47 protein-coding genes are annotated in these 49710 nt (G+C 62.7%); 20 read left to right on the top strand and 27 right to left on the bottom strand.

What is annotated here, in order from left to right; translation table 11 throughout:
- A partial coding sequence (locus ACIQ17_RS04410) for a DUF1045 domain-containing protein (RefSeq protein ID WP_398465791.1) occupies positions 1-232 on the top strand: 232 nt, incomplete at its 5' end.
- A gap of 3 nt (positions 233-235) precedes the next feature.
- Here ACIQ17_RS04410 and ACIQ17_RS04405 read toward each other — a convergent pair.
- Positions 236-1447: a methyltransferase domain-containing protein gene (locus tag ACIQ17_RS04405; RefSeq protein ID WP_398465789.1), complete on the bottom strand. Its 1212-nt coding sequence runs from the start codon at positions 1445-1447 to the stop codon at positions 236-238.
- 401 nt (positions 1448-1848) lie between these two features.
- Between ACIQ17_RS04405 and ACIQ17_RS04400 the strand changes: the two genes are divergently transcribed.
- On the top strand, positions 1849-2082 hold the full coding sequence (locus ACIQ17_RS04400) for a hypothetical protein (RefSeq protein ID WP_398465787.1): 234 nt from the start codon (positions 1849-1851) through the stop codon (positions 2080-2082).
- A gap of 195 nt (positions 2083-2277) precedes the next feature.
- Entirely contained in the window at positions 2278-2481 is a 204-nt protein-coding gene (locus ACIQ17_RS04395; RefSeq protein ID WP_398465785.1) for a hypothetical protein, read from the top strand.
- Positions 2482-2508: 27 nt separating this feature from the next.
- Here the strand turns inward: ACIQ17_RS04395 and ACIQ17_RS04390 are convergent, their stop codons facing one another.
- From ACIQ17_RS04390 to ACIQ17_RS04380, 3 genes are all read right to left on the bottom strand, one after another.
- Complete coding sequence (locus ACIQ17_RS04390) at positions 2509-3474, bottom strand: VOC family protein (RefSeq protein WP_398465783.1); 966 nt, start codon at positions 3472-3474, stop codon at positions 2509-2511.
- Between the two features lie 132 nt (positions 3475-3606).
- On the bottom strand, positions 3607-5157 hold the full coding sequence (locus ACIQ17_RS04385) for a hypothetical protein (RefSeq protein WP_398465781.1): 1551 nt from the start codon (positions 5155-5157) through the stop codon (positions 3607-3609).
- Positions 5158-5211: 54 nt separating this feature from the next.
- Positions 5212-6504: an adenylosuccinate synthase gene (locus tag ACIQ17_RS04380; RefSeq protein ID WP_398465779.1), complete on the bottom strand. Its 1293-nt coding sequence runs from the start codon at positions 6502-6504 to the stop codon at positions 5212-5214.
- 429 nt (positions 6505-6933) lie between these two features.
- Here ACIQ17_RS04380 and ACIQ17_RS04375 point away from each other — a divergent pair, with 429 nt between their 5' ends.
- Together ACIQ17_RS04375 and ACIQ17_RS04370 are read left to right on the top strand one after the other, a co-directional pair.
- Complete coding sequence (locus ACIQ17_RS04375; protein ID WP_398465777.1) at positions 6934-7458, top strand: FecR domain-containing protein; 525 nt, start codon at positions 6934-6936, stop codon at positions 7456-7458.
- Between the two features lie 5 nt (positions 7459-7463).
- On the top strand, positions 7464-9347 hold the full coding sequence (locus ACIQ17_RS04370) for a CHASE2 domain-containing protein (RefSeq protein ID WP_398465775.1): 1884 nt from the start codon (positions 7464-7466) through the stop codon (positions 9345-9347).
- On the opposite strand, the gene ACIQ17_RS04365 is transcribed toward ACIQ17_RS04370, so the two are convergent.
- On the bottom strand, positions 9344-10264 hold the full coding sequence (locus tag ACIQ17_RS04365) for a PhzF family phenazine biosynthesis protein (RefSeq protein WP_398465773.1): 921 nt from the start codon (positions 10262-10264) through the stop codon (positions 9344-9346). The two genes, ACIQ17_RS04370 and ACIQ17_RS04365, sit on opposite strands and share 4 nt — an antisense overlap.
- Positions 10265-10360: 96 nt before the next feature.
- Between ACIQ17_RS04365 and ACIQ17_RS04360 the strand changes: the two genes are divergently transcribed.
- The 4 genes from ACIQ17_RS04360 (at position 10361) to ACIQ17_RS04345 (ending at position 12504) form a co-directional block, all read left to right on the top strand.
- The gene (locus tag ACIQ17_RS04360; RefSeq protein WP_398465771.1) at positions 10361-11023 is read left to right on the top strand and encodes a glutathione S-transferase family protein; all 663 of its coding nucleotides are present in this window, start codon (positions 10361-10363) and stop codon (positions 11021-11023) included.
- Between the two features lie 40 nt (positions 11024-11063).
- Positions 11064-11588 (top strand): carboxymuconolactone decarboxylase family protein, encoded by a 525-nt coding sequence (locus ACIQ17_RS04355; protein WP_398465769.1) that lies wholly within the window; start codon positions 11064-11066, stop codon positions 11586-11588.
- 20 nt (positions 11589-11608) lie between these two features.
- Complete coding sequence (ybaK, locus tag ACIQ17_RS04350; protein WP_398465767.1) at positions 11609-12082, top strand: Cys-tRNA(Pro) deacylase; 474 nt, start codon at positions 11609-11611, stop codon at positions 12080-12082.
- A gap of 104 nt (positions 12083-12186) precedes the next feature.
- Complete coding sequence (locus ACIQ17_RS04345; RefSeq protein ID WP_398465765.1) at positions 12187-12504, top strand: DUF3551 domain-containing protein; 318 nt, start codon at positions 12187-12189, stop codon at positions 12502-12504.
- Between the two features lie 9 nt (positions 12505-12513).
- On the opposite strand, the gene ACIQ17_RS04340 is transcribed toward ACIQ17_RS04345, so the two are convergent.
- The 4 genes from ACIQ17_RS04340 to ACIQ17_RS04325 all read right to left on the bottom strand — a co-directional run bounded on the left by ACIQ17_RS04340 (position 12514) and on the right by ACIQ17_RS04325 (position 18206).
- A complete protein-coding gene (locus tag ACIQ17_RS04340; RefSeq protein WP_398465763.1) occupies positions 12514-12693 on the bottom strand; it encodes a hypothetical protein in 180 nt (59 codons plus the stop codon).
- A gap of 8 nt (positions 12694-12701) precedes the next feature.
- Positions 12702-13847, bottom strand: a complete 1146-nt coding sequence (locus ACIQ17_RS04335) for a PepSY-associated TM helix domain-containing protein (RefSeq protein WP_398465761.1) — start codon at positions 13845-13847, stop codon at positions 12702-12704.
- Positions 13848-13981: 134 nt separating this feature from the next.
- Positions 13982-16207 (bottom strand): TonB-dependent siderophore receptor, encoded by a 2226-nt coding sequence (locus ACIQ17_RS04330; RefSeq protein ID WP_398465795.1) that lies wholly within the window; start codon positions 16205-16207, stop codon positions 13982-13984.
- 292 nt (positions 16208-16499) lie between these two features.
- Entirely contained in the window at positions 16500-18206 is a 1707-nt protein-coding gene (locus tag ACIQ17_RS04325) for a methyl-accepting chemotaxis protein (RefSeq protein ID WP_398465759.1), read from the bottom strand.
- A 366-nt stretch (positions 18207-18572) separates the two neighbouring features.
- Here ACIQ17_RS04325 and ACIQ17_RS04320 point away from each other — a divergent pair, with 366 nt between their 5' ends.
- From ACIQ17_RS04320 to ACIQ17_RS04310, 3 genes are all read left to right on the top strand, one after another.
- Positions 18573-19481, top strand: coding sequence for a DMT family transporter (locus tag ACIQ17_RS04320; RefSeq protein WP_398465756.1), 909 nt, complete (start codon positions 18573-18575; stop codon positions 19479-19481).
- 91 nt (positions 19482-19572) lie between these two features.
- Positions 19573-21072 carry an HWE histidine kinase domain-containing protein gene (locus ACIQ17_RS04315; protein WP_398465754.1) on the top strand — a complete coding sequence of 500 codons (1500 nt, stop codon included), beginning with the start codon at positions 19573-19575 and terminating at the stop codon, positions 21070-21072.
- Between the two features lie 135 nt (positions 21073-21207).
- Positions 21208-22197: a Bug family tripartite tricarboxylate transporter substrate binding protein gene (locus ACIQ17_RS04310; RefSeq protein ID WP_398465752.1), complete on the top strand. Its 990-nt coding sequence runs from the start codon at positions 21208-21210 to the stop codon at positions 22195-22197.
- Between the two features lie 50 nt (positions 22198-22247).
- Here ACIQ17_RS04310 and ACIQ17_RS04305 read toward each other — a convergent pair whose 3' ends face one another.
- A complete protein-coding gene (locus ACIQ17_RS04305) occupies positions 22248-23303 on the bottom strand; it encodes a linear amide C-N hydrolase (RefSeq protein ID WP_398465750.1) in 1056 nt (351 codons plus the stop codon).
- 244 nt (positions 23304-23547) lie between these two features.
- Between ACIQ17_RS04305 and ACIQ17_RS04300 the strand changes: the two genes are divergently transcribed.
- On the top strand, positions 23548-24903 hold the full coding sequence (locus ACIQ17_RS04300; RefSeq protein WP_398465748.1) for an esterase-like activity of phytase family protein: 1356 nt from the start codon (positions 23548-23550) through the stop codon (positions 24901-24903).
- A 106-nt stretch (positions 24904-25009) separates the two neighbouring features.
- On the opposite strand, the gene ACIQ17_RS04295 is transcribed toward ACIQ17_RS04300, so the two are convergent.
- The 10 genes from ACIQ17_RS04295 to ACIQ17_RS04250 form a co-directional block, all read right to left on the bottom strand.
- Positions 25010-26698: a methyl-accepting chemotaxis protein gene (locus tag ACIQ17_RS04295; RefSeq protein WP_398465746.1), complete on the bottom strand. Its 1689-nt coding sequence runs from the start codon at positions 26696-26698 to the stop codon at positions 25010-25012.
- 282 nt (positions 26699-26980) lie between these two features.
- Positions 26981-28660, bottom strand: a complete 1680-nt coding sequence (locus ACIQ17_RS04290) for a methyl-accepting chemotaxis protein (protein ID WP_398465744.1) — start codon at positions 28658-28660, stop codon at positions 26981-26983.
- 200 nt (positions 28661-28860) lie between these two features.
- Positions 28861-30450, bottom strand: coding sequence for a phosphoglycerate dehydrogenase (serA, locus tag ACIQ17_RS04285; protein ID WP_398465742.1), 1590 nt, complete (start codon positions 30448-30450; stop codon positions 28861-28863).
- A gap of 217 nt (positions 30451-30667) precedes the next feature.
- A complete protein-coding gene (locus tag ACIQ17_RS04280; protein WP_398465740.1) occupies positions 30668-31840 on the bottom strand; it encodes a phosphoserine transaminase in 1173 nt (390 codons plus the stop codon).
- 120 nt (positions 31841-31960) lie between these two features.
- On the bottom strand, positions 31961-32200 hold the full coding sequence (locus ACIQ17_RS04275) for a hypothetical protein (RefSeq protein ID WP_398465738.1): 240 nt from the start codon (positions 32198-32200) through the stop codon (positions 31961-31963).
- Between the two features lie 241 nt (positions 32201-32441).
- Complete coding sequence (locus ACIQ17_RS04270) at positions 32442-32795, bottom strand: hypothetical protein (protein ID WP_398465736.1); 354 nt, start codon at positions 32793-32795, stop codon at positions 32442-32444.
- Between the two features lie 98 nt (positions 32796-32893).
- Positions 32894-33721: an outer membrane protein gene (locus tag ACIQ17_RS04265; RefSeq protein WP_398465734.1), complete on the bottom strand. Its 828-nt coding sequence runs from the start codon at positions 33719-33721 to the stop codon at positions 32894-32896.
- Between the two features lie 152 nt (positions 33722-33873).
- The gene (locus tag ACIQ17_RS04260; protein WP_398465732.1) at positions 33874-34746 is read right to left on the bottom strand and encodes an outer membrane protein; all 873 of its coding nucleotides are present in this window, start codon (positions 34744-34746) and stop codon (positions 33874-33876) included.
- Positions 34747-35021: 275 nt separating this feature from the next.
- The gene (gene glmM / locus ACIQ17_RS04255; protein WP_398465730.1) at positions 35022-36368 is read right to left on the bottom strand and encodes a phosphoglucosamine mutase; all 1347 of its coding nucleotides are present in this window, start codon (positions 36366-36368) and stop codon (positions 35022-35024) included.
- A gap of 230 nt (positions 36369-36598) precedes the next feature.
- Complete coding sequence (locus tag ACIQ17_RS04250; protein WP_398465728.1) at positions 36599-36784, bottom strand: hypothetical protein; 186 nt, start codon at positions 36782-36784, stop codon at positions 36599-36601.
- A 114-nt stretch (positions 36785-36898) separates the two neighbouring features.
- Between ACIQ17_RS04250 and ACIQ17_RS04245 the strand changes: the two genes are divergently transcribed.
- Positions 36899-38038, top strand: a complete 1140-nt coding sequence (locus tag ACIQ17_RS04245; protein ID WP_398465726.1) for an L-lactate dehydrogenase — start codon at positions 36899-36901, stop codon at positions 38036-38038.
- 57 nt (positions 38039-38095) lie between these two features.
- On the opposite strand, the gene ACIQ17_RS04240 is transcribed toward ACIQ17_RS04245, so the two are convergent.
- The 3 genes from ACIQ17_RS04240 to ACIQ17_RS04230 all read right to left on the bottom strand — a co-directional run bounded on the left by ACIQ17_RS04240 (position 38096) and on the right by ACIQ17_RS04230 (position 40380).
- Positions 38096-38716 (bottom strand): hypothetical protein, encoded by a 621-nt coding sequence (locus ACIQ17_RS04240; protein ID WP_398465793.1) that lies wholly within the window; start codon positions 38714-38716, stop codon positions 38096-38098.
- A gap of 96 nt (positions 38717-38812) precedes the next feature.
- On the bottom strand, positions 38813-39664 hold the full coding sequence (locus ACIQ17_RS04235; RefSeq protein ID WP_398465724.1) for a shikimate dehydrogenase: 852 nt from the start codon (positions 39662-39664) through the stop codon (positions 38813-38815).
- Between the two features lie 65 nt (positions 39665-39729).
- Positions 39730-40380, bottom strand: a complete 651-nt coding sequence (locus ACIQ17_RS04230; RefSeq protein ID WP_398465722.1) for a YoaK family protein — start codon at positions 40378-40380, stop codon at positions 39730-39732.
- A gap of 116 nt (positions 40381-40496) precedes the next feature.
- Between ACIQ17_RS04230 and ACIQ17_RS04225 the strand changes: the two genes are divergently transcribed.
- Together ACIQ17_RS04225 and ACIQ17_RS04220 are read left to right on the top strand one after the other, a co-directional pair.
- Entirely contained in the window at positions 40497-40775 is a 279-nt protein-coding gene (locus ACIQ17_RS04225) for a BrnT family toxin (RefSeq protein WP_398465720.1), read from the top strand.
- Entirely contained in the window at positions 40762-41022 is a 261-nt protein-coding gene (locus ACIQ17_RS04220; protein WP_398465718.1) for a BrnA antitoxin family protein, read from the top strand. The genes ACIQ17_RS04225 and ACIQ17_RS04220 overlap by 14 nt, the downstream gene beginning before the upstream one ends.
- Positions 41023-41028: 6 nt before the next feature.
- Here the strand turns inward: ACIQ17_RS04220 and ACIQ17_RS04215 are convergent, their stop codons facing one another.
- From ACIQ17_RS04215 to ACIQ17_RS04200, 4 genes are all read right to left on the bottom strand, one after another.
- Complete coding sequence (locus tag ACIQ17_RS04215; RefSeq protein ID WP_398465716.1) at positions 41029-43092, bottom strand: elongation factor G; 2064 nt, start codon at positions 43090-43092, stop codon at positions 41029-41031.
- A gap of 212 nt (positions 43093-43304) precedes the next feature.
- Positions 43305-43781, bottom strand: a complete 477-nt coding sequence (locus tag ACIQ17_RS04210; RefSeq protein WP_398465714.1) for a DUF992 domain-containing protein — start codon at positions 43779-43781, stop codon at positions 43305-43307.
- Positions 43782-43968: 187 nt separating this feature from the next.
- A complete protein-coding gene (locus ACIQ17_RS04205) occupies positions 43969-44493 on the bottom strand; it encodes a DUF992 domain-containing protein (RefSeq protein ID WP_398465712.1) in 525 nt (174 codons plus the stop codon).
- 119 nt (positions 44494-44612) lie between these two features.
- Positions 44613-45815: a pyridoxal phosphate-dependent aminotransferase gene (locus ACIQ17_RS04200; RefSeq protein ID WP_398465710.1), complete on the bottom strand. Its 1203-nt coding sequence runs from the start codon at positions 45813-45815 to the stop codon at positions 44613-44615.
- Positions 45816-46024: 209 nt separating this feature from the next.
- Here ACIQ17_RS04200 and ACIQ17_RS04195 point away from each other — a divergent pair, with 209 nt between their 5' ends.
- The 4 genes from ACIQ17_RS04195 to ACIQ17_RS04180 all read left to right on the top strand — a co-directional run bounded on the left by ACIQ17_RS04195 (position 46025) and on the right by ACIQ17_RS04180 (position 49676).
- Complete coding sequence (locus tag ACIQ17_RS04195; RefSeq protein ID WP_398465708.1) at positions 46025-47275, top strand: glycosyltransferase family 87 protein; 1251 nt, start codon at positions 46025-46027, stop codon at positions 47273-47275.
- A 174-nt stretch (positions 47276-47449) separates the two neighbouring features.
- Entirely contained in the window at positions 47450-48103 is a 654-nt protein-coding gene (locus tag ACIQ17_RS04190; RefSeq protein ID WP_398465706.1) for a glutathione S-transferase family protein, read from the top strand.
- A 139-nt stretch (positions 48104-48242) separates the two neighbouring features.
- On the top strand, positions 48243-48416 hold the full coding sequence (locus ACIQ17_RS04185; RefSeq protein WP_398465704.1) for a hypothetical protein: 174 nt from the start codon (positions 48243-48245) through the stop codon (positions 48414-48416).
- A 96-nt stretch (positions 48417-48512) separates the two neighbouring features.
- Positions 48513-49676, top strand: a complete 1164-nt coding sequence (locus tag ACIQ17_RS04180; RefSeq protein ID WP_398465702.1) for a PQQ-dependent sugar dehydrogenase — start codon at positions 48513-48515, stop codon at positions 49674-49676.
- Positions 49677-49710: the final 34 nt, after the last annotated feature.

The following is a 49710-nucleotide window of genomic DNA, read 5'->3' as shown; positions in this document are numbered from 1 at the left end:
GCATCTCGACGACTGGGGGTATCCTTACGTGTTCGAGGATTTCCGCTTTCACATGACGCTGACCGGGCGCCTCGACGAAGAACGTGGTGCGGCGGTTCTCGCTTTGCTGCAGCATCGCTTTGCCGAGCTCGGCATCGATGAACTGCCGATCGACAGCATCGCGCTCTTCAGGCAGGACAGCGCGACGACGCGCTTCCGCATTGTGAAGCATGTGGCCCTGACTCAGGACTGAGCCTCATCGGCGACGCCAGACGAACAACGCGCCCTTTGCAGGCGTGTTGGCTTCCAGCCGGATGTCCGTTGCCTGCCGTTCCAGCAATTCGAAATAAGGTTCGGCGAGGCGCATGACATAGGCGTCCGCATGCGCGAAGCGGCCGGATGGCATGATCTCGAAATCATGCATGGATGTCTCGACACTCGCTGCGAAGATTCCGCCTGGGGTCATTGCCTCCGCCACTGCCGCCATCACGGCATCGAGACGACCGAAATAGATCAGCGTGTCCGCGGCGAAGACGAGATCGAACGTTGCAGCATGCGCCGCAAGATGCGTGAGCGCCTCGGCATGGGTGAGCGCGTCATAGACATCACGACGACGGGCTTGCTCGAGCATGCGTGCGGACAGGTCGACACCAGTGAGCTCGCCTGCAAGCGGCCTGAGATGAGCTCCGGCCAGACCCGTGCCGCAACCGAGATCCAGCACGTGGTCGAACGCAGTGCGATGACGGCTGACCAGCTCAGCCATTTGCTCAGGCACGCGATAGCCGAGGACATTGACCAGCTTGTCGTCGAAGCCATTTGCGAAGGCATCGAAATGCGCCTCGACATAGGAAGCCGGGACGTGATCGATGGCGCGGCCTGCAACCGCATCATTGAGATGTCGTTGCACGACATCGTCCGGATTTTCGGTGATCAGCAATTGCCCGAGCGCCGCAGCAGCGTCGCGGTGGCCATAGGCGCTCAACAGCCCGAAGCCGTCACGGATCACGGTCTCGATCGGTTCCGCCTCCGCGCCTGCCAATGCCGGATAGTCGGCAAGCGCATCCGCAATGTTGCCGGCGATCATGGTTGCGTAGGTTTTGGCGCGCGCATAGCAACGCAGGCTGTCGCCCTGGAGCGGCATCGAGGTCAGCGCCAATTCGAAGGCTTTGGCGCTCTCGGGGAATTCGCCGGTCAGGTACAGCGATTTTCCGAGCAATATGCCGGTGGCGGCGTCGGCCGACCCGGCAGCCATTACCGCGCGCAGTTCCAGGGCGGCCTCGCGATAGCGCGCCGATCTGAAATAAGTGACACCGAGCCCGAAGCGGGCATCGACCAGCGCTGCATCGAGCAACAATGCCTGCAAAAAGCCCTGTTCGGCGACCGCAACGTCGCCGGCGGCATCTGCCGCCACGGCATGACGAAGCCAGTCCTGCGCCGTGGCCATGTCGTTGCGAGGAAATTCTGCCATCTGGACGTCGTTTCGAAATCAGACCGGAAGATCGGAGACGCCGGACTCGCCTCGAATCGGAATAGCGGTCCCGTCTAGACGTGCTGCGACTGCGCGGAAAGACGCTGCAATGCCACATGGCGCAGTATCCAACAAACGGTTGAACCTGAACCGGCATTCGCCCGACTGAGAAAGGCGCCTGTCAGGCATCGCGGACGCACGCGTGGCGATTGGGGGCTGGAAATGCCTCGCGTCTGATCTTTCGAGCTATTCCAGGCGCGCGCGTTTCACGAAGCATCGACACGTTCAATCGCAGGCATCAACACAATGTCAGATCGTGTCATCCACCTTTCATCACGCTGACTCAGAGGCGCCCTAAACCGTCCCTACACAGTCCGCACACCTCGATCATGGAGTGCATCATGACGACCAACCCGACGACACAACCGCAGACGCCGCCGTTCGATGCGCAGCGCATTGCCGCGTTGCGACAGGTGCTGGACATCGCCGTGGAGCAGATCGCCGTGCAGTATCGCACGCCGGCGACCAAGGCCATGATGGCGCAGATCATCGTCCGGCACGCCGCCGATGGAATCACCGACACCAGTGCGCTGGTGAATCATGCCGTTCAAGCCGGTGCCGCAGGCGCGCCGTAGCTGTGCGATCGCACTGACGTCACACTGACCGGAAGGTAATTTGTTGCGGCTTCGTCGCATCTTGCGACGGATAAATAGCTACCACCGCTGCGCTGTCGCGCTGCTGCCATGTCTTCGCCAAAATGCATTGTGACTTTTTAACCTCAAGCCAATGACTTGGGGTGTTTTTTGCGTGCTGGCTTTGTGTGTGGGGACATGATGGAGGTGACCATGATCATGTCTGAAAATTATCTACGCGACCGCGCGGAAGACTGCAGCCGGCTGGCACAGCAAGAGAGCGACCTCGACATGTGCAGCATGTTGGCAGATCTCGAAATGGACTATCGGGCCAAAGCCGTGCACGCCGCCGCCAAGGGCTGGCGGGATCCGCCGCGTTATTTCGAAAGCCCGCGTGCGTAGAAGCAGGCCGCCATAGGCCATCATGGCCTATGCTTTGATCATGCGCACCTGCGTGCCCCAGGGATCGGCGACGGAGAATCCAGTCGCAATTGCCTCGCTGGCCATGCCCGCCTGCGTGAGGCGCGCCTTGCGATCCGCCAGTACCGCATCGTCAGCAACAGCCAGCGAAAACCAGGCGAGGCCTGTTTCGGCGACATTGCGCGCGCCGGCGCCCTCGCTCTGCCAGACATTGATCCCGAGATGATGGTGATAGCGCCCTGACGACAGGAACGCCGCGCCGGCGCGTTCGCGCGTCCGCTCCATTCCGATCAGGCCCTCATAAAACGCCCGGCCGCGCGCGATATCACCGACACGCAGATGCATGTGGCCGATACGCAGCGCGCTGGGCGCCGCATCATATTGATCACGCGTTCTGTCCGTCAGTTTTACGATGTCATCGATGTCGAGCCTGTCGGATCCCATGCTGACGCTGTCGCCGACCCACAGCCACGCCGATGCCGGCCGGTCCGAATAGACCTCGATGCCATTGCCTTCGGGATCGTCGAGATAGGAGGCTTCGCTGACGTGATGATCGGCGAAGCCGGTGAATTGCGTGCGCGTCAGCGCGGCATGCACAAGCCAGCGCGCGAAATCAGCCCGGCTCGGCATCAGGAAGGCCGTGTGATAGAGCCCTGCCCCGCTCGCGCCGGCGATCGGCGCCATCGGCCGATGGATCAGATGCAGGAGCGCAACGCCATCGACGCCGAGCACGACCTCGCTCGCAGTCTGACTGATCGTCGTGAGCTTCAGGAGATCCGTATAGAAGCGCCGCATCGCGTGGAGATCGCGGACGCGCAACGCTGCAGCCCCGATCCGCATGGGCGTCTGCTGAGCGAAAGGAATCGGTGCTGCGACGGCTTCGGCGACACCGCCTTCGGCACGCACGGCACCAAGCAGGGCGGCGTTGCTGGCAGCAAAAGCGGCGAGTTTCAGCACCTCACGGCGCGTGGTCATGACGGATCTTTCCCGCGGCGAAACGATGGTCGTCGATTAGGAATGCCGGGGAACCCGGTCAAGTCACGTTGACGTGGGAGTTTTTGTCACCGCCCCGGCGCACAATCAGGCGCCGGGCATGACGACCCAGGGCTACTCGCCCCAGGCTGCAAATGCGTCGTTGAAGGCGCGCTCGCCGGGCGAGCCCTTCTCAATCGCGATGATCGCGCGGCGCTGGTTGGTATAGACCAGCGGGATGTCGAACCAGGAACGCTCCTTCAGGAGCTGCAGGTTCCGCGACTTATCGCTCTCCACATTGCTGAGACCCACCAGGAAGAAGCCATCGGTGACCTTTACCGCGAGGCCCGCCAGCGGCGTGCCACGGGCCTGCTCGTTGGACTTCATCAGGATGCCCGGCACATTGGCGACACCGCCGCCGTTGAAATCCTGCGGCAGAACGAAAGTCAGCTCCGCCGTATGGCTGGCCGGCAGGGTGGAATCATTGTTGCGGCGGAACGACATGGTCATCTTGAACTTGCGTTCCGGGATATCGATGTCGGCGCGCACGGCGACATCGCCGGGGCGACCACCGCTGCCCTTGATCTGCTCGGTGCGCCAGACCACGGTGCCGACGAACTGCTTGCCCTTCGGCTCCGACGGATCCTCATCATAGAGAACCACGCGCTGTGCCACCGGGGCCACCTGATCAGACGGCTGTCCAACCCGATCGGTGATCTTCGGGCGTGGCGCCAGTGCCCCGTCCTTGTTCTCGCTGGTCGGCGCCGGCGTGCTGGTACTGCCGCCGAGGCCGCGCACCATGCCCGAAATCTGCGGCCACGCGAGGAACGTGCCGCCCACGATGATCAGAAGCAGGCCAAGGAACAGCAGTGTCTTGAACGGAAAACCACCGCTGACGCGCTTCGGCTTCGGCGGCTTCTGCTTCTTGCCGTCCTTGCCGCGTGCGGGCGGAGCTTCGGCATCATCAGCCTGCTGATCGTAGGACTGCTGCTCGTCGTAACCGAAGACTGCGGCGCGATCTTCCATGCTCGGCTCGAGCCGGTCGAATTCCGGCGTCGGCGACGGCACATTGGCGTAGGTCTTGCGCGCAGCGCGATTGGCCTGCGCTGCCGCGCGGCCGAGATCGTCGACATCGGCGGTGACATCGCGGAAACCGCGCATGGCGGCTTCGCCACGATCATCGCGGCCCGACGGCGGCGGGACTGGCTGATCCGGACGACGCGGAGGCACGGGACGGCCGGTGCCCGGCTCGCGCGGAATTGGTGGCGGATCGACGCGCAGCGTTCGCTGCGGGCGCTGCTCGTCCGCGCGCGGTGGCGTCGATGTCGGAGCGGCCGGTTGACGGCCGCGCGGCGACGGCTCGGTCGGGGCGGCGCCCGGCGGAGTACCGGCCCGCGCCTGGGTGGCATTGCGGAAAGCATCGCCCGCACGCGGACGATTCGCATCCGCGGCCCGCGATGCATCGCGGGCGCGCTGAGCGGCTTCGGATTCGACCTTGCGGACGGCTTCCTCGAGCGACAGGCGCTCGCGGGTGATCTCGGATTCCGAGAGCGGCGGCTCGACACTGCGCAGTTGCGCGATCAGCGCCGTGCGGGCGCGTTCATAAAGGGCACGGCGCTGCTCACCGGGGGCACTGGGGTCCAGGCCGGCGATGGCACGGGCAATCAGGGGATAGTAGTCAGCCATCTCGACTCAGTTTCGCGGGGTCCCTCAATTTGAAAGCCAACCGGTAATAGTTCGTTAAGCCTCAAACGGATTTTGCACCAGAATGGTATCATCGCGCTCTGGGCTCGTGGAGAGCAAAGCGATTGGGCAACCGACCAGTTCCTCGACGCGGCGGACATATTTGATCGCCTGAGCAGGCAGATCAGCCCAGGAACGGGCATTCGCCGTCGGCTCTTTCCAGCCTTCGATGGTCTCGTAGATCGGCTCGATCCGCTGCTGGGCGCCCTCGCCCGCCGGCAGATGGTCGATTTCCTTGCCGTCCAGCTTGTAGCCGACGCAGACCTGGATGGTGTCGAAGCCGTCGAGGATGTCGAGCTTGGTCATGGCCAAGCCATTGATGCCGCAGGTACGGACGGTCTGGCGCACCAGCACCGCGTCGAACCAGCCACAACGGCGCTTGCGGCCGGTGTTGACGCCGAATTCCTTGCCGCGACGGCCGATTTCCTCACCGATCTCGTTATCGAGTTCGGTCGGGAACGGGCCGGCGCCGACGCGCGTGGTGTAGGCCTTGCAGATGCCAAGCACATAGCCGACCGCGCCGGGACCCATGCCGGTGCCGGTCGCGGCCTGGGCAGCGACGGTGTTGGACGAGGTCACATAGGGATAGGTGCCGTGATCGACGTCGAGCAGCGCGCCCTGCGCGCCTTCGAACAGGATGCGCTTGCCTTCGCGGCGCTTGTTGTCGAGCAGTTGCCAGACCGTTTCGGCATAAGGCAGCAGCGCCGGCGCGAGTGCGGCGAGATCCTTGACGATATCGGCCGCCTTGAATTCCTCGAGGCCGAGGCCACGGCGCAGCGCGTTGTGGTGCGTCAACAGGCGCTCGACCTTGTGCGGCAGGGTCTGCAGATCGGCGAGATCCATCAGGCGGATGGCGCGACGGCCGACCTTGTCTTCGTAGGCCGGTCCGATGCCGCGCTGGGTGGTGCCGATGGCGGTGGCCTTGCTGGCATTTTCGCGCAGCGCATCGAGTTCGCGGTGCAGCGGCAGGATCAGCGTGACGTTTTCAGCAACGCGCAGATTCTCCGGACCCACATCGACGCCCTGGCCCTTCAGCTTGGCGACTTCATCGATGAACGCCTGCGGGTCGAACACCACGCCATTGCCGATCACCGAGAGCTTGCCGCCACGCACGACACCCGAGGGCAGCAGCGCCAGCTTGTAGGTCTTGCCGTCGATGACCAGCGTATGGCCGGCATTGTGGCCGCCCTGATAGCGGGCGACGACGTCCGCCTGATCCGACAACCAGTCAACGATCTTGCCCTTACCCTCGTCGCCCCATTGGGCGCCGACGACGACAACATTGGCCATGTGGCGTTAGTCCTCTGAAAATACACGCGTCAAAGCGTGATCGCTGCGGAAAACGGTCTGCCGTTTGCCGGACCACGCCCAGGCATCCGCCCAAACGCGTCTCACAAGGACGCTGTCTGCGATGCAAACCGGGAATAAAGGAAGAAGGTCGCGAAAACAAGCGCAAGGGCTGGAAAAACGCCCGCGTCAAGCGCCGGCAAACCTTTGATATCCCCTGAAAATTCCAGAGATTGCGGCGATATCCGGGCGACGGTGACCTGCCTTGCAAATCGGTCGCAATCTCAATTCGGCGTGAAAGGCCCGGGCGGTGCGCGCTGGACTATCGCACCGCAGGATGCTCGCCCCTATATCGCCACCGCACCCAGTTTACGCGCTGACGTTGAATATCGCCTTTGAGCACGTGGACGCATCACTTCCCAGGAGATTCCCATGCAAGCCTTCACCCGGGCATCCATCGCCATTCTCGCAACCATCATGGCCTGCCTCGGGACTGCATCGGCGCAACCTGCTGATTTTGGATGTACGTCAGCGCCCTCACCCGCCCAGACCCGGACGCTGACCTGTCAGGGCGGCGTCACCATCGTTGTCGAGAACGAGGCGCAGTTCACCTTGCTCGATCGCGATCGCAACGGCCGTGTCGATGGCATCAGCCTGCTGAGCAAGGCCGTGTTCGTCAGCGCGCCCAAACAGAAGAGCGGACGGCAATTCCAGGTGATCACTCCGCAGGCGATCGCCGCGGTGCGTGGTACGGAATGGGCGGTGGACGCCGAGGGCGCCAAGACGTCCGTGTTCGTGCAGACCGGACGCGTTGGCGTCCGTCGCGTTGCTGCTGGGCGTGGTGTCGTCCTTGGCCCCGGCGAAGGCGTCGATGTGGACGCAACGACCACGCCTCTGCAGGTTCGCCAATGGGGCGCACCGCGCATCGCCGCACTGATGGCTCGCCTGGGACGCTGAAGCGCATGACTGCGGTCCGCAAACTATGGGCCCCTGCGACGATGATCGTCCTTGCAGGCCTGTGGGCAGCAGGCCTGACGCTTGGACACCATGGCGGCGATATCGGCTTCATCGATCAGGTGGAGGCAACATTCACCGACCTCCGCACGCAGATCCGCGGTCCGAAGACACCGCCGGACATCGTCACCATCATTGCCATCGACGATCAGGTCGTGCGCGAGCAAGGGCAATATCCGCTCCCGCGCGGGACGCTGGCACGCCTCATCGAGCAAATTGCCAAATACCGGCCGAAGGTGCTCGCGCTCGACGTCCTGCTCGTCGACGCCGGCCCCGCGGAAGCGGACGAAGCGCTTGCGCGCGCGCTCGGCAGCACCAATTCGGTGATTGCCGCGGCCGCGATGTTCAACGAGTCCCGTCAGGCGGTCGGAAACAGGAACGCCGGCCCACTCGCCGAGCTTCCGGTCGCCTCGGGCTTTCTCACGCCACGCAAGGAATTTTCCGATCAGGCCGCAGTCGGTGTCGTCAACCTCAACACCGACAGCAGCGGCGCCCCGCGCGCCATGCCGATGCTGATCCGCTCCACCGATCGCATTATGGTGTCGATGCCGCTGCGGGTTGCCGGCGCAGCGAGCGGCGACGAATTGCTGATCGACAACAACACGTTCAAATTCGGCGACCACGGCGTGCCGACCGATGTCGGCCACCTGCTCCCGATGTCCTATTACGGCCCGCGCGGCACCATCCACACCATCGGCGCGTCACGCGTGCTGGCCGATGAAGTCGCCCCCTCGGACATCGAGGGCCGCGTGGTCGTGATTGGCGTCACCGTCACCGGCGGCGGCGATACATTCTCGACGCCATTCGATCCCGTGATGCCCGGTGTCGAGGTCGTATCCACCGCCATTACGCATCTGCTCGCGCAAGACACGCTCGTGCGCAATGTGACCGTCCGGCTGTTCGACGCGATCTTTTCGATTGCCTTGGCGATGCTGTGCGTTGCGCTGCTGGCATGGCGACGCAATACGGCCGGCCTGCTGACCATCGTCGTTGTCATCGCGCTGTGGGCGGCGCTCAACACCACCGCCTACGCCCACGGCATCTGGATGAGCGCCGCACTGCCACTGCTTGCCGCCGGACCGCCAGCGATTGCCTTTGGCGCTCTGCAGATCTGGATTGGCCGGGAGCATGCCGCGCATCTCGATGCCCGCAGCGCATTGATGCGGCAATTCCATGCGCCCCGCCTGCGCGAATGGATCATTAGCTATCCCGACTTCCTGCTGCATCCCCGCCATCAGGACGCAGCGATCATCTTCATTGATCTCTCGCGCTTCACGGCCCTCAGCGAAACCACCGACCCGCACAGGGTGCGCGAGATGCTGAAATCGTTTCACGCCCTGATCGATCAGGTGACCGTCGCCCATGGCGGCCTCGTGATCAACTTCATGGGCGACGGCGCAATGATCCTGTTTGGACTGCCCGAACCGGCCGACGACGACGCAGCACGCGCCGTACAATGCTGCATCGATCTCACCGATCGTGCCGAGCAATGGCTCGGAACGCTGCCTCCATCGCTGTCTGCAAAGACCGGCTTCAAGATCGGCGCGCATTTCGGCGAGATCGTCGCCTCACGCCTCGGCGGCGACAGTTACCAGCAGATCACCGCGACCGGCGACACGGTCAACATCGCGAGCCGTTTGATGGAAGTCGCCGCATCCCGCGGCGCCAGCGTCGCCATGACCGACAGCCTGCTCTGCAAAGCCGGCGAGGCTTCGTCCATCCGGCATACGGGTACGTTGTCGGGCCCCGCTTTTGCCGATATCCGCGGTCGCCGCACCGGCGTCAACGTATGGTTCTGGCGGAACGATACGGCGCAGAGAGACCGCGTCTAAACGGCAGCGATGACAAGACGTCCGTGCATGAGGGGAACACAGCGGCCCGCGATACGGACGCGCTCCACTTTCCCACCGAGTTTCTGAACATCGACCTCGATCCTGCTCGGCCGCCCCATTTCGATCCCCTGCTCGATGACAATGCTCGCCGTCATGTCGCTCCGCCTGTCGAGGCTGCAGAGATAGGCAGCGAGTGCCGCGCAGGCACTGCCCGTCGCAGGATCTTCCGGAATATTGCTGAGCGGCGCAAACATGCGGGCACGCAAGTGTTCGATGCCATGGCCGGCGCGGACATAGGCGAAGGTCGCAAAGCGATCATCACGGTGCCAATACGCACGTCCTGCCGACGTGAACGCCGCCATATCGGGACGTGCAGCAGCGAGCGCGTCGGGACTGGCCAGTTCGGCGACCGCAAATGGCAGCCCGACAGACACGATGCTGGGCTCGTGCGCATCAGCGACAATGGCTTCCGGCGCCAGCGACAGGCACCCCGCCATGACTTCTGGCGCGACGGCTTTGCCGATCGTCAACGCCTGCGGCGCGACAAAGCCCGCGCCGACGACGAGACCGCCCTCCCGGATGAGATCGAGATGGACCAGCCCCGCCGTCTCTTCAAAAACCATCTCCGCGCCAACCGGCTTGCCGAACACCTCACCCATACGTCCGAGCACAAAGGCCGTGCCGACATTGGGATGACCCGCGAACGGGATTTCATCGGTCGGCGTAAAGATCCGGACTCGCGCGGTGTGCGCGGGATCATCAGGCGGAAACACGAAAGTCGTTTCTGAGTAGTTGAATTCGCGCGCGATTTTCTGGAAGTCGGCCTCGGCGATACCGCGGGCATCAGGAAACACCGCGAGCGGATTGCCGCCAAATGGCGTATCGGTGAAAACATCGACGGTCATATATTCGGACATGGCACATCTTCCTCCCGTGGCCACAGCCATGGTTGGCAATCCGGGTTTGAAGCTGCAATCATAGGCGAAAATTCGATGACTGGAAGGACACGCGCCATGCCCGCCTGCCGCTTGCACTATTTTCCGGAGTCCGGAAACAGCTTCAAACTCGCGCTGATGCTAGCGCTCTGCGGGCAATCGTTCGAGCCGGTCTGGACCGATTTCAACGGCGGCGTGACGCGGAGCAAGGAATGGCGCGCAGCGGTCAATCCGATGGGCGAGATCCCGGTGCTGGAGATTGACGGCGAAAAGCTGACACAGACTGCACCGATCCTGCTGCAACTCGCGCAGCAGTTCGGCAAGTTCGGCGGCGACAATGATGCGGAGCGGTTTGAGATTCTGCGCTGGCTGTTCTGGGATAATCACAAGCTCACCGGCTACATGGCAACCTATCGTTTCCAGCGCGCGTTCATGTCGTCGGTCGATCCACACGTCCAGGCCTATTTCCGCAAGCGGCTCGGCGATTTCCTTGGCATTCTGGAAACGCATTTGCAGAGCAACGCCTTCGCGATCGGCGCAAAGCCCAGCGTCGCTGACATCTCGATGATCGCCTATCTGCACTTTCCCTCCGACGAGCATGGGTTCGACTTCGCAGTCACCCATCCTGCCATCCGCGCATGGCTTGACCGCATGGCGGCATTGCCGGGCTATAAGCCCGCTTATGAACTCTTGCCTGGTCAGCGCATGACGAACTATGCCAAGGACGGATCGCGCGACTGATCCGACACATGAACAACAAGAAAATCACCTGAGGAACGACATGGCCCGTATCGACTACAGCGATCCCGCAACCGCCAGCGAACGCACCCGCGAACTGCTCGGCAAGAACCGCAGCGCCAACATCTTCCGCATGATGGCGCATTCGCCGAGCTATCTCGAACAATATTGCCGGCTCGGTGGCGCGATCCGCAACAAGGGAGAGCTCGATCCCGTCATTCGCGAGCTGGCCATCACGCGTACCGGCATTCTCTGCGAGGCCCCCTACGAAGTCGCCGCGCACAAGCGGATCGGCGGCTATGTCGGCGTCAGCGACGCACAGAATGACGCGCTGGAGAACTGGCAGGCTGCGACCTGCTTCGACGAGACCCAGCGCGCCGCCCTCGCCTTCACCGACGAGATCGTGAAGCTGCATCGTCCGACCGATGCGACTTTCAAGGCCATTGCAGCGAAGCTGACACCCGGCGCGCTGGTGGAGCTGCAGCTATCGGTCGGCTTCTACATCATGACCTCGAAATTCCTCGAGACCTTTGCTATCGACATGCAGCCGGTCACCGACGTGGTGTGACCTCCCCAACGAGCCTTCCGATGTCCAAGTCCACCCGCGCCACCCAGACACTGACAAAGCTGGGCGCTGTCTTCACGCTGCACAGCTATGACTATGATCCCGATGCGGAGAGCATCGGGCTGCAGGCGGCGGAGGCGCTCGGCATTGCCCCGCAACGCATGCTGAAGACGCTGATGGCGGAGGTGGACGGCAAGCCGGTCTGCGTGGTGGTGCCATCGGACAAGGAAGTGAGCATGAAGAAGCTCGCCGCGGCCTTTCGCGGCAAGTCGGCCAGGATGATGCGACCGGCGGATGCCGAGCGCATCACCGGCTATCACGTAGGCGGCATCAGCCCGTTCGGGCAGAAGAAGCGCGTGCCGACGGCGATGGAGCAGGCTGCGCTTGCGGAGACCACCGTCTATCTCAACGGCGGCCAGCGCGGGCTGCAGATCGAGATTGCCCCGGACGCCGCGCGAACCGCGCTGGATGCAGCGGTTGCCGCACTGACGGACTGACGCCCATCACACTCCCGGCATTGCGACAATGAACCATCGCCGCCAGCGGGAACACAGATATAGACTTCGCATTGTTATCGTCGAACCTCAAAGGGAGCATCGACATGCGCGCGATCCTGGCAGCTACCGCACTTCTCGTCGCCGCTGGCGGCCTCAGCAGCATCGGTGCCACATCGGCCGAAGCCCGCGAATATCCGTGGTGCTCGCGCACCTCGGCTTCCGGCTTCAATCCGAGCTGCGACTTCACATCCTATGGCCAATGCATGGCCACCGTGAGCGGCCAGCGGGGCGACTGCATGCGCAATCCCTTTGTCGCCTTTGGCGAACAGCGCCAGCCGCGCCGCAAGGGCCAGCAATATCGCGAGCAGCCGAACGACTGGAACAATGGCTGGAATAACAATGGCTGGAACCAGCGCTGGTAGGCGGCTGGGTCAGGCTTTTCGCCAATACGCCCAGGCGGCGATGGCGATGGGCAGACCGACGCCAAACCACGAGAAATAGCGGCCGAGATCGCCGGCGAGCAGCGCCGACAGAAGGCCCGCAAGCGACAGCACCCCGACCATGATCGGTGCCCCGAAGACGCGGAGCCATTGCGGACGCTGCGACGGCATGCGGCCGCTCATCGCGACACCTGTGCGATCCCTGCCGCGTCCGGAGTGACACGCGCAGGCCGCCGTTGTTTGCGACGGCGCGCGATGTAGAGGTAAAGGCCACTGCCGAGCACGATGATCGTGAACACCGTCAGCAGCGCCCAGATGATCTTGAGCGGCATGCCGCCATAGTCACCAAAATGCAGTGGCTGCGAGACCAGTACGGCCTTCAGACAGACCGGCAGATCACTGGTGCTGGAGACCGCGCCCGTTTCGCCGTCGAGCAGAACAGGCTTCACAAGGCGCGACGTCAAAGGCGTATCGCCGCGCAAAAAGACCGCGAAGTGATGCGTCGACGTGAACGGCGTACCGGGAAAGGCGATGAAGGCCGGCTCCATGCCCGGGGTTGCCTTCATGGCATTGCCGAGCACGGTGTCCAGCGATGCGAGCGTTGTCGGCGTGGGCTGGCCTGCATAGGGCGCCGCGATGGCGGTGAGTTCGTTGCGCTGCCAGACCCCGAGCAGGAGTTCGGCATAGGCATTGAGCACGCCGGTGCCGCCCACCACCAGCGCCCAGACGACGGTGACCACGCCCAGCAGATTGTGCCAGTCGAGCCACCAGACCCGCCGGGACTTCTTCCTGCGGATCGCCGCGAAATCCAGCCGCCGCGTGAACGGCCAATACAGCACCACGCCGGACACGATGGCGATCATGAAGACGAAGCCCATCAGCCCCATGAACCACTTGCCGGGCAGGCCGAGATACATGTCGGTGTGAAGACGCAGCATCACCAGCATCGGCCCGGTGCCGAGCAGGCCCACGGGCTTGGCCGTATAGGCATCGAGCGCCTTCACCACCGTGGTCTGCGGATCGGAGGTCACGGTCTTGTTGGTGAAGGTGGAAACCATCCAGGGCTCGTCCTTGTCCCAGCCCATATAGAGCATGACATTGCCGGGATGATCGGCGAGCGCAGCGCGGCTGATCTCATCGAGGCTGAGCTTGGCTGCGCCGGCAGGACGCACGTCCGCCTGGGGCGAATAGCCGAGCGCATCGTCGATCTCATGATGAAAGATCAGCGGCAGGCCGGTGAGGCAAAGCAGCAGCAGGAAAACCGTGGAGATGAGACTGGTCCAGGTGTGGATCACCGACCAGATGCGGGCCGTTCGTGCTTGCAACGGATCGCTCCTTCAAAAGCCGCAAATGCAAATGTCGTCCCCGGCGAACAGGGACGACATAAACCGGATTGATCAAGAATGCGACGGCAGGACAATCCGCGAGCGGAATGTCCCGCCGTCTGCGTCAGGTCAGCCTACCACTTGTAGCCGATGCTGCCGGTGACACGGCGACGATCGCCGTAGAAGCAGGCATTGGCGCTGGAGCAGCTGGCAACATAGGTTTCGTCGGTGACGTTGTTGGCATTCACTGCAAAACGCCAGTTCTGATAGTCGTAGTGGACCGACACGTCGGCGAGGACACGCGACGGCACGATCAGCGTGTTGGCCTGATCGGCGAAGGACGCGCCGACGTAGCGCACACCACCGCCGAAGCCGAAGCCGCGGAGAATGCCGTCCTGGAACGTGTAGTCCGCCCAGCCCGACGCCATCTGGCGCGGGGTGTTGGTGGGCACCAGGCCGACCAGCGTCGAATTGGCATCCTTGCTGGTGAACAGGTTGTAGTGCGTGAACGAGCCGACGACCTTGAAGCCCGGAGCGAGATTGGCGACCGCTTCGAGTTCGATACCACGCGAGGTCACTTCGCCGGTCTGGGTCTGCAGGTTCGGCGGAATGCTGAGCGGATCGGTCGTCAGCACATTGGTGCGCTTCAGGTCGAACAGGGCCACGCCGAAGTGGCCGTTGAAGCCAACCGGCTGGAACTTGACGCCGACTTCGGTCTGCTCGCCGGTTTCGGGCAGCAGCAACTGGCCGGACGAATTGGTGCCGATGATCGGATTATAGCTCGTCGCATACGACACATAGGGCGCGAGGCCATTGTCGAAGTTATAGATCGCACCAACGCGGCCGCTGAACTTGCTGTCGCTGCGGCCCAGCGGAGCGGTACCCGTGATGCGGCTGATGTCGTTGACATCGACCCAATCGTTACGACCCGACAGAACCAGCGTGAAGCGGTCCAGCTTGATCTGATCCTGCACATAGACGCCAAGCTGCTGCTGGGTCAGCTTGCTGTCGCGATAGGGTGCCGCGGTGAGCGGCGGAGCCCCCGTATAGATGGGGTTCAGCACATTGATCGGCCCCTGCGTAAAGGCGAAGGCCTGGGTGTCGCTGATCTGGTAATATTTCAGATCAAGGCCGAACAGCGTGGTGTGGCTGAGGATGCCGGTGTTGAAGCGATACTCCACCTGGGTGTCCATATTCGCCTGATTGGCGATACCGCGGGTGGCGAAGGGATAACGCGCAAAATCGCCGGTCGCCTGGTTGGCGTAACCATTGCCGGTGATGCCGGCATAGTTGACGTCGACATGTGCGAAACGGGCATTCTGGCGGAACGTAACGCTATCGGACAGATTGCGCTCGAACTGATAGCCGAGCATTTCCTGCTCGCGCTTGAAGAAGTCGAAATTCGGCTCGCCGCCGAAGAAGCTGGTCGGGATGCGGCCGAACGGACCATTGGTCACCGTGCCGACATAAGGCAGGAACTGGGCCGCACGGGTTTCATTCTTCGAGGCCGAAGCGAGGATGGTCAGCGTGGTGTCGACATCCGGCTTCCAGGTCACCGACGGCGCGATGAAATAGTTGTCGTTCGGCGTGTAGTCGGTCTGCGTGCCGCCCTTCTGCACCTGGCCGACGATGCGGGTATAGAGTTCGCCATTGCCCGGTGCCAGCTTGATCGGGGTGTTGATGTCGAAGCCGAAATAACCATTGCCGTAATTGTCGACGCCAGTTTCGATATAGCGGATCGGCTCGGCGCGCGGAGTCTTGCTGATCGCGTTGACGAGGCCGCTCGGGCTCGAACCACCGTACAGGATTGCCGACGGACCGCGCAGAACCTCGACGCGCTCCATGTTGAAGGGCTGCAGCTTCCAGCTGGCATAGGACGTGTAGAACAGCTGCATGCCATCGAGGAACATGCTGTTGTCGTCAGACTTGAAGCCGCGGATGATGAACCAGTCATTGCGGTTGTCGGCGCCGAAGGTCGCGGCATAGACGCCGGGCGCATAGCGCAGCACGTCGTCGAACTTGCGCGGCGCCTGGTCGCGGATCTGCTCGGCGCCGATCACCGTGATGGCCTGCGGGGTCTCGTTGATGGGGGTATTGGTCTTGGTGCCCGAGGACGAGCGGTTGGCGACATAGCCCTGGATCGGGCCGCGCGGGCTTTCCACGAACACATTGCTGCGCGGCGGCTGGGCGACGGGGCGTGGCGCGACAGCGGTGCGGGCTGCGCGCGGCGCGCGCTGGGCCGTTGCTGCACGACGGCGCTGGGCCGGCTGGTTCACGACAACCGGCGGCAGGTTCTGCGCGCCGCTCTGGGCGGTGTTGGACTGCGCCGACGCGGAATCGAGCGACATAATGCAGAGCATGCCGGCGGACGACAGTAACGCAAAACGCGACAAACGAATGATGTTCAAGATGAGCCCCCATGATCCTGCCGACCGTCGCGATCGTGGATCCGCTGAAATTCATTCAGTGGGGTATGCGGCCCTTTGCGCGCAGGCCAATAGAACCGTTCCAAAACTGTCACAATCGGACCGGCTGTGGCGAAAGCGCCGCACTTTGTGTATGGAGATGTCGGCTTCAGGATCGTTATTCAGAACTGATATAACGACCCGCTGACGCGTCTGGCGCCAGCGGTATCCCGTGATGTAGTCTTGGTTAGGCTGCGCGGACCGAGCGCAGGAAGTTACCCACCTCGCGCTTGAGCCGCGCGCTCTCGCCGGAGAGCGATTGAGCCGCAGACAGCACCTGGGACGATGCGGACCCGGCTTCCTCGACGCCGCGCTGGACGTCGGTGATGTTCGCGCTGACCTGCATGGTGCCTTCGGCTGCCTGCTGAACGTTGCGCGAGATTTCGAGCGTGGTGGCGCCCTGCTCCTCGACCGCCGACGCGATCGCGGAAGCGATCTCGGACATCTGGCCGATGGTGGTGGAAATCTCCCGGATCGCCGAAACGGAATCCTCCGTGGCCTTCTGGATACCGCTGACCTGAAGGCTGATCTCGCCCGTCGCCTTCGCCGTCTGCTCCGCCAGCGCCTTGACCTCGGCGGCGACCACCGCAAAACCGCGACCGGCTTCGCCAGCGCGTGCGGCTTCAATGGTCGCGTTGAGTGCCAGAAGGTTGGTCTGGCCGGCAATGGTGTTGATCAGTTCCACCACATCGCCGATACGCGCCGCAGCAGCCGCGAGTTCGCTGACATGGCCATTGGTGCTGTTCGCCTGCGCGACCGCTTCGCCGGCGATGCGCGCCGCACCCTGCACCTGACGGCTGATCTCGGTCACCGATGACGACAGTTCCTCCGTCGCCGCGGCGACCGATTGAACATTGGTGGCAGCCTCTTCGGAAGCACCGGCCACGGCCGTGGCGCGGACCTGCGAATGGTCGGACGTCGCACTCAATGTCCCGGCGGACGCTTCGAGTTCGGTCGAGGCCGACGACACTGTCTCCACGATCTGGCCGACGGCACCTTCGAATGCGTCCGCGAGCTTCATCATATCCGTCTTTCGTTGCTCGGCTGCGCGCGCCTCCATTGCAGCCTGCTCCGCTTTCATGCGCTCGACTTCGAGGCCATTTGCCTTGAACACGGCCAGAGCAGTGATGATCTCGCCGATCTCGTCACGACGCGAGGTTGCCGGAATATCGACCGTAAGATCGCCCTTGGCGAGGGTGTTCATGGCGGCGATGCTGGCCTTGAGCGGTCGGACGATGGTGCCCCGCGCCACGAAATAGCTGAGCACGATGGCCAGCAGCATCACCGCCACGGTCGCATAGACGATGGTCCATAGCGTGTCGTGGGCGGTTTCGAGGAAGTCGACCTTCTTGATACCGACATAGAGGATGCCGATCACATTGCGATTGGCATCGAAGATGGGATCATAGACGGTCATATAGGGCTGGCCGAGGATCGCGACCTCGCCGCGGAACGCGGTCTTGCGATCGAACACCGCGTCATAGGCCGGTCCCTTGGCAAGCTGCGTACCGATCGCGCGGGTGCCGTCCGGCTTCATCACATTGGTGGAGATGCGGGTGTCGTTCATGAAGATCGTGGCAGTGCCGCCGACCAGGGTCTTGATCTTGTCGACAGCGGCGAAGTTGCCGTTCAGGGGCTTGCCATCGGCGAGCAGCTTGCCGTCGGCGACACTGAACTTGTCACCGCTCTGGCGCAGCACATCCCAGGCGACACGCATGTTGGCCTCGACGCGCTCGGTCGCGGATCTGGTCGCGCCCTGTTCGAGAACATATTTCGCAACAACGGTGACGCAGATGCCGAGGGCGAGAATGCCGGCCACCGACATCAACATGATCCGTGGGCCAAGACCAAAACCGCGGCCACTGGCTTTTGGCTGGGAGGCGGGCGCCGACATTTGCAATCTCCTCTAACGCACCTGCCCCTCGGCGGGTGCTGCAATGGTGGCCGGGCCCACGCTCAATAGCGTTGCCATCACGATGGGGATGGCGCAGGTCCGGCGGCTGAAAAAAGCCTTGCTTACACGTTCCAGTCGTAGTGCCGCGACGTTCGCAAGTGGTTAAATTTCGCTCAGCAGAATAGGTGTAATAGTAGCGAGATAAGCTGGGCCGGTTCCGGGGTACCGGGAAATGGCGGCCGGCACCGCGCCTTTTCGACACATGTACCTGAAGCCGGCCGTGCCGCTGCATGGACGCCAAGCGCGCACGTCACTTGTGTCGCCGCGTGAACTGCCGCCTATGGACGTGCAGATTCCACAGGGCCAATGTCTTCCACACCACCGCGATCCCCCCTCGGCTGGTTCGTGAACCAGCCCTATCTCCTGCTCAGCCTGACCTCGCTGTTCTGGGCCGGCAACATCGTGCTGGGGCGCTATGTGGCCGGCCATGTGCCGCCGATCACGCTGTCCTGCGTGCGCTGGATCGGCGCGTTCTTCCTCCTGCTCCCCTTCGCCTGGGCGCCGTTGCGCACCGACTGGCCGACGATTCGCCGGCACCTGCCGCTGATCCTGGTGCTGGCGCTGACGGGCTTTGCGGCCAATACCGCCCTCGCCTATGGCGGGCTGCAATACACGCAGGCGCTGAACGGCCTCCTGATCCAGTCCTCGGGCCCGCTCTGCGTGGCGCTGTGGACGTTGATCCTGTTCGGCGTGCGGCTGACACTGGCGCAACTGCTCGGCATCGTGGTGTCGATGACCGGTGTCTTCGTCATCATCCTGCGTGGTGATCTGACGGCCCTCGCCAGCATCGAGATCAACAAGGGCGACGCCATGCTGTTCGGCGCGCTGCTGGTTTTCGGCATTTACTCGGCTTTGATGATCAAGCGGCCGGTGACCCATCCGATGTCGCTCATCGCCGCGACGACTGGCTTCGGCGCGCTGATGAGCGTCCCCGCCAGCCTGTGGGAACTCAATTCCGGCTCACCACTGTTCTTCGATGGCGTGACGTTCCTGGCGCTCGCCTATGCGATCATCTTCCCGTCTGCCCTCGCTTATCTGTTCTTCAATCGCGGCATCGCCCTGATCGGCCCGAACCGGGCCGCACCATTTTTGCACCTGATGCCGGTTTTCGGCTCGGCGATGGCCATCGTCTTTCTCGGCGAGCAGCCGCAACCGTTTCATCTGGCTGGCTATGTGCTCGTCATCTCCGGTGTGATCGTTGCCTCGCGTCGTTGAGGCATAAGACCACGCAGCGTGGGGATGGCGGCACGTCGCGAACGCCTCTATGATACCAGCGCCGCTTCGCCAAAGAGAGCCCCGGATTCCCGTGCGAAAACTGTCACTGCCGGTCCGCTTGGCTTTGCTCGTGGCGGGGTCGACGTTGCCGCTCATCATCTTCGTCAGCGCCGTGATCTATCGCGGCTATGAGAAGGACCGCGACGACGCCGCGGCCCGCGTGCTCGAGACCGCGCGCAGCCTGCGCATCGTGCTCGACGCCGAAATGCAGCGCATCACCGGCAGCCTGCACGTTCTGTCCCTCACCAACTCCTTGCGCAGCGGTGACTTCGATCGCTTCCGCAGGATTGCCGACGGCTTTCTCGCCCAGTATCCGCCGGGCGGATCCATGATCATTGCCGATCGCAACGGCAAGCAGCTGTTCTCGACCGCGACCACCGATACGAGCTCCCTGCCACCGCGAAACAATATGGATGTCGTGCGGAAGGTGTTCGAGAGCGGCAAGCCGGTGTTTTCCAATATCTTCATCGGTTCCGGCATCAACCGGCAGATCCTCACCGTGGAAATCCCGGTCATTGTCGATGGACAGGTGATCTACGATATCTCCTTCGTGCCGCCGACCGCGATGTTTCAGACCATGATCGAGAAGCAGCGGCCAAATGCCGAATGGGCCCTCTCGATCTTCGATTCCGAGGGGACCAATTTTGCGCGGGTGCCCAATCCGCAGGAAACCGTCGGCAAGAAGGCGTCACCGACCCTGCTGGCGGAGATGTTCAAGTCGAATGAAGCCACGTTCCAGACCATCTCGCTTGAAGGCGTGCCCCTGATCACCGCTGTCGCCCGGTCTTCGATGTCGGGATGGCTGGTTGCGTCTGGCATTCCGAACAGCTCGCTGGTTCTTCCCTTGCTGCGCAATCTCGCCATCACCATTGCCATCGGCGTCCTGCTGATGCTGGTCGGCGTTGCCTTCGCCTTGCGGATGGCAAGCACCATCGCGCGCGGCGAGACGCTGCAGGCACTGCTGGTCGAGGAGCTCAATCACCGCGTCAAGAACACGCTGGCCGTGCTGCAGGCGATCGCCAGCCAGACATTCCGTACCGCCACCCGGAATGAGCGCGAGACGTTCGACGGTCGGCTTGGTGCGCTGGCACGCGCGCATGATCTGCTCAGCCAGGAGAAATGGGTGGGTGCCGGCGTCCATGACGTGGTCAACCGTGTGCTCGAGCCCTATTCCATTCTCGGCACGCCGCGTGTTGCGATCTCCGGCCCGAAGCTGCCGCTGACGCCGGCGCGGGCCGTGATGATGTCGATGATCCTGCACGAGATTGCGACCAACGCGGCGAAATACGGCGCATTGTCCAATGACAGCGGCAAGATCGCCATCGACTGGAATCTCCTGCCGGATTCGTCGGAAGCAAAGTTGCAGATGAGCTGGGTCGAATCCGGCGGCCCCCGTGTCTCAGCTCCGACCCGCAAGGGGTTCGGCTCCAAACTGATCGAGCGAGGCGCCCGCGACCAGCTTGGTGGCAGCGCCACGGCCGACTTCCTGCCCGCCGGCGTCGTCTACACGATCGAATGCGCGCTCGCGTGAAGCTGGCCCGCAGCTGAAAACGAGCATTCTCCGACGGCCACAATCTCCCCTTTCCGCTTCCGCGCACTGACAAGCTCAGCTAGGTTGTTCAGTAACAATTCTGGCCACCAAGGCTGTCTCAAGGAGAGGAACTGTATGATCGGACTTCGCGTATTTCGTGCCGTAGCCGGCGCAACGATCGCCGTGGCGCTGTTGGGCTCGGCGACCAGCGCCGTCGCCCAGAATGCGGGCTATCCGAACGGCAGGCCGGTCACACTTGTCCTCCCATTCGCCGCCGGCAGCGGCACCGACACGACGACGCGCCTGATCGCGAAGGAACTAGGCACCGCGCTCAACACGACCACCGTGATCGACAACAAGGCCGGCGCCAATGGCTCGATCGCTGCCAGCTTCGTGGCGCGCGCTCCGGCCGACGGCTACACGCTGTTCGTGACCACGAACACGACGCATTCGGCAAATCCGTATCTGCTCAAGAATATGAACTACGATCCGATCAAGGATTTCACGCCGATCGCCCGCACCGGCGATCTGCCCTTCATGCTCGTGATCAATCCGGAAATCCCGGCCAATACGGTCGAGGAATTGATCGCTCTCGTGAAGAAGAATCCCGGCAAGTATACTTATGCCAGCGGCAGCTCGTCGGCGATCGTGTCCGGCGCGACCTTCGCGCGACTCGCCGGCCTCGACATGCTCCACGTGCCCTATAAGAGCTCGCCGCCCGCCATGACCGACGTCATCGCCGGCCGCGTCAGCATGATGTTCACCGACGTCCCCACCGGCCTGCCGCATGTGAATGCCAAGACGCTGAAGGCGCTGGCCGTTACCACGAAATATCGCTCGAAGATCATGCCGGATCTGCCGACCATGGACGAAGCCGGCGTCAAGGGCTTCGACGTCACGTCCTGGCAGGGCTATCTCGGCCCGGCCAATCTGCCGAAGGACATTGTCGTCAAGCTCAATGCCGAGATCCGCAAGATCGTCGAACGTCCCGACATCCAGAAAGAGCTCGCCGGCCGCGGCATGGAAGCCTTTTCCGGCACGCCTGAAGAGTTCGATGCATTCCTGAAAGAGCAACTCGTCGTGTGGAAGAACCTCGTCGAAGGTGCGGGGATCGAGAAGCAATAACGATTGCTACGAGACCGCCCGGAGAGATCGATTGATCCGGGCGATCGCCATCATATTCCGAGGAACTTGAACGGCGGCGCATCCTTGAACTGCGCCGTCGCATCGCCGGAATAGGTGTGGTCCTGCTCCGCGCCAAGGTCGAGCTTCTTGACCTTCCCGGTCTCGGCCGAAAAATCCATCGCCTTCAAGTCGACCCAGAACGTATTCGGCGTCAGCGCGGACTCGAAGAAGTAGATCTTGCGCGCATGATCGACGACGGTGCGCCAGCGCGTCGATGAGATATTCGGCTGATCCGGCGTCGTGATCCCGTAAGGGACCGAGACATTGCGGATCACGCTGAACACGCTGGCGATGGCGCGGTTCGGGTTTTCATCCTTCGGGATCGCATTCACATAGAACGAGGCCCGCGCAAAACGATCGGCCGCGCGATTGGTCCCGGGCAGGAATGTCGTGCCGCCGATCTGCTTCCAGTATGTGTTGAGGGCGAGTTGCTCGTCGTAAATCGGCGAGTTGGTCATCACCTGATACTGGCGCCCGTGATGAATGACCTGCTTGCCCTTGATGTATTCGACGATCGCGCTGTCGCCGGTTGCGTCTGACATCGAGAGATGCAGCGTCGCCAGCCGCTGTTCGCCCGGCACCGCATCGGTGACGATGATGAACGGTTCTTTCTCGAGTGCAGCGACGGCCTCCGCCACGGTGGCAAAGTTATCGAGCACATATTGCGCCCAGGCCGCGATGGTCAGCCCCGGCCTGTTCTGGTCCGGTTTGGGATATTCGGACTCGACCAACCACAGCAGATTGGCATTCAGCCCGGCTTCGTTGACGCCGTCGGTGGTGGAGATGTCATAGCCCGTGGCGACCACGCTGCCATATTTCGCAGTCCACTTGACCGAGTTCGGGCCGGCCTCGCCCGTTCGCGCGATCCCGCGAGGAAGGATCCAGAGATTGGTACGGACGTCGGTCTTCCAGTCCATGGAGCGGGCCGTGATCACCTGCCCGCCCGCACCGTGAAACACCAACCTCGTGCACGCCTCGGCGGTGGTTTGCGCGAGCAGCGCGAGGACCAGCGTGGCCGACAACAGGATGCGCGCGCAGGCAATCATGGCGGGGCTCCAATCCAGGCTCCGCATTGTCGCGTAGCCGACTTCCATGCTGGCACGACTTCCGGCGGTGATCCAGCCTGCCGAGCGATCTGCGGGCGGCGCTGCCTAACCCGCAGCCATGGCGACCGCATGCCGCAGGGATTTCCCCCCGCTGTCATCACACCTTCATGGAACTGTCGCCCCGGCGTAATCGCCACTCTTCAATACACCGCGCGTGGTCCCCACCCCTCTCAGGAGACAATCCATGCGCAGCACTTTGCTCTGCTCCGTCGCTTCCCTCGTCCTGCTTTCCTCCGCCGCTTTCGCGCAGTCGGAAGGCGAATTCCCCGCCAAGCTCGCCGGCCATGCCGTGCTGCCGGCCTCCTCGACCATCGAGGCTCCCGCCGATGCGCCGAGCGACCTGAAGACCTCCGGCAAATACACCACCGGCAAGCGCGTCGAGAAGCTCGGCAGCGTGATGGGCAAGTCCAAGGAACGCGACACTGGCATCTCGCTGCCGATGAAGGGCCAGCCGCTGCAGGGCCATTCCGGCATCAAGACCATGCCCGATGGCTCGTTCTGGGTGCTGACCGACAATGGCGCCGGCTCGCGCGCCAATTCGCCGGACTACATGATCTATCTCAACCGCCACAAGATCGACTGGAAGAGCGGCAAGATCGAGAAGCAGGAAACCGTGTTCCTGCACGATCCCGACAAGAAGGTGCCGTTCCGCATCGTTCACGAAGACACCGCGAAGCGCTATCTGACCGGCTCGGACGTCGACACCGAAGGCTTCCAGATCGTCGGCGACAATTTCTGGATCGGCGAGGAATTCGGCCCCTACATCATCAAGGCCGACAAGACCGGCAAGGTGCTGGAAGTGTTCGAGACCATGGCCGACGGCAAGCCGGTTCGCTCGCCGGATCACTGGCAGGTGGCAACGCCGGGCGCGCCGGGCGCCAGCTACACCAATGTCAATCTGCGTCGCTCGAAGGGCTATGAAGGCTTCGCCGCGTCGAAGGACGGCAAGTTCCTGTACGGCCTGCTCGAAGGCCCGCTGTGGGACGCCGAGAAGAAGGACTGGGAAAAGGTCGACGGCAAGGAAGCCGCCCGCATCCTGGAATTCGACGTGGCCGCCCAGAAGTTCACCGGCCGTTTCTGGCACTATGTGTTCGAAACCAACGGCAATGCCGTCGGCGACTTCAACATGATCACCGCCGACAACGGCCTGATCATCGAGCGTGACGACGGCGAAGGCACCAAGGACAAGGCCTGCGCCGACGGCAAGCGCGGCACCGACTGCTTCCCCGACCTGCCGAAGCTGAAGCGCGTCTACAAGATCGAAATGAACGACAGCAATGTCGGCAAGCCCGTCCGCAAGGTCGGCTACATCGACCTGCTCAAGATCCAGGACCCGAACAAGCTGGCCAAGAAGCCGCTGAACGACGGCGTGCTGGCCTTCCCGTTCTTCACCATCGAGAACGTCGACCAGGTCGATGCCACGCATATCATCGTCGGAAACGACAACAACCTGCCGTTCTCGTCGAGCCGCGATCCGAACAAGGCCGACGACAACGAATTCGTCCTGCTCGAAGTCGCTGACTTCCTGAAGGCGAAGTAAGACAGCTTCAGGCGATCGCCTGAAACGCGAAAGCCCTCCCGCACGGGAGGGCTTTTTGTTTTCCCTCCCCACGGCGCGGCTACGCCGCTTGGGGGAGGAAGAAGAGCTACGCCGCCCTGACCTTGGCCAGGAATTCATCCACCGCCTTGCTCAGAATGCCCGACTGACCATCGAGCTCCCGCGCACTGGACAGCACCATTCCTGCCGCCTGGCCGGTGGCCTCCGCCGCCGAGCTGACGCCGCCGATATGTTTGCTGACCTCATTGGAGCCGGCCGCCACCGACTGGATGTTGCGCGCAATATCCTGCGTGGCCGCGCCCTGCTCCTCAACCGCCGCGGAGATCGTGGTGGTGATCTGGCTCATCTGCGCGATCGTGGTGGTGATGGCGTTGATGGAGCTGACCGCCTCATTGGTCGATGCCTGCATGGCGGCGACCTGCGCCGAGATTTCCTCGGTGGCCTTGGCCGTCTGGCTTGCCAGCGCCTTCACTTCCGACGCCACGACCGCGAAGCCGCGACCGGATTCCCCGGCACGCGCCGCCTCAATGGTCGCATTGAGGGCGAGCAGATTGGTCTGCGACGCAATGCTGTGAATCAGTTGCACCACTTCGCCGATCTTCTCGGCACCGCTGGAGAGCTGCTGCACGGTGGCATTGGTGCGCTCCGCATCGCCAACCGCCTTGCTGGCAATCTCGCTGGACGCTGCGACCTGGCGCAGCACTTCGCTCACGGACGCCGACAGCTCTTCGGCGGCAGCCGCCACCGTGCTCACATTGTCCGACGAGCGCGCCGATGCCGCACCAACCGTCGATGCTCGCGCGCTCGCTTCGCTGGCGGTCGACGTCATCGACTGCGCCGTGCCCTGCATCCCGGCCGCAGCACTGGACACCGAGCGGACGATGCCGTTGACGCTCCGCTCGAAATCGTCCGCGAGGCTTTCCATGGTCGCCCGCCGTTCGGCCATCGCCTTTGACTGGGTCTCCGCCTCGATCTTGTCGAGGCCGCGGATGCGCAACGCATTGTCCTTGAACACCTGAACCGTCGCCGCCATCGCGCCGATCTCGTCGCGACGTTCGACGCCCGGGATCGCGTCGTCGAGCGCGCCATCGGCGATGCCGCGCATCCGCGCGCCGAGCCTGCCGAGCGGCAGCGTGATGCTGCGGCCGATCAGCCAGGCCAGCAGACCGAGCGTGACGATGACCCCGAGGGCCGCCATCATCACGCTGCGTGCGCTATCCCAGAGCTGGGCCTGCAGGTCGTCGATATAGACACCGGTGCCGATCACCCAGCCCCATGGCTCGAAGCCCACCACATAGGAGAGCTTTGGCTGCGGGGCATCCTTGCCGGGCTTCGGCCAAAGATAGTCGACGAAGCCCGCCTTCTGCTTCTTCACCACTTCGGTGAAGTCGACGAACAGGCGCTTGCCGTTTGGATCCTTGTTGCCGGACAGATCGGCACCGTTCAGTTCCGGCTTGATCGGATGCATCACCATTTTCGGATGCATGTCGTTGATCCAGAAATAATCATCAGCGCCGTAACGCAGCTTGGAGATACGTGCCGCGGCCGCCTTGCGCGCCGCGTCGTCCGTTACGCCATTGCGCTGGATGGTGGCGTATTCTTCCTGCGCGATACCGAGCGCCAACTGGGTCAGATGCGTGAGTTCACCCTGGCGCTGCAGCTTCAGCGAGTCGCTGAGCGTGTTGAGCTGCATCCAGGCAAGGCCCGCAAGCCCGCAAAAGCAAAGTCCGATGATGCTGTAGAGACGAAGGCCGATGGAGAGGCGGATAGGCGGCATGAAGTCACCCGACAATTGATGCTGAAATATGTCGTCAGCATTGCAGTGGGTGGTTGCTAGTTCATGAAGTCGCCAATGGCCGGACCGTGGCGCAATACCGGAAGCTCAACTTAAAAACCGAAAACGGGTAATTCCGCACCGATCCGTTCGTCAGGCGATCCGACTATCGTCGGGATGCTACAATCGGACGCAGAGTTCGTACGCCTGATCGTGAAGGGCAAAAACCGGGGAGCTATCAAAAGCCCCCTTCCCGGGGGCTTTTGATTCGCGTTTGCCCGGACGTCAGGCAGCCCGCACCTTGGCAAGGAAGTCATCGACCGCCGCGCGCAGCAGGCCCGATTGTCCCTCCAGCTCCCTGGCATTGGACAGCACCTGCGATGCCGCCGAACCGGTCGCCTCGGCTGCACTGCTGACGCCGCCGATGTGATTGCTGATCTCGCTCGCACCGGTCGACACCGACTGGATGTTGCGAGCGATCTCCTGGGTCGCGGCGCCCTGCTGCTCCACCGCCTCCGAAATCGTCGTGGTGATCTGGCTCATCTGCGCAATGGTGCCGGAGATCGCGCCGATCGATGCGACAGCTTCGCTGGTCGATGCCTGCATGGCCGCGACCTGGGCCGAGATTTCCTCGGTCGCCTTGGCGGTCTGGCTCGCGAGCGCTTTCACTTCGGACGCGACGACCGCGAAGCCGCGGCCGGACTCGCCGGCACGCGCGGCTTCGATCGTGGCATTCAGCGCAAGAAGATTGGTCTGCGACGCGATGCTATGAATGAGCTGCACCACCTCGCCGATCTTCTCGGCACCGCTGGACAGGATCTGCACGGTCGCATTGGTACGTTCGGCGTCGCTGACAGCCTTGTTGGCGATCTCGCTCGACGCTGCCACCTGGCGCAGCACCTCGCTGACCGATGCCGACAGCTCCTCGGCGGCGGACGCCACCGTGCTCACATTGTCGGACGAACGGTTCGATGCGGCGCTGACCGTGGCAGCACGCGCACTCGCATCGCCAGCGGTCGCCGTCATCGACTGCGCGGTGCTCTGCATGCCGGCGGCAGCCGTCGACACCGAGCGAACGATCCCCGTCACGCTGCGTTCGAAATCGGTCGCCATGGTCTCCATGGCCGCACGCCGCTCGGCCGCGATACGGCCCTGGGCATCCGCCTCGACCTGCTCGAGCGAGCGGATGCGCAGCGCGTTGTCCTTGAACACCTGAACCGACTTGGCCATTGCGCCGACCTCGTCGCCGCGGGTCACGCCGGGAATGTCCGCATCGAGCTCACCCTTGGCGAGCGTCTCCATGCGCGCACCGAGTTCGCCAAGCGGCGCCGTGATGCTGCGGCCGATCAGCCAGGCAATGACGCCGGCCACCGCGGCGATCGCGAGCATTGCAAGCCCGAGCGCCCAGATGATGGGCTTCAGATGGGCGTCGAGGTCGTCGAGATAGGCGCCCGTGGCAATGAACATGTTCCAGCCTGGCAGCGCTGCCGCATAACCCATCTTGCGCGACGGCACGGTCTCATTCGGCTTCTGGAATTCGTAGGTCAGGACATGCGAGCCCTTGGCAGCGACACCGTCGCGGAATTCCCTGGTGATCGCCACGCCATTGACCAGCGTGTTCAGCCGGTTCGAGCCCGGCTTGAAGCCCGGCAGATGAACGACATCGCCGTCCATGGTGTAGATGAAGAGATAGTTGCCGTTGTCGTAGGTCATGGGCTCGACACGACGCACCAGTTCGGCCGCAGCCGCCTCCTTGGTGAGCTTGCCGGCCGCGACATCCTTCTGGATGTTCGCCGCGACATTCGTCCCGATCTCGACGATCGACTTCAGCTGCAGCATGCGCGCATCGAGCATCTCGCGCTTCATCATCTGCGCGGCGAAGATGCCGGAGGCGCAGAGGCCGATCATGGTGACCGCCACCAGGACGACCAGCTTGTAGGTGATACGAATATTGGCGAGCTTCACGGCTATGTTCCCCCAGGCGCGCGACTTCCAGTCGCTGATTCCTCCCCTGAACGTACCCGGGTAGTGTTCCCAAATCCTTACATCCGCCGGACGAGCCGGATTGGCGAGACCGACCTTAACGGGAAAATTGTCCGTAGAACGAAAAATCCCCGCCTTGCGGGCGGGGATTTGAGAGGTGTCGGCAACGGCCTGGACAGCGCTTAGAACGCCAGCGTCTTCGCCTGCTTCACCTGCGGCAGGGCCTGGATCTTGGACAGCACGTCCGTCGGCACCTGACCATCGACCTCGACCAGCGCGATGGCGTCGCCGCCCTGGCTCTGGCGGCCGAGATGGAAGGTGGCGATATTGATCTTCGCGTCACCCAGCAGCGAGGCGAAGGCGCCGATGAAACCGGGCTTGTCCTCATTGGTGATGTAGACCATCGACTTGCCGAACTCGGCGTCGACGCGGATGCCCTTGATATCGACCAGGCGCGGCTTGCCGTCGGCATAGACGGTGCCGGACACGGCGCGTTCCTGCTTGTCGGTGGTGACGGCAATACTGATCAGGCTTTCATAGTCGCTCTGCGCGGCGCGGACGACTTCATCCACCACCATGCCACGCGCATGCGCGACGCTCGGCGCCGACACCACATTGACGTCGCCAAGCATGGGGCGCAGCAGGCCCGACAGCGCGGCCGACGTCAGCGCCTTGATCTTCATCTCGGCGACGGCGCCTTCATAGGTGATCGTGACCTTGGCGATGTCGCTGTCGGTGAGCTGGCCGGCAAAGGAACCAAGCTTCTCGGCGAGTTCGATGAACGGCTTCAGCTTCGGCGCTTCTTCCGCGGTGATCGAGGGGAAGTTGATCGCGTTGGAGATCGCCCCCGAGAGCAGATAGTCCGACATCTGCTCGGCCACCTGCAGCGCCACATTCTCCTGCGCTTCATTGGTGGACGCACCGAGATGCGGCGTGCAGATCACATTCGGATGGCCGAACAGCACGTTCTTGGTGGCGGGCTCCTCGACGAACACATCGAACGCAGCGCCGGCGACCTGCCCGGAGTTCAGCGCATCGGCCAGCGCCTGCTCGTCGACGAGACCGCCGCGGGCGCAATTGATGATGCGCACGCCCTTCTTCATCTTCGCGATGGCGGAGGCGTCGATGATATTCCTCGTCTTGTCGGTGAGCGGCGTATGCAGCGTAATGAAGTCGGCGCGCTTGAACAGATCGTCCAGCTCGACCTTCTCGACGCCGATATCCTTGGCACGCTCCGGCGACAGGAACGGGTCGAAGGCGATCACCTTCATGCGCAGGCCGATCGCACGATCGGCAGCGATGGCGCCGATGTTGCCGCAGCCGATCACGCCCAGCGTCTTGCCGGTGATCTCGACGCCCATGAAACGGTTCTTCTCCCACTTGCCGGCCTGCGTGGACGCATCGGCCTGCGGGATCTCGCGCGCGAGCGACAGCATCAAGGTGATGGCGTGTTCTGCCGTCGTGATCGAATTGCCGAACGGCGTATTCATCACGATGATGCCCTTGGCGGTGGCCGCGGGAATTTCGACATTGTCGACGCCGATGCCGGCACGGCCGATCACCTTCAGGCGCGTCGCCTTCTCGATGATCTTTGCAGTGGCCTTGGTCGCCGAGCGGATGGCGAGGCCGTCATAGTTGCCGATGATCTCGGCGAGCTTGTCCTTGTCCTTGCCGAGATTCGGCTGGAAATCGACGTCAATGCCGCGATCCTTGAAGATCTGGACGGCGGCGGGAGACAGGGCGTCGGAGATGAGAACTTTGGGGGCGGTCATGGGATGTGATCCTCGAAATTTAAGCCGGTAGGGGCGCGACAAACGCAGCAGGCTCCTTCTCCCCGTTCTTTTGGGGAGAAGGTCGGGATGAGGGCCGCTTGGGGCCCGACAATTCTGACGTGAGGAGACGACGTGCCATGCTCCTCACCCGGACATCGCACTTCGCGCGATGTCCGACCTCTCCCCGCGCAGGGCGGGGCAAGGTAAAGAGCAGACGTTACGCCGCTTTGGCGAGCGCAGCCTTGGTCTCGGCAAAGGCCCAGTCGATCCACTGCGTGAGGATTTCGACGTCCTTCGCTTCCACAGTGGCGCCGCACCAGATGCGCAAGCCGGCAGGCGCATCGCGGTAATGCGCAAAGTCAAAGCCGGCATTCTCCTTCTCGACCGCCGCGACCAGCTTCTTGGCGAAGTCGGCCTGGGCGTCCGGCGAGAGCGACGTGATGGCGGGATCGACCACCTTCAGACACACCGAGGTGTTGGAGCGGATTGCCGGATCGGCGGCGAGGAAGTCCACCCACGGCGTCTTCTTCTGCCAGTCCGACAGCACCTTGGTGCTCGCATCGGCACGCGCGATCAGGCCCTTGAGGCCGCCGACCGACTTCGCCCAGTTCAGCGCATCGAGATAGTCTTCGACGCAGAGCATGGACGGCGTGTTGATGGTCTCGCCGACGAAGATGCCCTCGATCAGCTTGCCGCCCTTGGTCATGCGGAAGATTTTTGGCAGCGGCCATGGCGGCACGTAGCTTTCGAGACGCTCGACCGCGCGTGGCGACAGGATCAGCATGCCATGCGCGCCCTCGCCGCCCAGCGCCTTCTGCCAGGAGAAGGTGACGACATCGAGTTTCGACCATTCGAGCGGCTGCGCGAATGCGGCGGACGTGGCATCGCAGATGGTCAGGCCTTCGCGATCGTCCTTGATCCAGTCGGCATTGGGCACGCGCACGCCCGAAGTGGTGCCGTTCCAGGTGAAGACGACGTCGGAATTCTGATCGACCTTGGACAGGTCGGGAATCTCGCCATAGCCGGCATGCAGCTTGGTGACGTCCTTCAGCTTCAACTGCTTGACGATGTCGGTGACCCAGCCCTCACCAAAGGATTCCCACGCGAGGGTGGTGACCGGGCGCGGCCCGAGCAGCGACCACAGCGCCATTTCGACGGCGCCCGTATCCGAGGCCGGAACGATGCCGATGCGATAGTCCGCGGGCACCTCAAGCACTTCACGCGTCAGATCGATCGCGAGCTTGAGCTTGGCCTTGCCGACCTTCGCGCGATGCGAACGGCCGAGTGCGGAACGATCGAGATGTTCGGGGGTCCAGCCTGGGCGCTTGGCGCAAGGGCCGGAAGAGAAATGCGGCACGTTAGGCCGCGAAGCGGGCTTCGCTGCAGTCATGATCTATCCTTCCAGATAGTAAGCCTCCCGTTGGGGGGAGGTGTCCCGCGTCCGCAGATATGGGAAAGGCCCCGAAGCGTCAAGCGACTTCGGGGCCTTCACAGGTGATTGATGATGCGCTCAGACCGCGCCTTCGGCAGATCCCGAGACGTTATCGCCCTGCACATGATGCTTGGCATCGACGCCATCATCATCGCGCGAGACCTCTTCGGCTGGCACCAGCGGCGCATCTTCCAGCAACTCCTGAGCCTCAACGACGAGCTGCGCAGCACGCCGCCTGCTGCCCAATGTCATAACCCTCTGATCGTCGACCTTTACGACGTAATCCGTACCGACTTTCTCGATCGAGTAATTTTTCATGCTTCATTCCAACGTCCCAGACGTAGATAGATACGTCGCTACGTCCCGGCCGTTCCGAAGCAAACCCCTACGGGGCCGCGCTGGTTTACGCAGCATTAACCGGATCGCAGAACCGGGCCGTCTAATGATACCCATCGTCCCGCGCCGCTTCCCGAACCTCTCGCCCAACGAAAAAGAGCAGCAATTACATTGCCGCTCTTTCGTTCTGCTGTTCGCTATGACCGCCAGACGAACGAGTGCGCTATCGTCCAACCTTGCCCGGAAAGCCCGGTGCGCTCGGATTATCCCCAGGCAATCCGCTCGGCGACGCGCCCGTGCCGATGGTGCCCGGTACAGTGGTGTTGGGCGCGCCTGGCTGGCTGCGTCCGCCACCCATCCCGGTGGTCCCGATTCCCGGCGAGACAGTTGCCGCGCCAGGTGCCGACGACACCCCACCGCTGCCCGGCGAGGGCTGCGGCGCCACGGGTGTATCAATGATGCTGGATGAACCGGAGGTGCCGCCATTGACGCCGACGCCCTGCGCCGATGCGGCGGCGGTTGCGAAAACGAGCGCAATCGCGGCGGCGGATATCGCGAGCGGAAGACGTATTCTCATGGCTGGCTCCCATCGTGATCGATGAAGAGCCAACAGCGCCAGCCATGTCGCGTTCCGTGTTGCACGGCATGGTGATGCCGCACGACACGCGCAGCTGACTAGAATTTGTAGCCGACGCCGGCGCGAACGGTGTTGATCGACGTATCCACCGCTGACGTGAACCGGATGTATTCCCATTCGGCGCGTGCGAACAGGCCACCGACCAGATTGATGTCCACGCCGAGTCCCGCCGTGTAGCCATAGATCAGGTGGCTATACTGGCCTTCGGTGACGACCGGCGATGTCTTCAAGCCGAGCAGGCTTGGCGGCGTCGTCGAACCCGGCCCGGCGATGACGTTGTCCGTCACTTGAACGGATCTCACGATGTCAGCCTGCCCCAGCGCGAGACCACCGAACATGTAAGGGAGAAATGCACCATAGGCGTAACCGGCGCGCGCACGGAACGTGCCGATATCGTTGATCGCGATCGAGCTCGAAGCCGACGATGTCACCGTGTGATAGTCGTTATCCGACAGCAAATTGAAACGCGACATGCTGGCATTGGACGCGCCGCCGAACTTGCCGTGCAGGTAGCTCATTTCAACGCCGATCACGACGTCGTCCCACTGCGAATTATAGCCGATGAACCCGCCATAGCCGGAGCTCTGCTTCGACTGGCTGGAAAAGCCGAGCGGCCACTGCGAAACACCCATCTCGGCTTCGATCAGCGTGTTGGCCAGCAGTGACGACGTCATGCTTGAATTGGAGCCCGAGAACTTCGTGTCCGAACTGCCGTGACCAACCTGTCCGCCGATATAGAAGCCATCCCACATCGGCCTCTGGACAGGCGGTCCGTCCTGGAACGACCCGCGAAGAAACGGAAGATCCGCGGCCTGAGCGGCCTGCCCCAGACAGACGGCAACGGTGGCAATCAGAAAGCTACGCATCACGACAATTCCTCAACTCACCAACTGCACTGATCATCCCCCGTTAACCTTAATCATTGGTTGCAATCATACCGCCTGCGCAAACAAAAACGGCGCGGGATCATCCCGCGCCGTTAAGCAGTATTAACTCGGAAGCGACGTTGAACGCGCGCTTAGCCCTTGCGGATCAGCGGGGGCGGCGGCGGTGCGTAGACCGGCGCGGCCTCGAGATTCCAGCGCACGCCGAGTTTCAGGTCATGCGAGGTAATGTCCTTGAAGGTGACGGCATATTGGCCAGGCACTGCGCCGGTGAACGGCGTCAGCGAGCCCGTTACGCCATCGCCGAGGTTCATGTAGCTGTAGCCAAGTTCGACCGTCATGTTCGGATTGACCTTGTAGGCCAGACCGGTGTGCAGCGCCCATGCGAAATTCCACTTGGATGCAGCATCGGCGTAAGCCGAACCTGCGAACACGCCTGCGCCGGGACGGAACTGCAAATTCTGGTCCGTGAAGTCAGCAACCGTGACGCGCGCCATGCCGACGCCCGCGCCGATGAACGGCGTCACGCACCACCAAGTGCCGAGATCGACATAGGCGTTGGCCATGGCGACCCATTCGGTCTTCCGGCCGCCATACTGCTCGGACTGAAAGATGCCGACGTTGGCTGGGCCGGTGAAAGAGAAGCGATCGTAACCGTGGAAATTCGAGCTGCCACGGAACTGGCCGGTGATGTCCGCGCGGAACCAGTTGTTGAACTGATAGCCGACGCCGACCTGATAAATGCCACCGGTATCGAAACCAAGGCTCTGCTGCTCAAGCACAGTGTTCGGCGCGTTGTAGCCAACGCCTGCCGGGGTCTCGAGCTTCTTCACTTTCTGATTGCTGAAACCAATATCGCCGCGCAGGTACCAGCCACCGAAATCCTCGACCGGCGGCGGCGCATACATCTGGGGCGGCGGGGGAGCAATTGCCATGTCGGCGGCGAGAACGGCGGTCGACATCAGCGAAGCCGCACCAGCGGCCATAATAAATTTCACGCTACGCATTGGCTTCATCCTTGTTGGGCCAGAGAGGCAAAACAAACGAGGCCTCTCACTCGGAAACTCACGAGCGGACGATGACACCAATGTCTTAAGCGGCACTTAACCCTAACTATTAAGGTTGATTTTTGGTGACGGTAAACTGCACGATCGTCATCGTTCGCCACACCGGCGCCCAAAATCCTAACAATGCGTTGCGATTGTGTAGTTCACCAAAACGCAAAACGCCGCGCATCGGCGCGGCGTTCGCAAAGTCTTAACGATCGGAATGCGGCGCAGAATTAGGCCGCGGCTGCATGCCCCAACGCATGCACGATGGTGTCGACCACCTCCTCCACCATCACGCGATCGTCGCCCTCGCCCATCACGCGGATCACCGGCTCGGTGCCCGACGGACGGATCAGCAGACGGCCATGGCCGTTGAGACGCTGTTCGGCCGCGGCGATGGTGGACTTCACTTCCGCATCGTCGAGCGGCTTGCCGCTGCGATAGCGCACATTCTTCAGGATCTGCGGCAGCGGGTCGAACAGGTGACAGACTTCCGACACCGGACGGCCGAGCTTCTGCACCACCGCCAGCACCTGCAGCGCTGCGACGAAGCCGTCGCCCGTCGTCGCATAGTCGGACATGATGATGTGGCCGGACGGCTCGCCGCCGATATTGTAGCCGTTCTGCAGCATCTGCTCGAGCACGTAGCGATCGCCCACCGCGGTGCGGATCAGCTCGATGCCATGCCCCTGCAGGAAGCGTTCAAGACCGAGATTGGACATGACGGTCGAGACGACGCCGGGCTTGGCAAGACGGCCGTCTTCCTTCCAGCTCTGTGCAATGACCGCGAGCAACTGATCGCCGTCCACCACATGGCCGCGCTCGTCGACGATGATGACGCGATCGGCGTCGCCATCCAGTGCGATGCCGATATCGGCGCGCATCTCGCGCACCTTGCGGCTCAGCGCTTCCGGCGAGGTCGAGCCGCATTCCTTGTTGATGTTGAAGCCATCCGGCTCGACGCCGATGGAAATGACGTCGGCACCCAGCTCCCAGAGCGCTTCGGGTACGACTTTATAGGCTGCGCCATGCGCGCAATCGACGACGACGCGCAGGCCTTCGAGGCTGATGTCGCGCGGCAGCGTGCGCTTGGCGAATTCGATATAGCGGTCATGCACGCCATCGATACGGCGCGCGCGGCCGAGGCTGGCGCTCTGCGACAGCTTGCGGTCGAGATTCTCGTCGAGCAATTCCTCGATCTGCTTCTCCACGTCGTCGGAGAGCTTGAAGCCGAGCGGACCGAACAGCTTGATGCCGTTATCCTCGAACAGATTGTGCGACGCCGAAATCATCACGCCGAGATCGGCGCGCATGGATTTGGTGATCATCGCCACCGCCGGCGTCGGCATCGGGCCGACCAGCAGCACGTCCATGCCCACCGAGGTGAAGCCTGCCACCATGGCGTTCTCGATCATGTAGCCGGACAGACGCGTATCCTTGCCGATCACCACGCGGTGACGATGATCGCCACGCTGGAAGACGAGGCCAGCGGCCTGCCCGACCTTCAGCGCCAATTCCGGCGTGATCAGCCCATTGGCACGCCCGCGAATGCCGTCCGTCCCGAAATACTTGCGGCTCATGGTAACCCCCGTCGCGCCTGCCCGTCGCAGACGCCAAAACGCATTTCCGCGACTCGCTTGCGCGTGCGGCCTCATATGTGACGGACTTATAAGGCCGTGACGGCTAATTTCCCTTCAAAAAATGTGATGAATCATTACCACGGCCAGCATTGGCCTAAATCTGGTAAGATACTGACCAAAATCAGATAATTCTCCACAGGCGGCACCCTGCCGCGGGCGGAACCGGCGAGTTACCCTCGGCGCTTGATGTGCTGATCGCCCCGCGAATGGGCCGGCTGGGTCACGTTCACCGGATCCGAGCCCGGGAAAGTTTCTTCCAGGCCCTCATCGAGCGCGGCATCGAGCCGTCGCTTTTCGGCTTCAGCGGCGGACTTGTCATGCGCCTTGCCGGCATCGCGCGGCTTCGAGCTGCTCATGGCTTTTTCCCTCGGGATTCGACGACATGATGATGACAAGAGTGATGTAGCGGTCACTCCACCATGCTAGATGACGTTTCAACAAAGCAATGACAAGAGCGGCTGGGAGCCTTCATGAAGCATATCACCTGCATCGAAGACCTTCGTATCGAGCACAAGCGCAATGTGCCGAAGGCCTTCTTCGACTATGTCGATCACGGCTCCTATAGCGAGGACACCTTTCGCGCCAACACCGAAGACCTGCAGAAGCTGAAATTCCGCCAGCGCATCCTCGTCGACATCGCCAACCGCGACACCTCGACGACGATCCTCGGCGAGAAGGCGACGATGCCGCTCATCTGCGCGCCGGTCGGCTCCACCGGCATGCAATATGGCGATGGCGAAATCCACGCCTGCCGCGCAGCACAGGCTTTCGGCATCCCCTACACGCTCTCGACCATGTCGATCAATTCGATCGAGGACCTCGCCGAGAATGTCGAGAAGCCGTTCTGGTTTCAGCTGTATGTGATGAAGGACCGCGGCTTCATCAAGGAGCTGATCGAGCGCGCCATGAAGGCCAAGTGCAGCGCCCTGGTGCTGACCGTCGACCTGCAGGTGATCGGCCAGCGCCATCAGGACATCAAGAACGGCCTGTCGGTGCCGCCGCAGATCTACAATCTGAAGAACATGATCGACTTCGTCAGCCATCCCGCCTGGCTGATGCGCACGCTGCAGGCCAAGCGCCGCAACTTCGGCAATATCGCCGGCTTCGTGAAGAACACCGACGATCTCGAATCGGTGTCGCAATGGACCGCGCAGCAATTCGACGCGACGCTGAACTGGAAGGATCTCGACTGGATCCGCAGCATCTGGCCCGGCAAGATCATCATCAAGGGGATCCATGACATCGAGGATGCGCGCGAGGCGGTGAAGGTCGGCGCGCAGGCGATGGTGGTGTCGAACCATGGCGGCCGCCAGCTCGATGGTGCACCGTCGTCGATCTCGGTGCTGCCGGGGATCGTCGATGCTGTCGGCTCCGAAATCGAGGTGATGTTCGACAGCGGCATCCGCTCGGGCCAGGACGTAATGCGTGCGCTCGCACTCGGCGCCAAGTCCTGCATGATCGGCCGCGCCTATGTCTATGGCCTCGGCGCCTATGGCGGACCGGGTGTCACCAAGGCGCTCGACATCCTGCGCAACGAACTCAGCGTGACGATGGGCCTGTGCGGTGTGAACAGCATCGCCGATATCGACAAGCGCGTGCTGGTGCAGTGAAACTGCGACCGTAGGGCGGATTGGCTTCGCTCATCCGCCCTACGGCACAACTCACTCTCACATCGGCGGCGTCAGCCCGTCGCGGCCGACATTCACTCGCGCCGTTTCGAAGCTGCCATCCGCTGCTTTCTTCGCACCCACGATGATAACCTGCGCGCCCGGCTTCAGCTCATCCTTGCTGCCCGGCACGAAGGTCACGATCGGCGTGGTCGGCTCGACGGTGACTTTCTTCTCGCCGTCCTTGTATTTCACCGTCAGCGTCTGACCATCCTTCGCCTCGACCTTCTGATCGACGGTGGCATTCGTCATGCTGCTGTTCGCCCTGAGATCCCATGGCCGCGAGCCTTCGGCGAGACCGCGCATGGATTCCGGGAAGATATGGATTGCGATCGCCTTCTGCGTCCCATCGGCCTGCGGCATGCCGGTGACGCCGACATAATCACCGCTCTTGATATCGGATAACGCGGCCTTGGTGATGCCGGTGACCATCACATTGTCGGACATGCGGACCTTGCGCTCGCCGCCATTGCGCGCCTTGATGTTCAGCACGGCGCCATCCACGCTCTCGATCGATCCGCGGATATTGGACGGTTGCGCCTGCTGCGCCGATGCGGCCGAAACAGTGAGAGATGCAGCGAGCGCCACGCCTGCGAGCATGCGCGCAGAAGTCGGGATCATTCCAACCATAGTGAGTTTCCTTGAAAGCTTGCCCAGCCTTCAAATGGAAACCCTGTGTGGAAAACGCTATTCCGTCCTCACGTCACTGTGAGAACATCATGCAGGCAATGCTGCCATAAGATCGGCCTCGACCTCGGCACGAAGTTCGGGCGTGACGTCGGGACGCTGCCCGAACCACAATTCGAAACCGCGCACCGCCTGATAGAGCAGCATGCCAAGCCCATCGGCCGTGCGCAGGCCACGCGCCCGCGCTGCTGCAAGCAGTGGCGTCTCCAGCGGCACGTAAACGAGATCGGCGACAACGGCTTCAGGAGGCAGCAGACCGAGATCGATCACGAGTTCCGGCTGCCTCTTCATGCCGAGCGACGTGGTGTTCACCAGCAGCGAGACCTGCGGCAGCTTGCTGGCGGCGTCTTCCCACGCCAGCGGAATCACACGCTCGCCGAACAATTTTGCCATCTCCCGCGCACGCTCGATGCTGCGATTGGCGACATAGACATGCTTGATGTCGCGCTCGAGCAACCCGAACACGACGGCACGCGAAGAACCGCCGGCGCCGAGCACGAGCGCATCATCCGCCTGGTCCCATTCCGGCGCGCAGTGATCGAGATTATCGATGAAGCCTTCCACATCCGTGTTGGTGGCGCGCAGCGTGCCGTGATCGTACCACAGCGTGTTGGCCGCACCGACCGCGCGTGCGCGGCGATCCGGCGCCGTCAGCTTCAGCACGCGCTCCTTGTGCGGGATGGTGACATTGGCCCCGATATAGCCGCGCCGCGACAGGTTCATCACGAAATCCGCCACCTCTTCGGGCGGCACGGACTCGATGGTATAGCCACCTTCGATGCCCAGATGACGCAGCCAGTGATGATGGATCAGCGGCGAGCGCGAATGCGCGGCCGGCCAACCGATCAGGCAGGCAGCGCGGGGCTTGGTGGCATCAGACATGGTCGTTCCTTCGCTTCAACCGGAAGCGGTCGTCGCATGAGAATCATGCATGGAGCTGATGGCGATCATCGGGCAGGCTTGCGCCATGCCGCAAGTCCAACGATCGCAGCGATCAACAATGCTGCACCTGCAGCAAACCAGACCGCCGCAAGATGGACATGCAGATAGGCCGTGGTGCCGATCGCCGCGCCGGTCACCATCGCGCTCCAGAGCAACAGATGCGGAAACCAGGCCAAACGCGGCCCGCCTTGCAACGCAACAGCAAGCAGTTGTCCGATCCGGACCAGCGTTCCGGTCATATAGGTCAGCGCGATCCCCGTCGTCCCGCCCTCGGCTTGAAACATCGCATTTTCCAGACCCATCGCCAGCACCACAGCCACCACCGTGTAGCCGGAGAGATCCAGCTCATATGCCGTAGCGCCCGCCCCCAGCAGGATCGCCTCCGCCAGGAGCAATACCCAGCGGCGATGCCGGCCACGGCCATGACCGATCAGGCTGCCGAGGCCGGCACCGACCACGAATAGTGCAATCAGCTTCAGCGCCTCCAGCGCCTTCGGCCAGTTGAACTCGGCGATCATCACCCCCAGCCGGGTCGAATTGCCACTCATGAAGGAGATGAACAGCCCGCTCAGATGAATGAAGCCGATGCCATCGACATAGCCGGCCAGCGCGCTCAAGGCACAGGCCAGCGCAAGATTGCTTCTCACAGTCAGCATGGTCGCCCGTAATCCCCACCTCGTTACCGCATTTATTCAAAAGCGATGGCGAGAGGGCAAGAGCTGTGGGCGAGCATTGTTGACTCAGAATATTTATTGGGGGTACATTTAATTGCGTGAAGGTCACCTATGATCCCGCGAAGTGCCAGACGGCCATCGACGAGCGAGGGATACACTTCGCCGATGCCGTCATCGTGTTCGACGGCCCGACCATCAACCTGGAAGATCGGCGTCGCGACTATGGTGAGCAGCGCTTTCAAACCATCGGTTTCCTCGCTGGACGCATGGTGATGGTCGTATGGACGCCGCGCGGCGAAGCGCGGCATGTGATGTCGATGAGAAAATGCAATGCCCGCGAAAAAGCGATCTATCAAAAGCGATTTGACGAAGCTTGATGCGCACGAGATCACCGACGCGGAATATGATGATGCGCCGCAATTGACCGACGAGATGCTTGATCGCGCCGAGATTCGTCACGGTGACAAGATCATCAAGCGCGGCCGACCGCCATTGGCGCAGCCGAAGGAAGCGATCAAACTGCGGATCGATCAGGACATCCTCGCCGCCTATCGCAGGACCGGCAGCGGCTGGCAGACCCGCATCAACGCGGATCTGCGCAAGGCCGCGAAAAAACTCGCCTGACGAACCTCACGCCGCCACGCGATGCGCCGCGACGATCTGGTCGGCGGTGCGGCCGTTCACCTCGGCCATATGGTCGAAGCTGCGGGTGAAGCTGCCTGCCCCCGCGGTGGCCGAGCGCAGTTCGACGATCAGGTCGCCGATCTCCGCTTCCGGCAACTGCGCGCGAACGACATCCCAGCCTGCCCATCCTTCACGGGTGTCGAAGCCCAGGATCTGCCCGCGCCGGCCGGACAGGATCGCATTGATCTTCGCCGTGGCTTCGTTCGGACACACGATTTCCACCGCATGGATGGGCTCCAGCAGCACCGACTGGCAATGCGGCAGGGCCTCGCTGACGCCGATCCGCGCCGCCGTGCGAAACGCCTGATCGGACGAATCCACGCTGTGATAGGAGCCATCGGTCAGCGTGACCTTCACGTCCACCACGGGAAAGCCAAGCGGGCCGCGCGCCAGGCCATCGACGACCCCCTCCTCCACGGCGGACATGTAGTTGCGTGGCACGGCGCCGCCGACCACTTTCTCCTGAAACACAAAGCCCTCACCGCGGGATTGCGGGCCGATCTCCAGCAACACGTCACCAAATTGCCCGTGGCCGCCGGACTGTTTCTTGTGCTTGCCCCGCTGGGTGATCGATTTGCGGATGGTCTCGCGATAGCCGATTGCCGGCGGATGCGATTTCACGTTGATGCCGAAGCGATCACGCAGCCGTTCCATGGCAACGCGTAGATGCATTTCGCCCTGTCCCCACAGCACGACGCCGTGGCTCTGCGCATCGATGACGGACGACAGCGATGGATCCTCCTCGGTCAGGCGCTGCAGCGCCTGGCCGAGCTTCACATCGTCCTTGCGATCGATCGATGCCAGCGCCATCGCAAGCACAGGCGACACGGGCTCGCCGAGATGCAGCGTGTCCGGCGCAGACTTGCTTGTGCCGAGCGTATCGCCTGTCCTGAGCGCATCGAGTTTGCCGAGTGCAACGGTATCGCCAGCCTGCGCGTGGCTGCGTTTGTCACTGCCGTTGGCCAGCGACAGGATACCCGATACACGACCGCTTTCGCCTGAAGAGGCCAGCACGGTCGCGCCGTCATCGATGTGCCCCTGCAGGATACGCGCATAGGACAGCTTGCCGCCATGCTGCAGATGGCTGGTCTTGAAGATGTAGGCGAGCGCATCCTTGCTCTCACGCAATCCCATCCGCTTCACGGTATCCGCGACGCCCGGCGCCTCATGGCGCAACGCCTTCATCAGCCGCAACACACCGTTCTCGCGGATTGCCGAGCCGATCAGCACCGGACAGATCAAGCCCTCGCGCAACTCGCGCGCAAGATCGTCGAATATTGCATCGGCGGGTGGCGCGATGTCGTCGAGCAACTGCTCCATCAAAGCATCGTCGTGATCCGCGAGCTTCTCCAGCATCTGGAAACGCGCTTCCTTTTCGCGATCGAGATCATCGCCATCGAGCGTTACGACTTCCGATGCCTTGTGCTCGCGATAGACGAAGGCGCGCTCCAGCGCGAGATCGACGAAGCCGGCAACGAGATCGCCGTTCCAGATCGGGATCTGCCGCAACACCAGCGGCACACGCGAGGCCGGCTGCAAGGTTGCCAGCGTCTCGCGCACGCGCTTATGCGCGCGATCGATCTTGTTGAGGAACAGGAAGCGGGGAATATGCAGGTCTTCCAGCTCGCGCAGGACAAGCTGCAATTGCGGCAGCTTGCGCTCATCCGCCTCACAGACGACTACCGCGGCATCGACCGCCGGCAGCGCCGCGCGCATGTCCTGTGCGAATTCAACCGAGCCGGGGCAATCGATGAACGTGTAGTCGTCGCCCATGAACGTGGTCGTCACCGCGGTGAGCCCGACACCCATCTTGTGCGCCCGCGCCTCGGCTGTCGCATCGCCGACGGTCGTGCCGCTTTCAACGTTTCCCGCTTTCGGGATCGCTCCCGTCCGCGCAAGGATCGCTTCAAGCAGGGATGTTTTTCCGCTCTGGAAAGGGCCCACGAGTGCAATACATCGTGGACCACTGGGTTTAAAAGGGATTGGGGGACTTCTCAGGTCTTGTCCCATACGCCGCCTCCTGGTCTGGAGCTCGGCCCATGATTGGGTCGGCGATTGGATGCTCCGCCCGGTCAGGGAATTTGGCAAGCCGGAAATGTTGCTGCATCGCGGCGACAGGCTGAGGGGCCGAAGGTGGGCAAAGCACAGCATCCCCACCATCACGTTTATGGCACTTGACGGTGGGCAAGGCTCAAGTGCGCCTTTGCGACCATCAGATGGCGCTAGCGCCCCGGACGCAGCTCCAGGCTCTGCAAGCCTGCCGCGACATTGAGACCGACCGAGCCCTGCAAGCTCAGCGGCTGCAGCGCGATGGAATTCTGCGAACCGCCCACGAGGACATTGGCGCCGACACCAACACCGAAGGACGCACTGCTCTGCGCGCCGGCATAGTTACCGGAGATATCGCCGGGGCCGCTGTAGTTCACGGGCGCAAACACAGCCCAGGACAGCGCGGTTTCCTCGGTGATGCCGAGATCGAGGCCGACCTTGCGGATGGTCGCCACATAAGGCTGATCCGGCCGGCCGGTGCCGGTGAGCACGCAGCCGAGATTGGTCACGGAGCCGACGACAAAGCCGACACTGGCGCCGCCACGGCAATTCAACACGCCGAGCTGGACGCCCTGCTGCGATTGCGCCTGCGAGGCGGTGAGGACGGCGGTGGTCGCAATGCCGAGAAGAAGCGCAGACAGGCGAGTCATCGAATATCTCCGGGTGATGCACGGAAGTGAGGATGTCGATCGACTATCCATAGCCAATGATACCGCTCAATGACAACGTGCCACGCGCAGAGGGTGCAACAAAAAGGGCCCGCTTGCGCGAGCCCTTTCGTTAACCTTGCCGTTTCTTGAAGAAACCAGGTGATCGCAAAGCGATCACGAGATCGCCTTAGTGGCGATGGCGACGCTGCTTTTTGTAGCGGTGACCGCTGATCGGGCCGGTCGATTCCAGCTGCAGCTGGACGATGCCGGAAGCCACGTTCAGGCCGACCTGGCCCTGCACCGACACCGGCTGCAGGCCGTACAGGTTGTTCGGGCCACCGACGAGGAAGTTGCCGCCGAAGCCGACGCCGACCGAGGCGTTGGTACCGACGCCGCCGTACTCACCGGCGAGACCGCCGCGCGGCACGCGGGTGGTCGGAGCATAGATCGCCCACTGAACGGTGGTGTTGTCGGTGAAGCCGAGATCGATGCCGAAGCGGCGGATGTTGGCGACGTAACCTTCAGCACGGCCACCGGCGCTCTGGAACACGCAGTTCAGGTGAGCATTCGAGCCGAGCACGAAGCCGACGTTCTGGCCACCGCGGCACTCGAGCACGCCGACCTGAACCTGGCCGGGCTGCTGAGCATTTGCGGTCGCAACCGACGCTGCGAGGGCAATGCCCGCGAGGCCGAACATCTTGGAAAGTCGCATAGTCTTAACTCCACCTTGGGGTTTTGATAGTGCGGGGGACAAGAAGGAAGTGCCGTGTCGAAAACAAGGCACTTCCCGAATTAAGCCCCGAAACCGTCAAAAGTTTCGAGGCCTTTTCGTTACCGAAGATTTCCGCAGAAGCGCTGGATGCGGTTGCAGGCGTCTTCGAGGTCGGAGGTCTTGGTCGCATAGGAGATGCGGAATGCCGGGCCGAGGCCGAAAGCCGACCCCTGCACCACCGCAACGCCTTCGGTCTCCAGCAGTTCGGTCACGAAGTCCTCGTCATTGGCAATGACCTTGCCCGAAGGCGCAGTCTTGCCGATGGTGCCGGCGCAGGACGGATACACGTAGAAGGCGCCTTCCGGACGCGGACATTCGATCCCCGTGGCCTGGTTCAGCATCGCCACGACGAGATCGCGGCGCTCCTTGAACACGGCATTGTTCTTCGCGATGAAGTCCTGCGGGCCGTTCAGCGCTTCCACGGCCGCCCACTGGGCGATCGAGGACGGGTTCGAGGTCGACTGCGACTGGATGGTCGACATCGCCTTGATCAGGTTGGCCGGGCCGCCGGCATAGCCGATGCGCCAGCCGGTCATGCAATAGGCCTTCGACACGCCGTTCACGGTCAGCGTGCGGTCATAGAGCTTCGGCTCGATCTGCGCGACGGTGGTGAATTCGAAGTCGTCATAGACCAGATGCTCATACATGTCGTCGGTCATCACCCACACATGCGGGTGCTTCACGAGCACGTCGGTGAGCGCCTGCAGTTCGGCCTTCTTGTAGGCCGCACCGGTCGGGTTCGACGGCGAGCACAGGATGACCCACTTGGTCTTCGGCGTGATCGCGGCTTCCAGGGCAGCGGCCTGCAGCTTGAAACCGAATTCCGCGGTGCAGGTCACCGACACCGGCGTGCCGCCGGCGAGCGCCACCATTTCCGGATAGCTCACCCAATACGGCGCCGGGATGATGACCTCATCGCCCGGGTTCAGCGTCGCCATCAGCGCGTTGTAGAGTACCTGCTTGCCGCCGGTGCCAACGATGATCTGGTTCGGCTTGTAGGTGACGCCGTTCTCGCGCTGAAACTTCGCGATGATCGCGTCCTTCAGCTCGGGAATGCCGTCTACGGCGGTGTACTTGGTCTTGCCCGCCTCGATGGCGTGAATGGCAGCCAGCTTGATGTTGGCCGGGGTGTCGAAATCCGGCTCGCCCGACCCAAGGCCGATGACGTTGCGACCAGCGGCTTTCAGCGCACGCGCTTTATCCGTGACCGCAATCGTTGCGGACGGCTTCACGCGGTCGAGAGCGCTAGACAAGAACGACATCATCTTCTCCTTGGGAAACAGCCGGAGACCCGCGGTCCGCGGCGACAAAATTACGATCCTGCTTGGGATCGGCGCACCCTAGTGCGTGCGACCTGGCATCGCAAGGCGCTCAGGCCCGAAACCCATCTGGAAGCGATGCAATTTCAGGGAAATTTAAAGTGAGCGTGGTTAGCCTGACCCGCAGCCGCCAATGGTGATTTTGAGTGAAAATGTCCGGTATTCGGCAACAGATCGGAAGCGGCGCCTGGCTGACCGCGGAACGCGCGCGGGTCTATAGCCTGATCCTGCTGGTGTTGACGGTGGTCATTTCAGCACTCTGGCTGTTCGGATCCGACGGGGTGATCGACCGCAACGGCAAGCCGATCGGCACCGATTTCTCCAGTTTCTACGCCGCCGGCTCGCTGGCGCGCGAGGGACGGGCCATCGAGGTCTACGATACGCCCATTCACTATGCCCGCGAACAACAGCTGTTCGGCGAGCGCACGCCCTACTATGCCTGGTTTTACCCGCCGATTTTCCTGCTGATTGCAGCTCCGCTGTCGGCTCTGCCCTACTGGCTTGCGCTGGCCGTGTGGCAGGGTGCCAGTGGCCTGTTCTATGGCATGACGACAGCAGCGATCCTTCGCCGTGCGCGCCTCCCCGACGCGATCCGCAACACCGGCCTCCTCGCCGCCATCGCTTTTCCCGCGGTGCTGATCAATCTTGGTCACGGACAGAACGGCTTCCTCACCGCGGGCCTGTTCGCGAGCGCGCTTCTCGCATTGCCGAAGCGCCCCATCCTCGCTGGTATCCTGCTCGCATCGATGGCCTACAAGCCGCAATTCGCGCTGGTCATTCCGCTCGCCCTGCTGGCAGCGCGACAGTGGCAGGCCTTCGCAAGCGCCGCAGCAGCCGTGATCGGACTGATCGCCCTCACATCAGCGATCTTCGGCATCGATATCTGGTCGGCTTTCATGGCCACCGGCGATCTGTCGCGCAAGTTGCTGCTCGAACAGGGCGAGGTCGGCTTCGCCAAATTGCAGAGCACATTCGCCGTCGCTCGCATGTGGAGCGCTGGAATCATGCTGGCCTATCTCCTGCAAGGCCTGGCTACTGCGGTTGTGATCATCAGCGCTGCATGGGCCTGGCGCACTACAACTGATACCAGTGTGCGTGCGGCGATCCTGTTGATTGCAGCGCTTCTGGCATCGCCCCATGTGCTCGATTACGACCTGATGCTGCTTGGCCCGGCCATCGCCTTCATGGTCATCGCTGGCACCACTTCCGGCTTTCACCGCTACGAGATCACACTGCTAGCCGCCGCCTGGGCCGTGCCGCTGCTGGCGCGACCGGTGGCTGAAGCCAGCGGCATTCCGCTCGGCTGGGCGACGCTGATCGCACTTTACATCGCGGCACTGCAACGTGTGACGACAGCTCGCCAACACGTGAAGGCGGCCGACGCACCACTCGCATCGACGTGATCTTCTCGAAAGCCCATGGTGTGGAGGCGCGTTTGCCAGTGCTGACAAAGTCCTTGGTGGTTTTCGACTTTTTCCAGTCTCCGACCCTTGCGAGCAGGCCCTCGGGGCATCATTGTCTAGGCGCAATGCGACGCTGAGGTCGCCCCGCATCACCCGAAAGATCGACCCCGGCGAATGTACAAGCTCTATTCGATGCAGCGCTCTGGTAACAGCTACAAGGTCCGCCTTGCGCTGGCGTTCATCGACGCGCCGTATCGCGCCATCGAGGTGGACATCCTGCGCGGCGAGAGCCGTACACCGGAATTCCTGGCCAAGAATCCGAGCGGCCAGGTGCCGTTGCTCGAAATCGCCGAAGGCCGTTATCTCGCCGAATCGAATGCCATCCTGTGGTACGTCGCCGTCGGCACGTCACTCGCGCCGGAATCGCGGATGGATCGCGCGGAAGCCATGCAGTGGATGTTCTTTGAACAGCATGCGCTGGAGCCCAATCTTGGCGCCGCCTATTTCTGGCTCTGCCTCGTCCGCGGCGGCCGCGACCTGCAGACCCACGCCCTCGACGACTGGATGGAGCGCGGCTACGCGGCGCTGCAGGTGATGGAGAATCACCTCAAGACCCACGAATTCTTCGCCGCCAACCAGCTGACCGTCGCCGACATCGCCCTCTATGCCTACACCCATGTGGCCGAGCAGTGCGATTTCGACCTCGCAAGCTTCCCGTCCATTCGCCGCTGGCTGCGCCATGTGGAGCAGCAGCCGGGCTTCATCACCATGGACTGGCATCCGACCTCGACGGAATACGATACCGTTGACGCCATTGCCGGGGCATAAATAGCGCATTCGTGAGCATAAAAAGCTTAAATGCCACTTTCCCGCCACAGTTGCCCCATTTCGCGCCGCAATCTCGCCTGTCCTCGCAGTAAATTTTAGTACGCGGGTGATTCGTCCGCGATTTGAAGGATTTACGGCCATGATACGGTCGCTCCGTGCGGGAGCAGGATTTGAGGCACGCCCCGCGCCCGTTGCATCTGCCAGACTGATCAACGCCGTTGCGGCATCGCTGGCGGTCGGCTGCCTGTCGCTTTGCGTCATCCTCACGCTCACCGTGATCTCGATCCGGGGCGTATCGGCGATGCCGCTCTGACGGTCGCAAAACTCATATATCAACATCGCGATGCGCTGATGCATTGCAACATAGACGACGTCTCCGTGGTGGAGTTCGCGTGATGAAGAGCACACGATGAAACGGCCGGTGGTTTGGGTCACGACCTCGCTGATGATCGCGATCGTGGTGACGACGACATTCCTGATCGCGACCACGAGCCGTGGCGAGCCGACGTCGTTCGGCTCATCGGCCGGCCGGCTGGACGTGCACACCGTGGCCTCCGGCCTGTCCTATCCGTGGGCGCTCGCTTTCCTGCCCGAAGGACGCGTGCTGGTCACGGAGAAGCCCGGCCGCATGCGCATCGCCGCTGCACAGGGCCAATTGTCACCGGCCGTGAAGGGCGTGCCCGAGGTCATGGCCACCGGCCAGGGTGGCCTGCTCGATGTCATCACCGACAAGGGTTTTGCGCAGAACAACACGATCTATTTCTGCTACTCGGAGCGCGCCGGCAATGGCGGCCGCACCGCCGTCGCGCGTGCGAAGCTCATTGATGGTGCCGCGCCACGTCTCGAAGAGATGAAGGTCATCTTCCGGCAGGAAGGGCCGCTCTCCACCGGCAACCATTACGGCTGCCGCATCGTGCAGGCCGCCGACAACAATCTCTTCGTCACCCTCGGCGAGCACTATAGCGGTCGCAACGAAGCACAGAACCTTGCCAACCATCTCGGCAAGATCGTCCGCATCACCACCGATGGCGCCGCCCCGCCGGATAATCCCTTTGTCGGCCGCGACGGCGCCAGGCCGGAGATCTGGAGCTACGGCCACCGCAATGCGCAGAGCCTCGCGATCAATCCCGCCAACAACGAGCTCTGGGAAATCGAGCACGGCCCGCGCGGCGGCGACGAGGTCAACATCATCGGCAAGGGCAAGAATTACGGCTGGCCGGTGATCGGCTTTGGCATCGACTATTCCGGCGCCAAGATCCATGAAAGCACGTCGAAGCCCGGCATGGAGCAGCCGATCAAGCACTGGGTGCCATCGATCGCCCCGTCCGGCATGGCCTTCTACACCGGCGACCTATTCCCGCGCTGGCGCGGCAGCCTGTTCACCGGCGCCCTCGCCGGCCAGTTCCTGGTGCGGCTGCAGTTGAACGGCAATGCCGTGACCTCCGAGGAGCGCATCCTGCAAAATCTCAGCGAACGCATTCGCGATGTGCGCCAGGGGCCGGATGGCGCGTTGTGGCTGCTGACGGATAGTTCGTCGGGACGGTTGCTGCGGATTACGCCCGCAGGGAAGTGAGGCCTGCCGCTCCACTGTCATTGCCCGCGAAAGC

Origin of the sequence: Tardiphaga sp., from assembly GCF_044340795.1 — a bacterium.
Taxonomy (GTDB): domain Bacteria; phylum Pseudomonadota; class Alphaproteobacteria; order Rhizobiales; family Xanthobacteraceae; genus Tardiphaga.
This window is presented reverse-complemented; position numbering and strand designations above follow the sequence as displayed.

Bases quoted from the DNA above. Each gene is read 5' to 3' on its own strand.
- ACIQ17_RS04355 (WP_398465769.1), top strand. From the start codon at position 11,064: ATGGCCCGTATCGACTACAGCGATCCCGCAACCGCCAGCGAACGCACC.
- ACIQ17_RS04295 (WP_398465746.1), bottom strand. From the start codon at position 26,698: ATGCCGCCTATCCGCCTCTCCATCGGCCTTCGTCTCTACAGCATCATC.
- ACIQ17_RS04370 (WP_398465775.1), top strand. From the start codon at position 7,464: ATGACTGCGGTCCGCAAACTATGGGCCCCTGCGACGATGATCGTCCTT.
- ACIQ17_RS04195 (WP_398465708.1), top strand. From the start codon at position 46,025: ATGTCCGGTATTCGGCAACAGATCGGAAGCGGCGCCTGGCTGACCGCG.
- ACIQ17_RS04330 (WP_398465795.1), bottom strand. From the start codon at position 16,207: ATGCTCTGCATTATGTCGCTCGATTCCGCGTCGGCGCAGTCCAACACC.
- ACIQ17_RS04345 (WP_398465765.1), top strand. From the start codon at position 12,187: ATGCGCGCGATCCTGGCAGCTACCGCACTTCTCGTCGCCGCTGGCGGC.
- ACIQ17_RS04275 (WP_398465738.1), bottom strand. From the start codon at position 32,200: ATGAAAAATTACTCGATCGAGAAAGTCGGTACGGATTACGTCGTAAAG.
- ACIQ17_RS04320 (WP_398465756.1), top strand. From the start codon at position 18,573: ATGTCTTCCACACCACCGCGATCCCCCCTCGGCTGGTTCGTGAACCAG.
- ACIQ17_RS04380 (WP_398465779.1), bottom strand. From the start codon at position 6,504: ATGGCCAATGTTGTCGTCGTCGGCGCCCAATGGGGCGACGAGGGTAAG.
- ACIQ17_RS04395 (WP_398465785.1), top strand. From the start codon at position 2,278: ATGATGGAGGTGACCATGATCATGTCTGAAAATTATCTACGCGACCGC.
- ACIQ17_RS04215 (WP_398465716.1), bottom strand. From the start codon at position 43,092: ATGGGACAAGACCTGAGAAGTCCCCCAATCCCTTTTAAACCCAGTGGT.
- ybaK (WP_398465767.1), top strand. From the start codon at position 11,609: ATGTCCAAGTCCACCCGCGCCACCCAGACACTGACAAAGCTGGGCGCT.
- ACIQ17_RS04190 (WP_398465706.1), top strand. From the start codon at position 47,450: ATGTACAAGCTCTATTCGATGCAGCGCTCTGGTAACAGCTACAAGGTC.
- ACIQ17_RS04240 (WP_398465793.1), bottom strand. From the start codon at position 38,716: ATGATCCCGACTTCTGCGCGCATGCTCGCAGGCGTGGCGCTCGCTGCA.
- ACIQ17_RS04385 (WP_398465781.1), bottom strand. From the start codon at position 5,157: ATGGCTGACTACTATCCCCTGATTGCCCGTGCCATCGCCGGCCTGGAC.
- ACIQ17_RS04375 (WP_398465777.1), top strand. From the start codon at position 6,934: ATGCAAGCCTTCACCCGGGCATCCATCGCCATTCTCGCAACCATCATG.
- ACIQ17_RS04390 (WP_398465783.1), bottom strand. From the start codon at position 3,474: ATGACCACGCGCCGTGAGGTGCTGAAACTCGCCGCTTTTGCTGCCAGC.
- ACIQ17_RS04245 (WP_398465726.1), top strand. From the start codon at position 36,899: ATGAAGCATATCACCTGCATCGAAGACCTTCGTATCGAGCACAAGCGC.
- ACIQ17_RS04265 (WP_398465734.1), bottom strand. From the start codon at position 33,721: ATGCGTAGCTTTCTGATTGCCACCGTTGCCGTCTGTCTGGGGCAGGCC.
- serA (WP_398465742.1), bottom strand. From the start codon at position 30,450: ATGACCGCCCCCAAAGTTCTCATCTCCGACGCCCTGTCTCCCGCCGCC.
- ACIQ17_RS04200 (WP_398465710.1), bottom strand. From the start codon at position 45,815: ATGTCGTTCTTGTCTAGCGCTCTCGACCGCGTGAAGCCGTCCGCAACG.
- ACIQ17_RS04205 (WP_398465712.1), bottom strand. From the start codon at position 44,493: ATGCGACTTTCCAAGATGTTCGGCCTCGCGGGCATTGCCCTCGCAGCG.
- ACIQ17_RS04230 (WP_398465722.1), bottom strand. From the start codon at position 40,380: ATGCTGACTGTGAGAAGCAATCTTGCGCTGGCCTGTGCCTTGAGCGCG.
- ACIQ17_RS04185 (WP_398465704.1), top strand. From the start codon at position 48,243: ATGATACGGTCGCTCCGTGCGGGAGCAGGATTTGAGGCACGCCCCGCG.
- ACIQ17_RS04235 (WP_398465724.1), bottom strand. From the start codon at position 39,664: ATGTCTGATGCCACCAAGCCCCGCGCTGCCTGCCTGATCGGTTGGCCG.
- ACIQ17_RS04300 (WP_398465748.1), top strand. From the start codon at position 23,548: ATGCGCAGCACTTTGCTCTGCTCCGTCGCTTCCCTCGTCCTGCTTTCC.
- ACIQ17_RS04325 (WP_398465759.1), bottom strand. From the start codon at position 18,206: ATGTCGGCGCCCGCCTCCCAGCCAAAAGCCAGTGGCCGCGGTTTTGGT.
- ACIQ17_RS04210 (WP_398465714.1), bottom strand. From the start codon at position 43,781: ATGACTCGCCTGTCTGCGCTTCTTCTCGGCATTGCGACCACCGCCGTC.
- ACIQ17_RS04310 (WP_398465752.1), top strand. From the start codon at position 21,208: ATGATCGGACTTCGCGTATTTCGTGCCGTAGCCGGCGCAACGATCGCC.
- ACIQ17_RS04250 (WP_398465728.1), bottom strand. From the start codon at position 36,784: ATGAGCAGCTCGAAGCCGCGCGATGCCGGCAAGGCGCATGACAAGTCC.
- ACIQ17_RS04260 (WP_398465732.1), bottom strand. From the start codon at position 34,746: ATGCGTAGCGTGAAATTTATTATGGCCGCTGGTGCGGCTTCGCTGATG.
- ACIQ17_RS04270 (WP_398465736.1), bottom strand. From the start codon at position 32,795: ATGAGAATACGTCTTCCGCTCGCGATATCCGCCGCCGCGATTGCGCTC.
- ACIQ17_RS04340 (WP_398465763.1), bottom strand. From the start codon at position 12,693: ATGCCGTCGCAGCGTCCGCAATGGCTCCGCGTCTTCGGGGCACCGATC.
- ACIQ17_RS04280 (WP_398465740.1), bottom strand. From the start codon at position 31,840: ATGACTGCAGCGAAGCCCGCTTCGCGGCCTAACGTGCCGCATTTCTCT.
- ACIQ17_RS04400 (WP_398465787.1), top strand. From the start codon at position 1,849: ATGACGACCAACCCGACGACACAACCGCAGACGCCGCCGTTCGATGCG.
- ACIQ17_RS04405 (WP_398465789.1), bottom strand. From the start codon at position 1,447: ATGGCAGAATTTCCTCGCAACGACATGGCCACGGCGCAGGACTGGCTT.
- ACIQ17_RS04180 (WP_398465702.1), top strand. From the start codon at position 48,513: ATGAAACGGCCGGTGGTTTGGGTCACGACCTCGCTGATGATCGCGATC.
- ACIQ17_RS04305 (WP_398465750.1), bottom strand. From the start codon at position 23,303: ATGATTGCCTGCGCGCGCATCCTGTTGTCGGCCACGCTGGTCCTCGCG.
- ACIQ17_RS04365 (WP_398465773.1), bottom strand. From the start codon at position 10,264: ATGTCCGAATATATGACCGTCGATGTTTTCACCGATACGCCATTTGGC.
- glmM (WP_398465730.1), bottom strand. From the start codon at position 36,368: ATGAGCCGCAAGTATTTCGGGACGGACGGCATTCGCGGGCGTGCCAAT.
- ACIQ17_RS04360 (WP_398465771.1), top strand. From the start codon at position 10,361: ATGCCCGCCTGCCGCTTGCACTATTTTCCGGAGTCCGGAAACAGCTTC.